The organism is Rossellomorea orangium (assembly GCF_019334305.1).
Lineage (GTDB): Bacteria > Bacillota > Bacilli > Bacillales > Bacillaceae_B > Rossellomorea.
This window is the reverse complement of sequence record NZ_JAHWGH010000008.1, coordinates 172089-227227: the sequence shown is the minus strand read 5'-3', so window position 1 is coordinate 227227 and position 55139 is coordinate 172089. Positions and strand designations below refer to the sequence as shown.

Annotated in this window: 66 protein-coding genes and 1 riboswitch (2 of these 67 cut by a window edge); of the genes, 29 read left to right on the top strand and 37 right to left on the bottom strand. The window is 43.5% G+C overall.

From position 1 onward, the window contains the following. Both yugI and KYJ26_RS04685 read right to left on the bottom strand, forming a co-directional pair. On the bottom strand, nt 1–47 hold the 5' portion of the coding sequence (yugI, locus tag KYJ26_RS04690) for a S1 domain-containing post-transcriptional regulator GSP13 (RefSeq protein WP_206856724.1). The gene continues 370 nt to the left of window position 1, outside the view; the window shows 47 of its 417 coding nt (coding positions 1–47); the start codon lies at nt 45–47; the stop codon falls past the left edge of the window. Between the two features lie 327 nt (nt 48–374). Then, nucleotides 375–662 carry a spore morphogenesis/germination protein YwcE gene (locus KYJ26_RS04685; RefSeq protein ID WP_219166245.1) on the bottom strand — a complete coding sequence of 96 codons (288 nt, stop codon included), beginning with the start codon at nt 660–662 and terminating at the stop codon, nt 375–377. 340 nt (nt 663–1002) lie between these two features. On the opposite strand from KYJ26_RS04685, the gene KYJ26_RS04680 reads away from it, so the two are divergent. Together KYJ26_RS04680 and KYJ26_RS04675 are read left to right on the top strand one after the other, a co-directional pair. Further along, the gene (locus KYJ26_RS04680; RefSeq protein ID WP_219166244.1) at nt 1003–2331 is read left to right on the top strand and encodes a sodium-dependent transporter; all 1329 of its coding nucleotides are present in this window, start codon (nt 1003–1005) and stop codon (nt 2329–2331) included. A 139-nt stretch (nt 2332–2470) separates the two neighbouring features. Continuing rightward, on the top strand, nt 2471–2842 hold the full coding sequence (locus tag KYJ26_RS04675) for a helix-turn-helix domain-containing protein (RefSeq protein ID WP_219166243.1): 372 nt from the start codon (nt 2471–2473) through the stop codon (nt 2840–2842). A gap of 183 nt (nt 2843–3025) precedes the next feature. Here KYJ26_RS04675 and KYJ26_RS04670 read toward each other — a convergent pair whose 3' ends face one another. Then, complete coding sequence (locus KYJ26_RS04670; protein WP_219166242.1) at nt 3026–4195, bottom strand: aminotransferase; 1170 nt, start codon at nt 4193–4195, stop codon at nt 3026–3028. Then, nucleotides 4192–4692, bottom strand: coding sequence for an Lrp/AsnC family transcriptional regulator (locus KYJ26_RS04665; RefSeq protein WP_219166241.1), 501 nt, complete (start codon nt 4690–4692; stop codon nt 4192–4194). The genes KYJ26_RS04670 and KYJ26_RS04665 overlap by 4 nt, the downstream gene beginning before the upstream one ends. A gap of 185 nt (nt 4693–4877) precedes the next feature. Here KYJ26_RS04665 and KYJ26_RS04660 point away from each other — a divergent pair, with 185 nt between their 5' ends. Both KYJ26_RS04660 and KYJ26_RS04655 read left to right on the top strand, forming a co-directional pair. Beyond that, nucleotides 4878–5786 (top strand): alpha/beta fold hydrolase, encoded by a 909-nt coding sequence (locus KYJ26_RS04660; RefSeq protein ID WP_219166240.1) that lies wholly within the window; start codon nt 4878–4880, stop codon nt 5784–5786. Between the two features lie 127 nt (nt 5787–5913). Continuing rightward, complete coding sequence (locus KYJ26_RS04655; RefSeq protein ID WP_308807542.1) at nt 5914–7080, top strand: MalY/PatB family protein; 1167 nt, start codon at nt 5914–5916, stop codon at nt 7078–7080. A gap of 50 nt (nt 7081–7130) precedes the next feature. Here the strand turns inward: KYJ26_RS04655 and KYJ26_RS04650 are convergent, their stop codons facing one another. The 3 genes from KYJ26_RS04650 to KYJ26_RS04640 all read right to left on the bottom strand — a co-directional run bounded on the left by KYJ26_RS04650 (nt 7131) and on the right by KYJ26_RS04640 (nt 8773). Beyond that, the gene (locus KYJ26_RS04650) at nt 7131–7658 is read right to left on the bottom strand and encodes a superoxide dismutase family protein (protein ID WP_219166238.1); all 528 of its coding nucleotides are present in this window, start codon (nt 7656–7658) and stop codon (nt 7131–7133) included. A 140-nt stretch (nt 7659–7798) separates the two neighbouring features. Continuing rightward, nucleotides 7799–7999, bottom strand: a complete 201-nt coding sequence (locus KYJ26_RS04645) for a hypothetical protein (RefSeq protein WP_219166237.1) — start codon at nt 7997–7999, stop codon at nt 7799–7801. Between the two features lie 183 nt (nt 8000–8182). Beyond that, nucleotides 8183–8773 (bottom strand): peptidylprolyl isomerase, encoded by a 591-nt coding sequence (locus KYJ26_RS04640; protein WP_257474899.1) that lies wholly within the window; start codon nt 8771–8773, stop codon nt 8183–8185. Nucleotides 8774–9016: 243 nt separating this feature from the next. Here KYJ26_RS04640 and kapB point away from each other — a divergent pair, with 243 nt between their 5' ends. After that, complete coding sequence (kapB, locus tag KYJ26_RS04635) at nt 9017–9415, top strand: kinase-associated lipoprotein KapB (RefSeq protein ID WP_219166235.1); 399 nt, start codon at nt 9017–9019, stop codon at nt 9413–9415. Between the two features lie 49 nt (nt 9416–9464). Here kapB and kapD read toward each other — a convergent pair whose 3' ends face one another. Beyond that, entirely contained in the window at nt 9465–10085 is a 621-nt protein-coding gene (kapD, locus tag KYJ26_RS04630) for a 3'-5' exonuclease KapD (RefSeq protein ID WP_219166234.1), read from the bottom strand. A gap of 311 nt (nt 10086–10396) precedes the next feature. Here kapD and KYJ26_RS04625 point away from each other — a divergent pair, with 311 nt between their 5' ends. Beyond that, nucleotides 10397–11608 carry an MFS transporter gene (locus tag KYJ26_RS04625; RefSeq protein WP_219166356.1) on the top strand — a complete coding sequence of 404 codons (1212 nt, stop codon included), beginning with the start codon at nt 10397–10399 and terminating at the stop codon, nt 11606–11608. Nucleotides 11609–11624: 16 nt separating this feature from the next. Next, nucleotides 11625–13472: a transglycosylase domain-containing protein gene (locus KYJ26_RS04620; RefSeq protein WP_219166233.1), complete on the top strand. Its 1848-nt coding sequence runs from the start codon at nt 11625–11627 to the stop codon at nt 13470–13472. A gap of 54 nt (nt 13473–13526) precedes the next feature. Here the strand turns inward: KYJ26_RS04620 and KYJ26_RS04615 are convergent, their stop codons facing one another. Next, entirely contained in the window at nt 13527–14102 is a 576-nt protein-coding gene (locus KYJ26_RS04615) for a DUF5366 family protein (RefSeq protein WP_219166232.1), read from the bottom strand. 161 nt (nt 14103–14263) lie between these two features. Further along, nucleotides 14264–14521: a hypothetical protein gene (locus KYJ26_RS04610; RefSeq protein ID WP_219166231.1), complete on the bottom strand. Its 258-nt coding sequence runs from the start codon at nt 14519–14521 to the stop codon at nt 14264–14266. A gap of 305 nt (nt 14522–14826) precedes the next feature. Here KYJ26_RS04610 and KYJ26_RS04605 point away from each other — a divergent pair, with 305 nt between their 5' ends. Genes KYJ26_RS04605 through mnhG form a run of 7 tightly spaced genes read left to right on the top strand, consistent with a single transcriptional unit; the run spans nt 14827 to nt 20594 of the window. Next, nucleotides 14827–17232 (top strand): Na+/H+ antiporter subunit A, encoded by a 2406-nt coding sequence (locus KYJ26_RS04605; RefSeq protein WP_219166230.1) that lies wholly within the window; start codon nt 14827–14829, stop codon nt 17230–17232. Next, nucleotides 17229–17663, top strand: a complete 435-nt coding sequence (locus KYJ26_RS04600; RefSeq protein WP_219166229.1) for a Na(+)/H(+) antiporter subunit B — start codon at nt 17229–17231, stop codon at nt 17661–17663. Before KYJ26_RS04605 ends, KYJ26_RS04600 begins: the two co-directional genes overlap by 4 nt. Continuing rightward, nucleotides 17663–18004, top strand: coding sequence for a Na(+)/H(+) antiporter subunit C (locus KYJ26_RS04595; RefSeq protein ID WP_219166228.1), 342 nt, complete (start codon nt 17663–17665; stop codon nt 18002–18004). Before KYJ26_RS04600 ends, KYJ26_RS04595 begins: the two co-directional genes overlap by 1 nt. Then, on the top strand, nt 17997–19478 hold the full coding sequence (locus KYJ26_RS04590; protein WP_219166227.1) for a Na+/H+ antiporter subunit D: 1482 nt from the start codon (nt 17997–17999) through the stop codon (nt 19476–19478). The genes KYJ26_RS04595 and KYJ26_RS04590 overlap by 8 nt, the downstream gene beginning before the upstream one ends. A gap of 6 nt (nt 19479–19484) precedes the next feature. Beyond that, nucleotides 19485–19961 (top strand): Na+/H+ antiporter subunit E, encoded by a 477-nt coding sequence (locus KYJ26_RS04585; RefSeq protein WP_219166226.1) that lies wholly within the window; start codon nt 19485–19487, stop codon nt 19959–19961. Then, nucleotides 19961–20245, top strand: a complete 285-nt coding sequence (locus KYJ26_RS04580; RefSeq protein ID WP_206856760.1) for a Na(+)/H(+) antiporter subunit F1 — start codon at nt 19961–19963, stop codon at nt 20243–20245. The genes KYJ26_RS04585 and KYJ26_RS04580 overlap by 1 nt, the downstream gene beginning before the upstream one ends. Continuing rightward, complete coding sequence (mnhG, locus tag KYJ26_RS04575) at nt 20229–20594, top strand: monovalent cation/H(+) antiporter subunit G (protein WP_219166225.1); 366 nt, start codon at nt 20229–20231, stop codon at nt 20592–20594. Before KYJ26_RS04580 ends, mnhG begins: the two co-directional genes overlap by 17 nt. A 56-nt stretch (nt 20595–20650) precedes the next feature. On the opposite strand, the gene KYJ26_RS04570 is transcribed toward mnhG, so the two are convergent. Together KYJ26_RS04570 and KYJ26_RS04565 are read right to left on the bottom strand one after the other, a co-directional pair. Next, nucleotides 20651–21019: a DUF2188 domain-containing protein gene (locus KYJ26_RS04570; RefSeq protein ID WP_219166224.1), complete on the bottom strand. Its 369-nt coding sequence runs from the start codon at nt 21017–21019 to the stop codon at nt 20651–20653. 72 nt (nt 21020–21091) lie between these two features. After that, nucleotides 21092–21475: a PaaI family thioesterase gene (locus KYJ26_RS04565; protein ID WP_219166223.1), complete on the bottom strand. Its 384-nt coding sequence runs from the start codon at nt 21473–21475 to the stop codon at nt 21092–21094. A gap of 153 nt (nt 21476–21628) precedes the next feature. Between KYJ26_RS04565 and KYJ26_RS04560 the strand changes: the two genes are divergently transcribed. Beyond that, nucleotides 21629–22015: a YuzC family spore coat inner layer protein gene (locus KYJ26_RS04560; RefSeq protein ID WP_219166222.1), complete on the top strand. Its 387-nt coding sequence runs from the start codon at nt 21629–21631 to the stop codon at nt 22013–22015. 38 nt (nt 22016–22053) lie between these two features. Here KYJ26_RS04560 and KYJ26_RS04555 read toward each other — a convergent pair whose 3' ends face one another. Both KYJ26_RS04555 and KYJ26_RS04550 read right to left on the bottom strand, forming a co-directional pair. After that, nucleotides 22054–23370: a Na+/H+ antiporter family protein gene (locus KYJ26_RS04555; protein WP_219166221.1), complete on the bottom strand. Its 1317-nt coding sequence runs from the start codon at nt 23368–23370 to the stop codon at nt 22054–22056. Nucleotides 23371–23885: 515 nt separating this feature from the next. Further along, nucleotides 23886–25391 (bottom strand): leucyl aminopeptidase, encoded by a 1506-nt coding sequence (locus KYJ26_RS04550; protein WP_219166220.1) that lies wholly within the window; start codon nt 25389–25391, stop codon nt 23886–23888. Between the two features lie 156 nt (nt 25392–25547). On the opposite strand from KYJ26_RS04550, the gene KYJ26_RS04545 reads away from it, so the two are divergent. Continuing rightward, nucleotides 25548–26027 (top strand): divergent PAP2 family protein, encoded by a 480-nt coding sequence (locus KYJ26_RS04545; RefSeq protein ID WP_219166219.1) that lies wholly within the window; start codon nt 25548–25550, stop codon nt 26025–26027. A 10-nt stretch (nt 26028–26037) separates the two neighbouring features. After that, a complete protein-coding gene (locus KYJ26_RS04540; RefSeq protein WP_219166218.1) occupies nt 26038–26823 on the top strand; it encodes a cobalamin-binding protein in 786 nt (261 codons plus the stop codon). A 61-nt stretch (nt 26824–26884) separates the two neighbouring features. Here the strand turns inward: KYJ26_RS04540 and KYJ26_RS04535 are convergent, their stop codons facing one another. From KYJ26_RS04535 to KYJ26_RS04510, 6 genes are all read right to left on the bottom strand, one after another. Beyond that, on the bottom strand, nt 26885–27775 hold the full coding sequence (locus KYJ26_RS04535) for a fructose bisphosphate aldolase (protein ID WP_219166217.1): 891 nt from the start codon (nt 27773–27775) through the stop codon (nt 26885–26887). A gap of 126 nt (nt 27776–27901) precedes the next feature. Next, nucleotides 27902–28606 carry a 3D domain-containing protein gene (locus KYJ26_RS04530; RefSeq protein ID WP_219166216.1) on the bottom strand — a complete coding sequence of 235 codons (705 nt, stop codon included), beginning with the start codon at nt 28604–28606 and terminating at the stop codon, nt 27902–27904. A 525-nt stretch (nt 28607–29131) separates the two neighbouring features. Beyond that, nucleotides 29132–29449 (bottom strand): YuiB family protein, encoded by a 318-nt coding sequence (locus tag KYJ26_RS04525; protein WP_226677107.1) that lies wholly within the window; start codon nt 29447–29449, stop codon nt 29132–29134. Between the two features lie 175 nt (nt 29450–29624). Next, entirely contained in the window at nt 29625–29750 is a 126-nt protein-coding gene (locus tag KYJ26_RS04520; protein WP_172655674.1) for a YuiA family protein, read from the bottom strand. Nucleotides 29751–29908: 158 nt separating this feature from the next. Further along, complete coding sequence (locus KYJ26_RS04515; protein WP_219166354.1) at nt 29909–30394, bottom strand: NUDIX domain-containing protein; 486 nt, start codon at nt 30392–30394, stop codon at nt 29909–29911. A gap of 76 nt (nt 30395–30470) precedes the next feature. Further along, nucleotides 30471–31688, bottom strand: coding sequence for an NAD(P)/FAD-dependent oxidoreductase (locus tag KYJ26_RS04510; protein ID WP_219166215.1), 1218 nt, complete (start codon nt 31686–31688; stop codon nt 30471–30473). A gap of 487 nt (nt 31689–32175) precedes the next feature. Between KYJ26_RS04510 and KYJ26_RS04505 the strand changes: the two genes are divergently transcribed. The 3 genes from KYJ26_RS04505 (at nt 32176) to KYJ26_RS04495 (ending at nt 34620) form a co-directional block, all read left to right on the top strand. Further along, the gene (locus KYJ26_RS04505; RefSeq protein WP_219166214.1) at nt 32176–33174 is read left to right on the top strand and encodes an NAD(P)/FAD-dependent oxidoreductase; all 999 of its coding nucleotides are present in this window, start codon (nt 32176–32178) and stop codon (nt 33172–33174) included. Between the two features lie 73 nt (nt 33175–33247). Next, a complete protein-coding gene (locus KYJ26_RS04500; RefSeq protein WP_219166213.1) occupies nt 33248–33865 on the top strand; it encodes an FMN-binding negative transcriptional regulator in 618 nt (205 codons plus the stop codon). Between the two features lie 110 nt (nt 33866–33975). Then, nucleotides 33976–34620: an SDR family oxidoreductase gene (locus tag KYJ26_RS04495; protein ID WP_219166212.1), complete on the top strand. Its 645-nt coding sequence runs from the start codon at nt 33976–33978 to the stop codon at nt 34618–34620. Between the two features lie 50 nt (nt 34621–34670). On the opposite strand, the gene KYJ26_RS04490 is transcribed toward KYJ26_RS04495, so the two are convergent. Then, a complete protein-coding gene (locus KYJ26_RS04490) occupies nt 34671–35033 on the bottom strand; it encodes a HesB/IscA family protein (RefSeq protein ID WP_219166211.1) in 363 nt (120 codons plus the stop codon). Nucleotides 35034–35249: 216 nt separating this feature from the next. On the opposite strand from KYJ26_RS04490, the gene KYJ26_RS04485 reads away from it, so the two are divergent. Further along, on the top strand, nt 35250–35948 hold the full coding sequence (locus tag KYJ26_RS04485) for a DUF2225 domain-containing protein (RefSeq protein ID WP_219166210.1): 699 nt from the start codon (nt 35250–35252) through the stop codon (nt 35946–35948). A 21-nt stretch (nt 35949–35969) separates the two neighbouring features. On the opposite strand, the gene KYJ26_RS04480 is transcribed toward KYJ26_RS04485, so the two are convergent. After that, on the bottom strand, nt 35970–36311 hold the full coding sequence (locus KYJ26_RS04480) for a VOC family protein (protein ID WP_219166209.1): 342 nt from the start codon (nt 36309–36311) through the stop codon (nt 35970–35972). Between the two features lie 132 nt (nt 36312–36443). After that, the gene (locus KYJ26_RS04475; RefSeq protein ID WP_034763769.1) at nt 36444–36686 is read right to left on the bottom strand and encodes a YuzB family protein; all 243 of its coding nucleotides are present in this window, start codon (nt 36684–36686) and stop codon (nt 36444–36446) included. 322 nt (nt 36687–37008) lie between these two features. Here KYJ26_RS04475 and KYJ26_RS04470 point away from each other — a divergent pair, with 322 nt between their 5' ends. After that, nucleotides 37009–38076, top strand: a complete 1068-nt coding sequence (locus KYJ26_RS04470; RefSeq protein ID WP_219166208.1) for an NAD(P)/FAD-dependent oxidoreductase — start codon at nt 37009–37011, stop codon at nt 38074–38076. A 50-nt stretch (nt 38077–38126) separates the two neighbouring features. Here the strand turns inward: KYJ26_RS04470 and KYJ26_RS04465 are convergent, their stop codons facing one another. Further along, a complete protein-coding gene (locus KYJ26_RS04465; RefSeq protein WP_219166207.1) occupies nt 38127–39332 on the bottom strand; it encodes a cytochrome P450 family protein in 1206 nt (401 codons plus the stop codon). A gap of 136 nt (nt 39333–39468) precedes the next feature. After that, nucleotides 39469–39795, bottom strand: coding sequence for a YuzD family protein (locus tag KYJ26_RS04460; protein WP_219166206.1), 327 nt, complete (start codon nt 39793–39795; stop codon nt 39469–39471). 187 nt (nt 39796–39982) lie between these two features. Here KYJ26_RS04460 and KYJ26_RS04455 point away from each other — a divergent pair, with 187 nt between their 5' ends. Beyond that, nucleotides 39983–40219, top strand: a complete 237-nt coding sequence (locus KYJ26_RS04455; RefSeq protein WP_034763763.1) for a NifU family protein — start codon at nt 39983–39985, stop codon at nt 40217–40219. Between the two features lie 48 nt (nt 40220–40267). Here the strand turns inward: KYJ26_RS04455 and KYJ26_RS04450 are convergent, their stop codons facing one another. Both KYJ26_RS04450 and yutH read right to left on the bottom strand, forming a co-directional pair. Beyond that, nucleotides 40268–41230 (bottom strand): 2-hydroxyacid dehydrogenase, encoded by a 963-nt coding sequence (locus KYJ26_RS04450; protein ID WP_219166205.1) that lies wholly within the window; start codon nt 41228–41230, stop codon nt 40268–40270. Nucleotides 41231–41304: 74 nt separating this feature from the next. Next, entirely contained in the window at nt 41305–42306 is a 1002-nt protein-coding gene (gene yutH, locus KYJ26_RS04445; protein ID WP_219166204.1) for a spore coat putative kinase YutH, read from the bottom strand. Between the two features lie 241 nt (nt 42307–42547). On the opposite strand from yutH, the gene KYJ26_RS04440 reads away from it, so the two are divergent. Both KYJ26_RS04440 and sda read left to right on the top strand, forming a co-directional pair. Then, a complete protein-coding gene (locus KYJ26_RS04440; protein WP_219166203.1) occupies nt 42548–43048 on the top strand; it encodes a phosphatidylglycerophosphatase A family protein in 501 nt (166 codons plus the stop codon). Between the two features lie 310 nt (nt 43049–43358). Further along, nucleotides 43359–43487, top strand: a complete 129-nt coding sequence (gene sda, locus KYJ26_RS04435; protein WP_308807546.1) for a sporulation histidine kinase inhibitor Sda — start codon at nt 43359–43361, stop codon at nt 43485–43487. Here the strand turns inward: sda and KYJ26_RS04430 are convergent. The 3 genes from KYJ26_RS04430 to KYJ26_RS04420 form a co-directional block, all read right to left on the bottom strand. Then, nucleotides 43484–43735, bottom strand: coding sequence for a helix-turn-helix domain-containing protein (locus KYJ26_RS04430; protein WP_098350080.1), 252 nt, complete (start codon nt 43733–43735; stop codon nt 43484–43486). The two genes, sda and KYJ26_RS04430, sit on opposite strands and share 4 nt — an antisense overlap. A 590-nt stretch (nt 43736–44325) precedes the next feature. After that, nucleotides 44326–45090 (bottom strand): TIGR01457 family HAD-type hydrolase, encoded by a 765-nt coding sequence (locus KYJ26_RS04425; protein ID WP_219166202.1) that lies wholly within the window; start codon nt 45088–45090, stop codon nt 44326–44328. Nucleotides 45091–45195: 105 nt separating this feature from the next. Further along, nucleotides 45196–45633 (bottom strand): DUF86 domain-containing protein, encoded by a 438-nt coding sequence (locus KYJ26_RS04420; protein ID WP_219166201.1) that lies wholly within the window; start codon nt 45631–45633, stop codon nt 45196–45198. Nucleotides 45634–45766: 133 nt separating this feature from the next. Between KYJ26_RS04420 and KYJ26_RS04415 the strand changes: the two genes are divergently transcribed. Continuing rightward, nucleotides 45767–46036, top strand: a complete 270-nt coding sequence (locus KYJ26_RS04415) for a DUF3055 domain-containing protein (protein WP_219166200.1) — start codon at nt 45767–45769, stop codon at nt 46034–46036. A 70-nt stretch (nt 46037–46106) separates the two neighbouring features. Beyond that, entirely contained in the window at nt 46107–46415 is a 309-nt protein-coding gene (locus tag KYJ26_RS04410; RefSeq protein ID WP_219166199.1) for a cytosolic protein, read from the top strand. A 43-nt stretch (nt 46416–46458) separates the two neighbouring features. On the opposite strand, the gene KYJ26_RS04405 is transcribed toward KYJ26_RS04410, so the two are convergent. Next, nucleotides 46459–46734 carry a YutD family protein gene (locus KYJ26_RS04405; protein ID WP_206856811.1) on the bottom strand — a complete coding sequence of 92 codons (276 nt, stop codon included), beginning with the start codon at nt 46732–46734 and terminating at the stop codon, nt 46459–46461. Nucleotides 46735–46837: 103 nt separating this feature from the next. Here KYJ26_RS04405 and KYJ26_RS04400 point away from each other — a divergent pair, with 103 nt between their 5' ends. Further along, a complete protein-coding gene (locus KYJ26_RS04400; RefSeq protein WP_219166198.1) occupies nt 46838–47578 on the top strand; it encodes a YhcN/YlaJ family sporulation lipoprotein in 741 nt (246 codons plus the stop codon). Between the two features lie 75 nt (nt 47579–47653). Here KYJ26_RS04400 and lipA read toward each other — a convergent pair whose 3' ends face one another. Beyond that, complete coding sequence (gene lipA / locus KYJ26_RS04395) at nt 47654–48571, bottom strand: lipoyl synthase (RefSeq protein WP_219166197.1); 918 nt, start codon at nt 48569–48571, stop codon at nt 47654–47656. 218 nt (nt 48572–48789) lie between these two features. Between lipA and KYJ26_RS04390 the strand changes: the two genes are divergently transcribed. Beyond that, a complete protein-coding gene (locus KYJ26_RS04390; RefSeq protein WP_219166196.1) occupies nt 48790–49794 on the top strand; it encodes a M23 family metallopeptidase in 1005 nt (334 codons plus the stop codon). Nucleotides 49795–49833: 39 nt separating this feature from the next. On the opposite strand, the gene KYJ26_RS04385 is transcribed toward KYJ26_RS04390, so the two are convergent. The 5 genes from KYJ26_RS04385 to KYJ26_RS04365 form a co-directional block, all read right to left on the bottom strand. Then, nucleotides 49834–49941, bottom strand: a complete 108-nt coding sequence (locus KYJ26_RS04385) for a methionine/alanine import family NSS transporter small subunit (RefSeq protein ID WP_201714229.1) — start codon at nt 49939–49941, stop codon at nt 49834–49836. A gap of 1 nt (nt 49942) precedes the next feature. Further along, nucleotides 49943–51469, bottom strand: a complete 1527-nt coding sequence (locus tag KYJ26_RS04380) for a sodium-dependent transporter (RefSeq protein ID WP_219166195.1) — start codon at nt 51467–51469, stop codon at nt 49943–49945. Between the two features lie 284 nt (nt 51470–51753). Continuing rightward, complete coding sequence (locus tag KYJ26_RS04375; RefSeq protein WP_219166194.1) at nt 51754–53316, bottom strand: Na+/H+ antiporter NhaC family protein; 1563 nt, start codon at nt 53314–53316, stop codon at nt 51754–51756. A 115-nt stretch (nt 53317–53431) separates the two neighbouring features. Continuing rightward, nucleotides 53432–53614: riboswitch (Lysine riboswitch) on the bottom strand. Nucleotides 53615–53693: 79 nt separating this feature from the next. Beyond that, nucleotides 53694–54458: a sporulation protein YunB gene (gene yunB, locus KYJ26_RS04370; protein ID WP_219166193.1), complete on the bottom strand. Its 765-nt coding sequence runs from the start codon at nt 54456–54458 to the stop codon at nt 53694–53696. Between the two features lie 58 nt (nt 54459–54516). After that, nucleotides 54517–55139: the 3' portion of an HD-GYP domain-containing protein gene (locus KYJ26_RS04365; RefSeq protein WP_219166192.1), read on the bottom strand. Its footprint extends 490 nt past the window's final position; 623 of the gene's 1113 nt are visible here — the last part of the coding sequence; its start codon lies beyond the right edge, outside the window — the gene reads right to left on this strand; it ends in the stop codon at nt 54517–54519.

Genomic DNA, 55139 nt, shown 5'->3' with positions numbered 1-55139 from the left:
GTAACTTTACCTGTTACAACAGAGCCTGTTTCGAATTTTGTAGTCATGGTAACACTCCTAGTATATATATTATTTTTCGTCTTTACACGCAATTGTAGATTATATCATAGAATCACAATTTCGGCAAAGATATATTCTTTACCTGCTATGAACATCCTATCGTGGTCTATAATTGCATTCTCACTAGTTATGCTTCCCCAATATCCACATTATTAAAACAGTGTTAATACAGCATTCATCAGGATTTTCAGGCAAATCTCTCTTTTTTAAATATAGCCTCGAACTAACGATTTCTATATCATCTTCAATTATGTAATATTTTCCATTATCTTTAATCCAAAAAAAAGCCCAACCCAATACCAAATGGGCTGGACTTAAAAATCCCTGACAGTCTTTGATCTTTTTTTCTTTTGTCTTTGAATGAAAGGGACGGCATATAACATGAAGGCTGCGATATGGGCGAAAGCAAGGTTTGCGACAAAAAGCCCCCAAAGGGTTACATGTCCCCAGCCACCGAGTTCAGGTACGGCTACATAGTAGATAAATACTGACCATAACGCTATAACGAATGGGATGTGAAGAACAGCCCATTTACGATGCTCGACCCAAAGAAATAGCGGTGTTGCCGTTGCGACGAATAGGTATACAAGAAAGACATCCATTTCCATTCCTCCAATTCTTTAGTAAACGCTTTCAATTATGGCGAAAAAAAGAATAATTTGTGAACGTTTTGTTACAATTAGTATACTACATCTTGAGAAAATTTCCAGCCTATTTAACATCTTTTTGACTACTTTTCTAAAAATTAGTTAAAAAGTAATGAAATGAAGCGTTTTCACACATAATAATTGGAAAACTAAAACTACTGTTTACATACCTTCCCTTATTTCATTCGTTTCCTATCCTTTACCCCATTTATTGAAAATTAAAAAATCCGGTGTACAGGGCATCTAAAACATAGTACGATTGAAAAATCTTATTTTTTGAGAGGAGGATATTATTATGGCCAAGAAAGATCAATGGACTTCTAAGATTGGATTTATTCTGGCAGCGGCAGGTTCTGCCATCGGCCTCGGCGCCATCTGGAAATTCCCTTATATGGCCGGTGCGAATGGCGGGGGTGTTTTCTTCTTGCTCTTTATTCTATTTACTGTCTTAATCGGTGCCCCCATTCTTCTCGCTGAGTTTGTCATCGGAAGGCGCGCAGGAGCAGATGCTGTCACTTCATATAAAATACTGGCCCCGAATTCGAAATGGCACTGGATCGGATACTTGGGAACAGTGGTATCGTTTATCATCCTATCCTTTTACAGTGTGGTTGGCGGATGGATTCTTTCTTATTTAGGAAGAAGTGTGACCGGTTCCCTGATCGGCAAGACGCAACAACAATATGGGGCGTTATTTGAAAGTATCATAGCGAACCCTAAGGAAGTGCTGATTGCACAGTTTGCCTTCATCGTCATGACCGTTCTTGTCGTACAAGGCGGCATTCAAAAAGGCATCGAACGTGCAAGTCGCTATATGATGCCGGCATTATTCATCCTATTTATCATTTTAGTGATCAGGTCCCTAACGCTTGAAGGAGCGATGGAAGGTGTCCGCTTCCTGTTACTTCCTGATTGGAGTTATTTGAATGGAGAGACGGTGTTACTTGCTCTCGGACAGGCATTCTTTGCATTGACCGTGGGTCTGTCCGTCATGGTGACATATGCCTCTTATCTGTCGAAGAATGACAGTATGCCAAGGTCTGCCATCAGTGTGTCAGGTCTGAATATCTTTATCTCGTTACTTGCAGGATTGGTCATTTTTCCGGCTGTATATGCACTGGGCTTTCAACCCGATGAAGGTCCCGGGATTGCTTTTGTCGTCCTTCCTGCCGTTTTCAATGAAATTGCGTTCGGTGGCATATTCTTAACTGTGTTTCTAGTCCTGTTACTCTTTGCCACACTGACCTCTGCTTTTTCCATTCTTGAGATTGGGGTCGCTGCCCTTTCCAAAGGAAATCAGAAGAAACGGATGCCCTTTACATGGCTGATCGGGATCCTTGTATTCATCGCAGGCATACCAAGTGCCCTTTCATTTGGTGTATTCAATGAATTCCTGATCGGCGGGAAGAACTTCTTTGACTTTGCCGATTATATAACGAGCAACTTTGGTTTACCGATCGGCGCACTGCTCATCTCAATATTTGTATCCTATCGTTTAAAACGCGAAGACGTCTGGAACGAACTACAATCGGGTTCGTCCATTTCAGAAGGTCTCTTCAACAGCTGGATCTTCCTTCTGCGCTACATCGTGCCGGTCGCCATCTTACTTGTTTTCTTATCGTGATTGCTGGTCCGTCCCTCAAAATAGAGGGACGGACCTCTTATTTATGTAACATTTTGTTCACGGATTTCCGGGCTAATTTTTTCCATATGGTGATAAAATATAGATATAAGAAAGGTAATTTATGAGGAGGGACTTTGGTATGTCACATTTTGGTGAGAATCTGAAAAGGGTAAGAGAAGAGCGGAAATTGTCTCGACAGGAGCTTGCTTTACGAGCACGATTGGGAACGAAAACGATTGAGAAATATGAGTCTGATCTGCAGATCCCTGATACACAAACGATCCTTAAACTTTCTACCGTTCTTGATATCCCCGCTTCCGAGCTCATGGAACGAGAAGTGAAAGAGCATCCTCCAGCAGGGGTAGATTCAGAGATTGAACAGCTGATTAAAGAAATCGGTACGAAGCGGACAAAGCTTATCCTTCGTAAAGCCAAAGAATTCACGGAAGAAGATTTTCTGCGGGTGATGCAGATGTTATACGAATTGAAATACGAAAAAACCGAGTCATAAAAAATTTTCCTGAAATGATGTATAAAAAGAAAATAAAGCGGTCATACTGAAAATAAGCTTTCTAAGTATTCCCCCTTTTGTTTTCATTTGTTGGACGATCATTAGGATCGTCCTATTTTTTTGCCTTCATAAGGGCGCGGGGCATCCATCGTGAATGGATGCCCCGCGCCTCTTTATTTTCGTTTAACTGTGATTCTGCACAAACCGCTTCATCCGTTTCACGGCTTCCTGCAGCTGTTCCATGCTTGAAGCATATGAACAGCGGATATAACCTTCCCCGCCCTTGCCAAATACATTGCCGGGCACTACCGCTACTTTCTCTTCCATAAGAAGTTTCTCTGCAAATTCCTCTGAAGACATCCCTGTTTTCTGGATGGAAGGAAATGCATAGAATGCTCCCCCCGGTGTATGACAGGTTAACCCACATTCGTTCAGGGAATCGACGAAATAGTGACGGCGATGACGGTAGCTCCTCTTCATTTCCATTACATCGTCCATTCCTTTATCCAGTGCCTCGACTGCAGCGTATTGAGCAGGTGTGGACGCACACATCATCGCGTACTGATGGATCTTCAATAGGGATGATGCGATTTCTTCAGGTGCACATATATACCCGAGTCTCCAACCTGTCATGGCAAACCCTTTCGAGAAACCGTTGATGAGAATGGTTCTGTTTCTCATGCCATCTAAAGAAGCAATCGATACATGGTGATGATCATAGGCAAGTTCGGAATAAATTTCATCCGAGAAGACGACGAGATCATGCTCTTTGATTACCGTAGCAAGACGCTCTAAATCCTCCCTTTCAAGGACCGTCCCCGTTGGATTATTAGGCGAGCAAAGCAGTACAGCCTTTGTCCGCGGTGTAATGGCTGCTTCCAGTTCTTCAGCCGTGACCTTGAAGCCATTTTCCGCCTTGGTTTCCACCGTTACAGGTACTCCCCCTGCCAATTGCACAAGAGGTACGTACGAGACGAATCCCGGCTCCACTACAATGACTTCATCCCCCGGATCAATGATTGCACGCATACTGATATCGAGTGCTTGTGAGGCACCGACCGTCACGATGATTTCCGTTTTCGGGTCATAGTCGACGGCGTACCCATTTTTCATATACCGGCCGATCTTTTCTCTCAGCTCCAGAAGTCCTGCGTTCGCTGTATAGGAGGTATACCCCTGCTCTAATGAGAGAATGGCTGCTTCCCGCACCGTCCAGGATGTAATGAAATCCGGCTCTCCTACACCGAGTGAAATGACCCCTTCCATATTGGCTGCAAGGTCGAAGAATTTTCTGATTCCAGAAGGCTTCAAGTTTTTCACGGATTGAGCTATGTACGATGTCTTCGTTGTCATGGTGACACCACGATTCTTCTATCTTCTCCATGATCCCCGAAGATCGTTCCATCATGCTTGTACTTCTTCAATTGGAAATGGGTGGTTGTCGATAAAACAGAATCCAAAGTAGACAGCTTTTCTGACACAAACGTTGCTACTTCATGCATGGATCGGCCTTCAACCGTCACAGATAGATCATACGCACCAGACATCAAGTAAACGCTTTTCACTTCTTTATAACGATAAATACGATGGGCCACCTCATCAAAACCGACACCCCTTTTTGGAGCGACCTTCACATCAATCATCGCCGTAACTCCTTCATGTCCTTCCACCTTTGACCAGTCGACTACAGAACTGTATCTGACAAGTACATTTCCTTTTTCGAGTTTCTCGATCATCTCCTCGATATCTTCAGTCGATACTTGAAGCATTTTCCCTAGATCCTCAGTAGGTATCCTGGCATCCTTTTGTAAAATCCTTAGTAAATCAAGCTCTATTTCTCTCAGTTGCATTCTTCTTCCTCCTCATCGCCACTAAATGGTTTCATTATATCAGAAGTCACGTATATGAAAAGAGCCATCATGAAGGTTATTTTCCCCTTTCCTTACACAGGATATGTTACAACTTTCAATTCAGGGTGTTAAATGCAAAAATACGGGTAAAATACATGTAAACTAACAGAGAGGAGTGACGAAGTATGCAAGCATCCGATTTCGCAAAAGTGGTACAGGTGAATGGTGCCAATGTTTATTTTGAACATCACCAGCATCCCACTGCCTCAGAAACCTTCGTCCTTCTTCATGGATTTCTTTCATCAACCTTCAGCTTTAGACGGCTTACCCCTCTATTGAAAGAGAATTATAATGTCATTTCCATCGATCTCCCTCCCTTTGGGAACAGCGAGAAGAACAATCGTTTTATCTACTCCTATGACAACCTGGCGAATACAGTCATCGCCTTATTGGACCACCTCAATGTAAGTAACATTCATTTAACAGGTCACTCCATGGGTGGTCAGATTGCTTTGAACGTAATGAAAAAAGCACCAACACTTGTCGAAAAAGGTGTCCTTCTTTGCAGTTCGGGCTATCTCAAAAAAATGAATTGGCCGGTAACAATGTTGAGTCACATCCCCTTTTTCCACCTTTATGTAAAACTGTGGCTAACACGGTCAGGCGTTCGAAATAATCTTGAAAATGTGGTACATGATTCTACAATGATTGACGATGAAATGATGTTTGGGTATTTGAAACCCTTTCTTGAGGATGATATTTTCAAGGCCTTAACGAGGATGATTCGAGATCGTGAAGGAGATTTGTCAGTCAATGAGCTGAGGAACATCCAAACTCCCTGCCTTCTCATTTGGGGAGAGCATGACAGGGTGGTGCCTCTATCGACGGGACACAGACTGAAGCAAGATATCCCGGACTCAAAACTCGTTGTGTTAAAAGAGACGGGACATCTTGTCCCTGAAGAAAAGCCAATGGAAGTATTGGGACATATACATGAATTTGTCTCTTCGACAGTAAACGACCTTTCAAATGATACTCATACAGAGCCTATCTTTCAAAAAGGACTTTCCCAAACGCTCATTTCCGAAACGTAGGGGGAAGTCCCTTTTCTGTTCATTCGTCCAATCCTAGAAGGATAATCGATAAACATATCATTTTCATCTTTTTTATTTACATCATATGATAATAGGAGCAACTACATAAATGAAAGGGGAACATACGGTGAGTAAATTCGAAGAAATCATTGACCGGAAAGGGTCCTCCTCGGTTAAGTGGGACCTTACGAAGACAGTGTTTGGTAAAGAAGATGTCCTTCCCATGTGGGTGGCAGATATGGATTTCCTTCCGCCACAAAACGTATTGGAAGCCCTTGAAACCAGACTGAAGCATGGAATTTTTGGTTACACCTTTGTTGGAGATAAGACAGCAACGAGCATCAAAGATTGGTTACAAAAGCGCCACGGCTGGCAAATTGAAACGTCCTGGCTACAATACAGCCCAGGGGTCGTTCCTGCCATTTCAACCATCATCCAGGCTCTTACCATCCCAGGGGACAAAGTGCTCGTTCAATCACCAGTGTATACCCCATTTTTCAATTTGGTGGAAGATAACGGACGGGAAATTGTAAATGCTCAATTGGATTATCATGATGGAAGCTATTCCATCGACTATCAAGCATTCGAAGAATCCCTTCAAACCGGCGTGAAACTCTTTCTCCTCTGCAACCCCCACAATCCAAGCGGACGGGTGTGGAAGAAGGAAGAACTGACGAAGATGGCTGAACTATGTCACAAGCACGATGTGGTGATTGTGTCCGATGAAATTCATTCCGATTTGGTTTATAAAAGTCATTCCCATATTCCACTGGCATCTCTACATGAAACATACAGAGATAGGACGATTACCTGTATTGCACCAAGCAAGACCTTCAACCTTGCCGGACTACAGGCTTCTGCGATGATTACCTCCAACCCAGATATTCGTGAGGAAATTGCTTCCGTTCATAAGAAACAGGGGTTCTTTACCCTCAACACATTTGGAATTATCGGTATGGAAGCCGCTTATCGCCATGGAGAGCAATGGCTGGAGGAAATCCTCGAGTATTTGCAGGAAAATGTAAAAGTGACAGCTGCATTCATAGAAGAACACCTTCCCGGGTTGAAGCTTGTAAATCCGGAAGGCACCTATTTACTATGGATTGATTGCACAAAATTGAACCTATCCGATGAAGAGCTAAAGAGTCGCCTGCTGGATCAAGGGAAACTCGCCTTAGAACCAGGCACGAAGTACGGTCCTGGAGGAGAAGGATTTGTTCGTATGAATATCGCTTGTCCACGGGAGACCCTTATGGATGGGCTTGAAAGATTAAAGGTCGCTCTCGGTTCATAACCAAAAAATGTACCAGGTACACTTCAACGCTTGTGTACCTGGTACATTTTTTATTTCTTATCACTCTTTATCACGCCGCATGCAATGCGCTTCCCAGAATCCCCTGAAGGCTGCGTCATTCCATCGTCCTTGTTTTCGTCAATTACCAGCGAAGTACCCTCTTTTGTGAACAGGGATGTTTTCCCTTTGGATAGTGTCACCGTTGAAGCCATAAGTGTCACCTTCACGGTCCCATCTTCCCCTACTATAAGATTGGGCAAATCCCCACCATGAGCCCCTTCAGGGTGAAGAAGTCCATGCTTTTTATCATCCGGATTAAAATGATTCCCCGCCGATGCGAAATCAGGCCGCTTGCAAACCCCTTTTTCATGTATATGGATACCATGTTCACCCTGAGGCAGCCCCTCAAGATCCAATCCTATTTCCACCCCGTCGGATTGCTCCTGCAGGGTAGCTTTCCCTAAAGAATCACCGTTTTCATTTTTCATTTCAACTTCGACCTTTTTAGGATTCTCAATGGCACACCCACTCGCAAGGACCATGATCATGATCATATATAATAGTGATACTCTTTTCATATCGCCTTTTCCTCCATATCTGAATGCTCTTTCACCATTGTTGACTCCCAGGGTAAAAAATATTCCTATTTTAGTGAAGAGCCGTTGTATGAAGAAAGTCGAGCAAACAAAAACACGCTCCAAGGCGTGTTCTGAATTCGTTATTCTGTTCTTTTCTGGACCCGGGCTTCCTCTTCCAATCTTTTGGTCTTCAATTCTTCGCGCTTTGAAATTTTCTGGATGATCCGGAAGGTTACAAGGGCAGCGACCATGAAGATGGCCATCGTGATGCCGGCGGGGATATATTCGGACTTATCTTCAGGAAAGTAGAGAAATAAGTTTAATACAAATGAAGTAAGCATAGTAAGCTCCTTTCAAAAAACAACTCTTTGTCCATTATAACAACACTGCAACGAACAAACCAACTCTCATTTGCCCCTTTTTTAACGATTTAATGAACGGTTATCCGACAATTTCCGAGGAAATACTCTTTTATTTTCTACAATAAAAAGAGCTGTGGAACAGGTTCCACAGCTCTTCGACGATTATTTTACAACTTTGATGCTTTCAATCACAACATCTTCTTTCGGAAGGTCGTTTGCACCAACTTCAACGTTTGCGATTTTATCTACAATGTCCATACCTTCCACCACTTGCCCGAACACAGTGTGCTTCTGGTCAAGCCAAGGTGTCCCGCCGTTTTCCATATAGGCGTCGATGATTTCTGCCGGAAATCCTGCAGATTTCATTTGATCTTCCAATTGAGGATCGATGTCACTTTTCTGCACGATGAAGAATTGACTTCCATTCGTATCAGGGCCGGCATTCGCCATAGAAAGGGCACCGCGAAGATTGAATAATTCCGGTGAAAATTCATCTTCGAATGACTCACCATAGATACTCTCTCCACCCGTACCGTTCCCATTAGGGTCTCCGCCCTGGATCATAAAGTCTTTGATGACACGGTGGAATTTCAATCCGTCATAATAACCATCTTTACTATGAGTGATGAAGTTTTCCACGGTTTTAGGGGCCTGTTCCGGGAAAAGCTTGATTTTGATCGTTCCCATAGATGTTTTCATTTCCACTAATTTTTCGTTTTCAGCAACTTCTGTTGTAAGCTGAGGATATGTCATGTTTTCATCTCCTTTGGTTTCTTCTGCAGTCTTCTGACTCTTGTCTTCTTTTGGCTGTTCTTTTGTGGTATCTCCCTTTTCTGTTTGTCCACAAGAGGCAAGAACTAAACCCAGGAGACATAGGGTGACGATCATTAAACGCTTCATATATGTACCTCCACATGTTACCTTTATAGTAGTAAATTACAAAGTGCCAATCTGTACTCATTATAATAGAGTTTGATGCAATAGAGGAGGCTTTTTATGAAAAACATTGAAATTGGTGATTATGTCACAGCTTTTTATAAAACCGGGAAGTATGTAGGAGAAGTCACAGGAGAGCGTCCTGGTGTCTATGTAGTACGGATCCTCGCTGTCTTAAAGCATCCGAGACAAGGAGACTTGCACAACCCAAAGGAAGTGGACGTACCTTTATTTCATGAACGAAAGGCCCTCGCCCACGGTGAGCGTGCCAACATCCCAGAGAAAACGGTCAAACCATATGAAGGGGAGATCCCTGATTACAATGCATCATTGATCGATTCCTACACGGCATTAAAGGACGAACTGGAACAGGCCGCTTCTCTCCATGCAAGAAAAAGCCTTGAAACACTTCAATCCATCCAAAGGGAATACGAACTGATGTATAACCTGACATTTTAAATCAAGACGAGGGACGGACCTTCATGTTGAAGGTCCGTCCCTCGTCTTGTCATGCGAGCTGGTTATAGAATTTGGAGAGGTCGATTCGATCACCGATGGTGGTGGGTTCGGCTTTATCGAGGTATTTTTTGTCCTTTTCTACGAGGTTGTAGATATGTTGGGTGGTGAGGGCGTCATCTAATGCTTTATGATGCTTTCCAACTCCCTCCCTCCCGTATTCCTGTACCGCTTTCCACAGGCCCGTTTGATTTTGATCACCAAAGAAGCGTTTGTATTCCATGGACAGATCCACGAATTGAGCTTGGAAAGGAAATGGAAGTCCTGACTGTACACAGTTATCACGCAGTACCTTCATATCCATATTTCCCCACGTCACTACCTTCGCGACTCCCGCGGCATTTAATCCGTTAAAATAATCAATCAGACATTGAAACGATATTCCTGAGTCCACTTCATTCTGGCTGATGGATAAAAATCGTTTACACCGGTTCGTTAATTTCGGAAACGCAGTCGGCCTCACATAAGAGGAAAACGTATCTGATACTTTCCCACTCTCTACCACCACTACCCCAGCTTCGATGATTTCAGGGAAGAAACCTTTGGGGACTCTATTTCGTTCAGGCATAGAAAACTCAAAATCTATAAACACCAGCTGTTCCGCTTTCGCCACTTAAACTCCCTCCTCAAAATGTAGATAAGACAAGACCCCAATTCATCTATAATAAAAGAATTTTTTCACGATGATGGCTGTATTTCATATTTTGCTTGCTTTCTCCAAACGGAGAACCGCCCGTTTAATGGATTGACGCACATTTACTCCATACTTCTTATTCTTACATTATATCATGTTACATCTGGAAATTATGACTGATTCCCTGTTTTCACGATGAATAAATGTGATTCGGTGGACTATGGAGCAAATCTTTAATAAAATGAATATTTAGGTATACGAAATAAAAAAACATACAGAAGGTGTTAACCATTTCAAACAAGAAGAAGAATCTGACAATCATGCTTATGGCCAATTTCTTAGTAGCGGCAAGTGCGACGATGGTGCTTCCCTTTTTATCTCTCTATATTGAAACCTTTGGCACTTATAGTCACGAATATGTGCAGCGCTGGTCAGGGTTTGTCTTCGGGGTAACGTTCTTGACCGCCTTCTTCATTTCCCCTTTATGGGGCCGGATCGGGGATCGTTTTGGATATAAGCCCATCCTGCTCATCACAGGATACGGGATTGCCACCTCCATTTTTCTCATGGGGTTTATGGATTCCGTATGGGGACTGTTCATTCTGCGGATGATGATGGGTGCGGTGACAGGCTTCATTCCTACATCCATGGCTCTGATCTCATCCCAGACCCCGAAGGAAGAAGCAGGACGGACACTCGGTACTCTCCAGATGGGGACAGTCTCAGGAGGACTATTCGGTCCAGTCATTGGTGGGCTTTTAGCTGATAATGTAGGGTTTTCCTACACATTCATCTTTACCTCCATCGCTATTGCTGTTGCTGCAACGGTCGTATTGGTAGGAATAAATGAGGAGCGAAGCAAGGAACAACGGGATCAACGGAACAAATATTCCAGTAAACAAGTCCTTCAGCATATCTTCAGCCATAAATTGCTCGTTACGGTGCTATTGCTGTCACTTATTATCCAAGTGGCGAACTTCAGCATACAGCCGCTCCTTGCCCTGTATGTAGATGAACTCACCTCTTCTAGTAATCTGGCATTCTTGGCGGGGATTGCCTTTTCGGCTACAGGTTTCGGGAATTTGATTGCAACGAGAAGATGGGGACAGCTCGGTGATGACATCGGCTATGAAAAGGTATTATCAATCCTTCTCGTTCTTGCCTCTATTTTCATCGTTCCACAGGCCCTGGCAGTTGAACTATGGCAGCTTGTCCTGTTCCGCTTCCTGTTCGGGATTGCCATCGGCGGTATGATTCCTTGCGTCACTGCGTATATTCGGCAGGAAGCACCCCTTAGCATGCAGGGGGAAGTCCTTGGATATAATCAAAGTTTCCGTTTTCTTGGGAATGTGATCGGGCCTGCATTTGGCGGTATCGTCTCCGGGTATATTGGCATTTCTTCCGTATTTTATGTAACAGGTGCTTTATTCTTGGGGGCATTTGGATTATTATGGTGGAGTATACGTCATTCTGGAACAACCAGCCATGTGAAAGATTACTAGAAAAGTAGAGTGAAATATGAGAGTTTTTGCAGGTTATATTACGGTGATCAGCTTTATGCTCATCTTTTTTACCACATTATTTTTTGCGACCGACGAATGGAATAAGGTACAAAGCTTTCAACAGGAATTGGAGCATGCCGTGAGCGCCGATACGGTCGATCTGAACCGCACCAGCCTTCTTCTCGACAAAGATGGCAGAGTGTTTTCAGAGGTGAATCGTCCTTATCGCCTCTATGTACCGGATGAAAAGATCCCTCCGTTTCTAAAGGATATCCTAGTCGCTTCAGAGGATCAGCATTTTTACGAGCACGTAGGTTTCGATGCAGGTGCCATCCTCCGGGCCGTTGTGAAAAATCTGGTGTTCACCCACATCCAGCAGGGAGGAAGCACCATCACACAGCAGCTGGCCCGGAATCTATATCTGGGTCAGGAAAAAACATACAATCGTAAATTGACAGAGTTATTCTACGCCCATGAAATTGAACAAACTTTATCAAAGGATGAAATTTTGGAATTATATATGAATGTGATTTATTTCAGTAATGGAGTATATGGGATCGAGACAGCTTCCCAATACTACTTTCAGAAGAGTGTCGCCGAGCTGAATCAAGCTGAGATGGCGTTTATCGCTTCAATTCCAAATAATCCGGGGAAATATGATCCCGTTGACCATTTCGATCAAACAAAAGTTCGTCAGGAACGACTGCTTGATATTCTTGTGAGTACGCAGAAATTATCCAAAGATGAAGCGGAGAAATTAAAGAAGGTACCAATCTCCCTGAATGTCCGTAAGAAAACCGACCTTTATCCTGATTATGCCTTTTATGTTGAGAATGAGTTAAAAGAACTGATCGCTCGGAATGAAGGTTATGTGCTAGACATGGCTAACGCTTCTTCTCCAGAGGAAAAGAAAAAAATCGGAGAGAAGCTCGATGATCGTTATCAAGAAGTGATTTCGTCCGGTGTCCGGATTCAAACAGCGTTGAACCCCGCTATTCAAAAAAAGAGCATCAGTGCTCTGAATGCACAGTTGAATATGGAACTGCAGGGGGCCACCGTCACCATCGACAACAAGACAAGGACCATCGTCGCCTTATCCGGAGGCAGGAACTACAAGAAGTACAACTTCAATCATGCGTTTCAGGCGTTCAGGCAACCCGGTTCAGCGATTAAGCCACTCCTTGTTTACGGTCCATATATCGAAAAGTTCAAGGCTGGCATCAATGATAAGGTGAACGCCAATCAGTATTGTGTAGGCGAATATTGTCCGATCAACTATGGTGGAGCCCAGCCGGGTACCGTAACATTACAACAATCCATGGCGCAGTCATATAACGGGTCGGCGGTTCGACTCATGGAAAAAGTCGGCGTTGAAAAAGCCTTCCAATTCATAGCCCCTTTTTCCTTTGAAAAGGTGATAAAAGAAGACAAAACCTACGCCGCTTCCATCGGTGGATTCACATATGGGATGAGCCCCCTGGAATTGACGGATGCCTATACCTCATTTATTGATGGGAACTACCAGGCGAGCCATGCCATCCTTCACGTAAAAGACAATAACGGTAAGATTCTTTATCAATGGAAGAATGAACCGAAGAAAGTATGGTCCGCAGACACCACATCTAAAATACGCAAAATGCTTAATGAAGGAGCCAAAACAGGCACCGGAAGAGCCGCTTACGTATCCAGGCCCTATGTTGGCATCAAAACCGGCACGACCAATAACTACCATGATTACTGGGTGATGGGCTTAAACGACACCCTTACGACAGGCGTATGGGTCGGCCACGATATCCCCCGTGATATGAGTGGTATCGAACAGCAGCGTCCAAGTCACAAAATATGGAAAAGTATTATGGAATGACCTCCTGATCCTTTTAAAAAAGAGTCTGCAGCAAATGCTGCAGACTCTTTTCCGTTATAATTTCACCTTCGACATGATCGGTAAACTTGCCATCACTCCGTTATAAAGCTTCAGAAACACAAAGAAAATCGTCAGAAACAACGATGACCATGAAAACACCTGCAGACTCACCACTCCGAAGATTCCCCATTTCGAGAGGGACGGACTTATTTTATACACAAAGTAGATAAAATAGGCTACGGAACTTATGGCAAAGATGATAGATAAACCGAGAAAAGACTTTAAACTCAGGACAGAAACCAGGCCACCCAAAAAATAAATCATGGACCCTGAACGAACAAGATTGTATAACTCGCCATCCGAATCAGTCGCAAAGAACAGCATGGAGACGCCATTGATTGTCTCAGCAATCAGTTTAAGAGCAGCAAACACCATGAAAAAGGCAACCATCAACAAGATCAAGATGGCCAGCTTAAGCTGAATTTCTGATAAAAACTCCCGCATCCCGGGATAAACCCCGATTTTCTTAAATACATCAACGAATACTTCCACAGCATATACGGAGAAAGTAAGGCTGAATAATAAGATTGAAAAAAGAGGCAGATAACTTGTTAAGTATGTATTTTTCAATTAAAACTCTCCCATAACGATTCTTCATCACTCTCATCATAATCGTTTATGGGAATCTTGAAAAGGGTATAGAAACAGAAGGAACAATGACAATATGCCTATCCCGACTTATCGCCCATAAACACGAAAATGTCCTTTCTCTATTGGAAGAAAGGACATCCTTATTGCTGAAATTGCGAATGAGGAACGACTCTGATGTACTCTCTTGACCCGAACGGTTGCCTTCCGCGGATGGGTTCTTTCGTCAACTCTTCTTCCACTTCCTCTGTCTCACCATATTGCACCGGCGTAATATTCATACTCGTCGGATCTTCGGTTTCAATGATACCGCGATTAAACCGATCCTCGGTTTCAACCAGCCATGCAAAGCCAAAAAAAGCAAAAAATATGGTCGTAACCGCTACTGTTTTCTTTTTCATAACTTCACCACCTTATGGATAGGATTCACCAAATTGACCGAAACTATTCTGTAAGTGTCCGGACAAACGGATAAAATCCAACAAATTTTTCATTGTACATTTCCGTCTGTCTTCATATTTAATACTTCTTGAAAGTTGTGATATGAATGGGATGCTGAGTAATGCAAGCATTTATTTTTTACGTTATAATGCTTTTTAGGGTTCAGCTTCGGTCAAGGTTTTGTAGAATGTTGCCAGTTTATGAACAGTGTTGGCATATAGACCATGCTTGAGAATAAATGAATTTGATATGAGGGGGGTTTTACATGACTTTATTACATTGGGCAATCGTATCGCCTTTTTTATTTGCGATACTCATTCCATTTCTGTATAAAGCGTTTCGGAATGTACATACCGGCTGGTTCGTACTATTGTTGCCAGTAGCTTTATTTACGTACTTTTTTCAATTCATCTCCATTACGAAAGCTGGGGATACCGTCAAGGAAACCTTGGAGTGGATGCCTTCCTTCGGGATCAACTTCATCGCCTATGTCGATGGGCTCGGATTACTGTTTGCCATGCTCATCACGGGGATCGGTTCACTGGTTGTCCTTTACTCGATTTATTACTTAGATAAGAAGAAGGAGCAATTACATAACTTTTATGTGTACTTAATGATGTTCATGGGAGCGATGCTTGGTGTTGTTCTATCAGACAACTTGATCGTTCTATATATGTTTTGGGAATTTACGTCCATTTCTTCATTCTTATTGATCGGTTACTGGTATCACCGGGAGCGTTCACGTTACGGCGCACAAAAATCCATGCTTATTACGGTATTTGGCGGACTGAGTATGCTTGGTGGATTCCTGCTGCTCTATCTGATGGGCGGAACCTTCAGCATCAGGGAATTAGTCATGCAGGCTGATCAGCTCATGACACAGGCACTATTCCTTCCTGCATTGCTTTTAGTACTGTTGGGGGCTTTCACGAAATCTGCTCAGTTCCCGTTTCACATCTGGCTGCCTGATGCCATGGAAGCACCTACACCGGTCAGTGCGTATCTGCATTCTGCAACGATGGTAAAAGCCGGGATCTACTTAGTTGCCCGCTTGAGTCCTGTTTTCGCGGAATCCAGCGTTTGGTTATGGCTTGTTGGCGGTGTCGGGATCTTCACTTTATTCTGGGGTTCCTTCAATGCCGTGAAACAAACGGATTTAAAAGGGATCCTTGCATTCTCCACCGTCAGTCAACTCGGTCTCATCATGTCCTTGTTGGGAGTGGGGGCTGCGGCTCTTCACTACACAGAGCTGGATACGAACATCTATATGGTGGCAACACTCGCAGCTGTATTTCATTTGATCAACCATGCAACGTTTAAAGGAAGTTTATTCATGGTCGTGGGAATCATCGATCATGAAACAGGTACCCGGGATATCCGGAAACTTGGCGGGCTGATGAACTTCATGCCCATCACGTTCACCATTGCCATCATCGGAGCCTTCTCCATGGCAGGACTTCCTCCATTCAACGGCTTCCTTTCCAAAGAAATGTTCTTTACGGGAATGGTCAGGGTCCTTGAAATGGATATCTTCAACTTAGATACATTCGGGATGATCTTCCCGCTTCTTGCCTGGGTAGGAAGTGTGTTCACGTTTATCTACAGCATGATCCTGGTTTTCAAAACCTTTACAGGGAAGCACCAGCCCGAGAAGCTGGAAAAGAAACCTCATGAAGCGCCTCTCGGCATGTTGATTTCACCGATCATCCTGGCTTCACTGGTCATCATATTCGGTTTCTTTCCGAATATCCTGTCAGAACGGATCATTGCGCCGGCAGTGGCTGCCATCACTCCGAGTCTGATTCAGGAAGGACATGCCGTTGAAACACATATTTCATTCTGGCATGGATTTACACCCGAGTTATTCATGACGCTTGGTGTTATACTTTTTGGAATCCTTTTGTATCTCCTGCTTCCTTCTTGGAAAAAGGTATACACATGGATCCCTGAGCGCATGACGCTGAACTCTTTCTATGATGGAGGGTTGATCAGGAGCGAACGCGGTGCCAAAAACTTTACGAGCGGCTATATGACAGGGTTCATTCGAACTTACCTGGTATACATCTTCTCGTTTTTGATTGCCATTTCCCTTTTTGCCCTATGGTTTAAAGGCGCTTTCACCATCAATACGGAAGAACTGGCTCCGGTCGGGGTGTATGAAATTGCCATCGCCCTTCTTCTCGTGATCAGTTCAGTTACAATACTGTTCGCGAAATCACGATTAACATCGATCATTTCTCTTGGAGCTGCAGGCTATACGGTTTCACTATTTTTCGTCTTATTCCGTGCACCGGATTTAGCACTGACACAACTGGTCATCGAAACCGTGTCAGTGGCCCTGTTCCTCCTTTGCTTCTATCACCTGCCTCAATTAAGCAGGCACGAAGAACGGATGAGGTTCAAACTGGGGAATGCTCTTATCTCCATCGGGGTAGGAGTGGTGGTCACTTTGTTTGCCATCTCGTCCTACAGTTCGAAGATGTTCGAATCCATTTCAAAATACTATATTGAAAATACCCATGATAAAGCCGGCGGGGAAAACATGGTCAACGTCATCCTCGTAGACTTCCGTGGGTTTGATACAATGTTTGAAATTTGCGTCCTTGCCATTGCGGCACTCGGCATATTCTCAATGATCAAATTGCGCCTTACAAGGAGGGATGAAGGATGAAAACAAAAGTAAAAACGAATGATGTCATCCTGCAAACCGTTACCAATGTGGTCGCATTCATCATCATCCTGTTCTCACTTCGACTCTTCTTCTCGGGTCACTACACTCCCGGGGGAGGATTCATCGGGGGCTTGATGACGTCGGGAGCCATTGTGTTACTGTTACTGGCTTATGATATCAAAACCGTCGCCACCATCTTACCGGTGGATTACAAAATCATCACGGCCATCGGTCTGTTATTCTCCGTGGCGACAGGGGCAGGGGCTTTATTATTCGATATCCCTTTCCTCACTCATGCATATGATTATTTTCACCTTCCCCTTTTAGGGAAGACATCATTGCATACAGCCGTGCTTTTTGACACCGGGGTGTACCTGGTTGTCATCGGGGTCACCATGACCATTATTCAAACGATTGGGGTGAGTGAATAATGGAAATCATTATGGCCGTTGTGGTCGGAGTCCTATTTACAAGCGCCGTATACTTAATGTTATCCAAGAGCTTACTCCGGATCATCATCGGGACAGCTCTATTAAGCCACGGTGCCCATTTATTGATCCTTTCTGTGAGTGGCCTTAAAGGGGGAGCCGCACCTCTTCTCGGGGAACATGCTAAAGACTATGTCGATCCCCTGCCCCAGGCATTGATCCTGACGGCGATCGTTATCAGTTTTGGAGTGACCGCTTTCTTCCTTGTTCTCGCTTATCGGGCATATCAGGAACTGGGCACGGATAATATGGATCAGATGAGAGGTAACGAAGGAAATGACTAACTTATTGATACTACCGATTCTAATCCCGTTATTCACGGCGATTATCTTAATGTTTATAAGCAAGTACGTGAAAGTGCAACGAGGGGTTTCAGTCCTGTCTACACTCCTCACCGTCGTAACATCCCTAGTATTGATCAATACGGTACACCAGGACGGAATCCAGACGGTTAATCTGGGGAGCTGGGTCGCCCCCTTTGGTATCACCCTTGTTTCGGATATGCTTTCGGCATTGCTCGTGACGACGACAAGCATCATTACGCTTGTTGTTCTGCTCTATTCGTTTAAGTCGATTGGAATTGAACGGGAAAGGTTCTACTACTACCCCGTCGTTCAATTCCTGCTCGTTGGCGTGAACGGCGCCTTTACGACGGGGGATATTTTCAACCTTTTCGTCTTTTTCGAAGTAATGCTGATGAGTTCATACGTCCTGTTGGTTCTGGGAGGAACGAAGGCGCAGCTGCGTGAAGGAATCAAATACATTCTCGTGAATGTCATTTCTTCCGCTTTGTTCGTCATCACCGTCGCATATTTGTATTCCGTTGTCGGAACACTCAACATGGCGGATATTTCAAGAAAGATAGCCGAAGTGGATCAGCCGGGTATCGTAACGGCGATTGCCATCCTGTTCCTATTGGTATTTGGTCTTAAGGGGGCGATCTTCCCTCTATACTTCTGGCTGCCGGGTTCTTACTATGCACCACCGACACCGGTTCTGGCGTTATTCGGAGCGTTGCTTACGAAAGTCGGGATCTATTCGATTCTACGAACATACACATTATTTTTCTATCATGATACCGGATTTACACATGAGATCCTCGCCATGCTTGCCATACTGACCATCGTCCTCGGCTGTATCGGCGCCATAGCCTATTGGGATGTTAAGAAGATCATCATCTATAACATCATCATTGCAGTGGGTGTGATCTTGTTCGGGGTATCAACCATGAACCCTGAAGCGTTAGAGGGTGCCATTTATTATCTTGTTCATGACATGATCATCAAAGCCGCTTTATTCCTTCTCGTCGGGGTCATGATTGCCATAACCGGCACAGCCAACTTAAAGAAAATGGGCGGATTGATCAAGGAATATCCTTGGCTGGGGTGGACGTTTCTCGTCGCTGCATTCTCCCTTGCGGGTATCCCCCCTTTAAGTGGATTTATCGGGAAGCTCTTAATTTTACGGGGAAGTTTTGCTGCAGAAGCCTATGTAGGAGCTGGTGTCGTTCTCGCATCGAGTCTGTTGGTCCTCTATTCAGTCATCAAGATCTTCCTGAATGGTATATGGGGAACCCCGAAGGAATATAAGGGGGCATCCAAAGGAGATGCGCGTTATCTATGGATGACTTCTGCCATACTTGTTGTGCTGGCCGTTTGTTATGGCCTTGGTGCAGAAGCGATGCGCCCTCTCTTCTCACAAGCAACCGAAGTACTGGTGAATCCGGAACTATATATAGACGCAGTGTTAAAGGAGTAATGTAGAATGGCTTTTCAAATATTATTAAACTTTTTCCTGGCATTTGTCTGGATGTTTCTTTCGGTATCCTTTACTTCTCAGTCATTCATTATTGGCTTTTTACTAGGATTGCTTGTTATCTTTGCATTCAGAAGATTTTTCAATTCCCGTTTTTATCTTTTGCGGGTGGCTGCAGTGATCAGCTTATTCTTTTTATTCATGAAGGAGCTGATCCTCGCCAACATATCAGTTTTAAAAACCATTTTGAGACCGAAGCTTGATTTTCAACCGGGTATTTTCGCCTTACCGACAGAATTAAAGACCGATTGGGAAATTACGCTATTAGCGAATCTTATTACACTGACACCCGGAACACTCGTTATGGATGTTTCGTATGACAATAAGATTCTTTATGTTCATGCCATTGATATTCCCGATGTGGATGAAGCTATCAATGAGATCAAAGATTCCTTTGAGAAAGCCATCATGGAGGTGAGCCGCTAATGTTACACATTATTTTTCAAATTACGTTACTATGCGTCTCCCTGTCCATGCTCGGCCTGGTTTACAGAGTGGTGAAAGGTCCTACTACCCCGGACCGGGTCGTGGCACTGGACGCAATTGGCATCAACCTGATTGCCATCATCGCCCTCGTGTCCATGATGCTCGATACGTACGCTTTTCTCGAAGTCATTCTGCTTCTCGGGATCCTTGCTTTCCTCGGTACCGTTGCCTTTTCAAAGTTCTTAGAGAAAGGGGAGATCATCGAACGTGAGCGAGATCATTAGATTTCTCATCGGATTTTTCTTAATCATTGGAGGGTTTCTGAGCCTGGTCACAGCTTTCGGCTTATTGAGACTTCCGGATGTATATACGCGGAACCATGCTGCTTCAAAAAGTGCGACGCTTGGGGTCATGTCGATTTTGCTTGCGACTTTCCTTTACTTTTATCTGGAGCACGGGCATATCAATTCAAGACTGATCCTTGCCATCATCTTCATTTTTGTCACTGCACCAGTCGCCGGACACCTCATTTCAAGGGCTGCGTACAATTCAGGCGTCAAGCTCTGGGACAAAAGTGTTCGGGATGACTTAAAGGATAAAGAACAATACGAGCGCCAGAACAGTTCATCATAAACACAATAAAAAAGGCTTGTCCCCGACTAAATCAGGGGCAAGCCTTTTTATATTGCCTATCGCTGGTACAAGTGATCTTCCACGCTTCCATCCTGCTTATGCACGACCAGTGTACCGGAATGATCCGTCACATAGTCCTTTGCCTTGGAAAGGAGCTTGTCCTTCGTGTCCTCCACCAGGATGGCTCTCTTTCCGTCTGCCTTTTTCAGCTGCCATCCGTCGTCATGAGGGGTGACGTGATACTCGGTCTTTTCACTTGTGTTTCCCTCTTCGGATTTATGGGCCTGATCAGTGGCGATGGCAATCGCCCTTCCCTCTTCATATCCTTCATCCAGAAGGGCATTGGCGATTTCTATCGCTTTATTCCTTACATCCACAGGCAGGTTCTTCAATGAATCAGGGTAATCATTTTTGGTCCAACTCATAGGTATTGGCCTCCTAATAGATTGATTAGTAGTTGATTTCCCATTTTTTCACTGTTTAAACCTTTTATCCGATTATCGTTTCGGAACGACCGCCATTGTGCATCGTGATACACAGATTAATTGATCATCCTCATCTGTGATCTTAATATCCCAAACCATTGTTGTTCTCCCCTGATGCATGACGGTCCCAGTCGCAGTTACAATGCCTTCACGTTTTGCTTTTATATGGTTCGCATTGATTTCAAGGCCGAAGCAGATTTCTTTATCAAGGTCGATCAATTGTACCGCCCCTACACTTGCCACCGTTTCCGCAAGGGCAACAGAAGCCCCGCCGTGAAGAAAACCGAACGGCTGCCTCGTATTTTCATTTACAGGCATCGTCGCTATGACTTTTCCTTTTCCTAATTCTACAAATTCAATCCCTAACGCACCGATTAATGTATTTTCCGTATTCACATGAATCACCTCATATAATAGTCTTCTCTACTATCTGTTCGAGAAAGGCTATGAAAATCCTCTATTTTCCCTGTCTTAACCGCTATGATGAATAATCCAGTGCACAATTTCATACATTTCCTTAGAGCATTTCTACAGAAAGGGGTTTTTGTTATGTACCGGTACCATCCTTTTTACCCGCCTGTTCAACGCCCCTACTCACCTATCCACTCCAGGGCACAACCAATGCCCTCATATATCCGGAACTATCCACCTGTCGAAACCAAAACGTTCATGTCTTCGGCAGGGAAAACATTGAGTCTAATGGGAGATGCCCAGAAAGTACTCCAAAAAATCAACACATCCAAAGAATTCTCATCGAAATTCATGAACGCTGCACAGCAATCGAACTTACCTGAAGTACATAAGCTACTTCAAACCATAGGTACAAAGGTACAGCCGGTTGTGTCGTTCAATCCGGATGGTGTGCGCCTCGTCTTTGATGAAAAACTGGGGCAGGTGGATTGCTGTCATTTGATCGTGATCGTCAGGTGGATGTAAAAGAAAAGAAGCAAGGGCGCACCCTTGCTTCTTTCCTTTTATAAAATGATCGCTGCAATCCAACCAAACAGGATCAGAGGGATATTATAGTGTAAAAAGGTCGGGACGCATGTATCCCAAATGTGATTATGCTGTCCATCCGCATTCAGTCCAGCTGTCGGTCCAAGCGTACTGTCAGATGCAGGAGACCCTGCGTCACCAAGTGCACCTGCAGTCCCGACAATCGCGATTGTCGCAAGGGGACTGAATCCCAGCTCCATGGCAAGAGGGACGAAGATGGCTGCGATGATCGGAATCGTCGCAAAGGAAGAACCGATTCCCATTGTCACGAGAAGCCCAACCACCAGCATGATGAGCGCAGCCAATGCCTGGTTACCTCCTATGACGTCAGCCGTCGCCTTCACAAGTGTTTCGACATCTCCTGTTTCTGATACTACTGCCGCAAAACCTGATGCGGTGATCATGACAAAGCCGATGAATGCCATCATTTTCATTCCTTCATTCAGTAACCCATCTGCCTCTTTCCATTTGACCGATCCTGAAATATACAGGACGGCAATACCAGCCAGGGCACCAAAGATCATGGATTCCAGCTGAAGTTGGACGTATAAGGCAACTACAATGGAAATGAGGGCGAAAATCATCGCTCTTTTATTGTAAACGACCTTTTCCTCTGCAACCACTTCTTCTGCTTCACTGTAGTCTCTTGGTTTGCGGTAACTCACAAACACGGCAGTCAGTAACCCGATCACCATTCCTCCTACAGGGAGAAGCATCGCTTTCGGAATATCGCTTAAATTGATTTCCATTCCACTCGAAGCCATGTTTTGTGCGATGATTTCGTGGAACTGCAATCCGAACCCTACTGGTAATAGAATATACGGAGCCGTCAATCCAAACGTAATCACGGTTGCAATTAATCGTCTATCGATACGTAACTCTGTCATCACCTTCAATAAAGGTGGGATCAAAATCGGGATAAAAGCGATGTGAATCGGAATCACATTCTGTGAAAAACAAGCCATGATTAAAATGGATAAAACAATAAGTGCTTTCGATAAGGCTGCTTTCTTTGAATCTCCCTTTTTCCCAACGACCTTCAATACCCAGTCAACGAGTAGATTTGGGATTCCCGTATAGGAAATCGCGACTGCAAATCCACCCAATAGTGCATAACTCAAGGCAATGCTTGCCCCGCCGCTGATTCCTTCAGAAAAGACGGCTATCGTCTCGTCGAGTCCCAGTCCGCCGGTAAGTCCCCCTACTAACGCACCGGTGATTAGAGCGAATACAACGTTCACCCGTACCAGACTCAGTACGAGCATGACTAGAACCGCTATTACAACTGCGTTCATAACTACTTCCTCCTTATATGATCAATATACCGATTTGATATTTGCATCTTCCACTTGCTTTAGTTCGCTAAATTGGTAGAGTAATAAAATCACGATTTCAACTTTAACAAGATAAAGAGTGTTTGTCAATACTTTAGTAGGAGGAAAGATGGGGTGGGGATTTTTGTCATAATGAGGGATGTGCTTTATTACCAATAAGTGTTAATTGGCTGGATTCGATCCAATTTCCGCTGGATCTGTTATCATTTCGGGTGCTTTATGACCTTAAACGGCCGCATTCTTCGTCAATCCGGCTCTATTCCGTTCAACTGCAGCGGATTTCCTGCTCAAATAGCGGGGGTGGATTTTACATTTGAGTCCAGGTTCGGTTTGGATTCGTGGGAATTGCGTCTTTTACCATTTATCACCTACCACTCCCATCTCCCCCCCCCTTCATCTACTAATCTCACAACAAAAAAAGCCTTCTCCCAGCGCCTCCCTTACTCAGGCACTGAAAAAAGACTCTCCAATCGTACTTACTTCTCTAAAGGCTCAAAACGTTCGACCAGTAGTGCAAGCGTCCTAGCCATGACGCCCGTTGCACCTGAAGGACCCAGATCATGGCTTCCTTTGGTCGTAGCCGTTCCTGCAATATCAAGGTGTACCCAAGGCAGACCTTCTGCAAATTCCCCGACGAAGGCTCCACCCATGATGGCATGCCCCGCGCGGCCAGGTGAGTTGTTCAAGTCGGCAATATCGCTTCCCCGTACACGCTTTTTATCATTTTCCGTATAAGGAAGCTGCCAAATATATTCACCTGACTCACCTGAAGCTTCCAACACCTGTTCGAAGAATGCTTCATTATTCGTAAGGGCACCCGTTTTATCTTCACCAAGGGCAACGATGACACCACCGGTCAGTGTGGCAACATCCACTAAGTAGTTAGCTCCCTGATGCTTCGCATAGGTCATACCGTCAGCTAACGCCAGACGCCCCTCAGCGTCGGTATTTAACACTTCAATGGTTTTACCGCTCATGGATGTAATCACATCATCAGGCTTGAATGCAGCGCCACTCACCATATTGTCTGTTGAAGGGATGACGGCGACCACATTTTGTTCCGGTTTGATTTCACCGATGATTTCCATGGCACCGAGTACTGCCGCAGCGCCGCCCATGTCGGTTTTCATCCCCACGATTCCATCCTTTGGTTTAAGGGAGTAGCCGCCTGTATCAAACGTAATCCCTTTTCCGACTAATCCGATCACATCTTTCCAATCCTCTTTCCCGTTGTACTTAAGGACGATCATTTTCGGGGGTTCCACAGATCCCTGGTTTACAGCGAGAAGCGCGCCCATCCCAAGGTGCTCCATCTCTTCTTTGTCGAGGATCTCCACTTCAAAGTTGTATCTTTCAGCTAATTCCAGGGCGTACTCTGCCAACTTTGTCGATGTTAATAGATTGCCAGGTGTGTTCACCAGTGTACGTGCAGAGTTTACTCCATTACCAAAGGCGGAACCGATATGTAATGCCGTCTCTACTTCTTTCGAATCTCCATTTGTAAAAAATTCGATTGCTTCTACATGTACTTCCGGTTCATTCGATTTCTTCTTATAGCCCTGGAACTCATAAGTGGACATCGTAAAGGCTTCCATGAATGCATGGGCTACATCCGTTGCCATCATCTCATCAGACACAAATGTATCGAGTGAGACAGAGAACGAAGATACTTTCATATCCTTTAATGCTTTCGACGCAGTACCCAATGACTCTTTTAAGCGATCAAACGTCAATTCTTTTTGCTTTCCAAGACCTACAAATAACACTCTTTTCGCTTCAAGCTTTCCAAACGTATGTATCTTTGACACTTTCTTATGCTTAGCAGAAATGTCTCCATCTTTCACAAGCTGAGTAAGATAGCCTTCAAATGTGTGATCGAGTGATTTCAGCTCACCTTCAAATGTTGGCTGATTGTAAATTCCGACAATCAGGCATTCCCCACTTGCAGTCGTTACTTCATTTTGATTAATAGAAAATTTCATGTTTACCGACACCTCCACTCCTTATTATAACGGAGATGTCCCATTATTTCGACTTTCTAACAATCTCCCATCAAAGTTAAACCGATGGTAAATAGGGTATGATATAATGAGAACATTATTTTTATTCAAACAATTGAAAGGGTGGCATTTCACAGCATGGAAGTACTGTTTAATTTTCCATTATGGGCTTCTTTATTTTCCATCTTTTTTGCTCAATTTGTTAAAGTTCCCATACAATTTATCGCCACGAGGGAATGGAATTGGTCATTGATCACATCGACTGGTGGGATGCCAAGCTCTCATTCAGCAGCCGTGACCGCATTATCAACGGGAGTGGCCCTTGAAGTGGGACTCTCTTCCCCCATTTTCGCCGTGTCCGCCATGTTTGCCATCATCACGATGTTTGATGCTACCGGCGTCAGAAGACAGGCCGGGGAACAGGCCATCGTGCTCAATCAATTGATGGTGGACTTCCAGAGATTCATGTCAGAAGCAAAGGGCTGGCAAAATAAGCCGGAACAGGAAAAGCGCAAAGAGCTAAAGGAATTACTGGGGCATAAACCCATTGAAGTATTCTTTGGCGGACTTTCTGGCATCATCCTGACGCTTCTTCTTCATTATTTCTTTATTGTCTAGGAGTGTGATCATGAGAATCGTTTCCATTTGTCCCAGTAATACAGAAATTATCGACTACCTTGGATTGACACCGGCCCTCGTAGGCGTCGATGATTATTCGGATTATCCTGGGGAGGTAAAGTCCCTTCCCCAGCTTGGACCTGATTTGTCCATCAACATGGATAAACTGGAGTCATTGAAGCCGGACCTGGTGCTTTCGTCATTAAGCGTACCCGGGATGGAAAAGAATATAGAAGAACTTGAAAAAAGGAAAATCCCTCATATCACGCTGAATCCTCAGAGTTTCACTGATATTGCGGATGATCTTTTAACCGTGGGGAAAGCTTGCGGAATCGGAGAACACGCCATAAAGTGTCGCAAGGAATTCATGAGTACTGTAGATAGCTTAAAATCCATCGGTGCGAAAGTGTCACATCCTCCTTCCCTTTATTGGGAATGGTGGCCAAAGCCGGTCTTCACCCCCGGTAAGATCAACTGGCTGACCGAGTTAAGTGAAATGGTCGGTGCAAAGAACCTGTTTGATGATGTAGAATTGGCAAGTGTGCAAACCGATTGGGAAGACGTAGTCAGGCGCAAACCGGATTATATTTGCCTTGCCTGGGTGGGTGTCCGGCAAGACCGGGTGAATCCGGAGCTCGTAAAGAAGCGGCCCCGCTGGAGTGAATTGCAGGCTGTACAACAGGACCAGATATTCGTGTTGGAAGAAGCCCTTTATTGCAGGCCATCGCCACTTCTTCTAAAAGGAGCTGTAAAGCTTGCAGGGTTGCTGCACCCTGATTTATATCGCGGTATATAGAACAAGCCTGCTCATTCCCTTGGAGGTGAGCAGGCTTGTCTTTTTATTATACGATACATTTCTATTTCTTATGGACCGACGCATCATAAATGGAATCTACGGCTTTCTTCAACGCTGCATCAAATTCTTCCTGTGTTTGATTGGCATTCAAGTCAGCTGCCAAAGCCCGGGAAAAGCTTGCAATCACACCATCATTTTCTCTCAGCTTCTCATTTGCTTCTTCGCGGGAGTAGCCTCCTGAAAGCGCCACGACACGTACAACGCGAGGATGCTCGACCAATTCTTTAAATGCATTCGCTTTTGTTGGAATCGAAAGCTTCAGCATAACGTTTTCTTCTTCTGATAATCCATTCAAATGTTCCATTATTTCATTACTCAGAATCTCTTCGGATTTTTCCTTTTGTTCACTGTGAATATTCACTTCAGGTTCAATGATTGGGACTAAACCAGCCTCGATGATGCGTTTTCCAATTTCGAATTGTTGCTGAACGACTTCTTTAATTCCACTCTCATTTGGCTCATGGATGACCGAGCGCATTTTCGTACCGAAAATCCCCCGTTCATTGGCACGACGGAGAGTCTCTGCCAGATCAGAGATCGGCTTCATAAGCTGAACGCCATTTTCCTCTTCCGCAAGCCCCTTATCCACTTTCAAGAAAGGTACGATTCCTTTATCAGCAAGATAATCCGCTGTATATTTTCCTTCAATTTTGCTATCCATCGTTTGTTCGAAAAGGATGACACCCAGAATACTGTCAGGGCTGAAGGACGGGGACGTGATGATTCGTGTCCGCATTTCATGGACCTTATCAAACATTTCTTCCTCACTTGAATAAGAGTCTTCAAGCACACCGTATGCCGCCAGTGCCTTCGGCGTACTGCCGCCGCTTTGGTCAAGGGCAGCGATGAATCCTTTTCCGTTCTTCATTTTGTCTAATTGACTTTTGTTCATACAATTCACTCCTCTTAGTTTCTAATCTAATTCTACTCTTCCCCTTTTTCAGATGTTCAAACACGGATGGAAAGTGCAGGCTAATAGAAAAAGCACGCTGTTCACATTGGAACTGCGTGCTTTCGATTATTCTTTTTCAGGTGATAAGATCTGTTGCCTGAACACTTGCATGGACTTGTTCTCATTCAAGGCCGTTAATTGCTGTTCCGATAGCTCACCCGAACCCATCTGGATCACATAAACGTCCAGTGTCTGCTTGCCCCATTCATTATAGACATCGTCCACGGTCTCATAGTAAAGGTCCAATTTATTCCCTTTGATTGCGCTCCCTGTGTCTGCAACAACCCCATATCCATAATGAGGGATGAACAGGATGGTACCGATAGGATAGACGGAAGTGTCGGCTGCGATCGTAGAGTACAGATCACGCTTCACTTTCACTCCTGAATATGTAATGCCATAGAGGGGATGTCCCGGATCTTTCCCCGTCGATTCGACGCCGGCAGTATACCCGGTCGCCACAACCGTATGTTTCGTATATTGATCCCAATCTACGGATTCTTCCAATGTAGCAGGTTTTACAGAAGCACTCGCTGACACCTTTGTTTCGTAGCCTGTAAACCTTTTAAGAAACTTAAATGACAAGTTGAATGGGCTTGTCTTATGCTCTTTATAATCCAGAGTTGTTTGATCAGTTTCACCCTTCTCCATCAACCAGGTCTTTAGTGTTTGTGCCTCTACACCAGATACTGATTGAAAAGTCGTTGCAAGTGCCAGGATAAACAAACTGATCATTACGAATCTCTTTGTCCAAATTTTAAACAGATTCATGCATTCACTCCTCCCACCCTTAATACTTCCCATTGGTGTGGAGATATATGCATAAATTGATAAAATAGTTGAATAGTTTAAATATTCGGTAATTATACAAGTGGTTATTCCTTGGTGAAAAACTCTTTTAAAAACAGCCATTCCTTACTTCAACTAGTGTGTTTCGTTTTTTATAGGTGATTGCGCGAATACAGAGCCCGTTCCTTTCCGCTACAGGCACTTGCTTTCCGGCGGGGAGGGAGTCGAGTGCCTTCCGCTACAATCCACTCTGTGGTTTTAAATGATTATGTATAGAGAGATATCTAAATACACAAAAAAGTAGTGAATGACCAGAATTCTTTTTCCAATAAAAATGATATTTTATGACTTCTTGAAACGGCAATCAACCACTTATTATCCTGAAAAGTTTGACTGAGTTCATTACAGCAAAATGATTGCTACCTGGAGTAATACTCTTTTTCTATAATAAATCCTCATAAAAAAACCGTTCAACCCGGGGATGGTGTCCCGGTCAAACGGTTGGTGTTAGAACATGCGATATCCTTTTGCCCTTAAGATTCTCATTACGATACCGGAAAGGATGGCACCGGCGAGGCCGCTTCCTAAGATGACGAGGTCAGCTGCTGCCAGATGGCTGAGTCTTGTCCCTAGCTCGGAAAAAGATTCTCCTGCATTTCTGAAATAATCTATAAAACGAACTTCGTCCACGATAAAAATGACTACAATCGGATAAATGATTGCCATGATCCAGGTCATGCGTAATAACATATTCAGCAAAAAGCCTATTCCGAAAAATAGAACAAAAAATAGAAGCATTGAAATAATCATTACATGTATAGGCATTTGATCTATTGCACCTCCATAAACACTAAATAATAGTGTACCCCGAGGGAAATGTAAGCGTCAATATTTTCAGGAAAGATTTGTCGCTCATTCACAAAATAAACTTATTTTTCCTGCGAACTTAAAAAAGCAGACCTTTTAAACAGGTCTGCTTCGATGATCTATTCCATCAGGCTTATTTTTGTTTCCCGCTGCCACCGCAGCATGGACACGTTTCAGAACCACCCAATACTAACTGAAAGTATCCTTTTCCTGAACAGTAAAGACAATATTTCGTTTTAGTACTTGCAGTAGCTCTCATAATTCCCTCTCCCTTTTCTTTAATTTCTTAATTTTCTGATAATATATCATCTATCTCTCAGAAAGAAAAGGGACACTAAAGGGGATGTACCTCTAAGAAAGCGAATACATTTATGTTTTTCTTTCATTATCTCTTTTTTTCTTAAAATTTACAGAATTTTATAAAAATAAGTTGTAGCGTGTGTATGCAAATTGATCTCCCGGATTGATACCTTCAATCATATTTAACCTGTTCTGAGATGACAGTCGTTTGATCATCTCATGGACCATAACGGATGTTTGATCATCTTTCAATAATTCTTGAGGTGACTTCCACCCAACATCCCACAACTCTTTTTCTTCTATTTCAATTGAAGAAGTTTCCTTGTTTTCCAACAGAAAGATCATCATATTGTCACTAATATCATGCTGGATGACCCCTGACCGAACGCCTATAATACCCTTGATCGTTGTATGTAATCCTGTTTCTTCTTTCACTTCTCTCACTACCGCTTCGTCCACTGATTCTCCTGGATTTACAAACCCTGCCGGTAGTGACCACATACCTTTTAATCCGCTGTACTTCTTTTTCACTACAAGCCATTTACCATTTTCATCGATGATCAGCCCTGCAACGGCCAGCCAAACTTTTCCCCTTTTCACGATAAGCACCCCCTCTACATTTTCCCATAAAAAAAAGCAGAGTGGAATCCACCCTGCTTTAATTTGATTCATTTAAGGCTTAAAAGAACTTGAACTTTCCTTTTTTGAAGACAAGTGATGGTCCGCCAACCATGTAAAGAGCACGGTTATCAACGACCTTCTTCATGAAGGAAGCTTTTGTTCCAGTGATTTTCTTACCGTAAACGACACCGATCGCGTCATCTTCACCTAGTGAACATACTGTTCCTTTAATGTCTGGAGTGAATAATTCAAGCTCTTCTTTACCATGAAGTAAAGAAGCGATGTTACGTGCACACACTTCACCTTGCTGCATCGCGATTTGTGCAGTCGGCGGGTATGGACGCTCTGTTTCTTCATTGATCATCAGTGAACAGTCACCGATGATGAAGATGTTGTCATGTCCTGGTGCGCGAAGATCTTTGTTGATCTTGACGCGGGCACGCATGTTTTCGATGCCTGCTTTTTCGATGATGGAGTTACCACGAACACCTGCAGCCCATACAATTGTACCAGCTTTGATTTCTTCCACTTCGTCTTCGCCTTTAGCGATGAGTACGCTGTCTGCCTTTGCTTCTTTAAGTGGAGTTCCGATATGGAATTCAACACCTTTTTTCTCAAGCTTGGCACGGGCATATTTCACCAATTCAGGATCGAATCCTGGAAGGATCATTGGCGCAGCTTCCACACATACAATACGTACTTTCTTACGATCGATATCATATTCATGACAAAGCTCAGGAACACGGTTACCTAATTCACCCAGGAATTCGATTCCAGTGAAACCAGCTCCACCGACAACGATCGTTAAACGCTCATCGTTCTTCTCTTCTTCGTTCTTATACGTAGCAAATTGTAACTCAATGTGCTCACGGATTTGACGTGCAGAGTTGATGTTTGAAATCATGAATGCATGCTCATGAAGACCTTGAATGCCGAATGTTTCTGATTCTGCACCCAGTGCTACAACGAGGTAATCGAATTCTACTTCGCCGTCACCTGTGATGACCTTTTTCTCTTCTACTTTGATGTCTTCAACAGTAGATTGTAAGAAGTTGACTTTGCTTGTGTTGACAACATCTTTTACATCGTAGCGTACACGATCGTGATGAAGAGTACCTGCAGAAGCTTCGTGTAACCAAGTGGTTTCGTAGTGATAATCATTTTTATTAATTAAAATAATTTCTGCTTCATTTGTACCTAATTGTTTTTGAAGACGGGTAACCGTCATTAATCCACCGTAACCTGCACCTAATACAACGATTCTTGGCTTTCTCAACTGAATCACATCCACCTTTTTTGATAAATTTGCTTTGGATACTCTTAGAGTCCTCCACATCATGCGTTTTTATCCCGTTCAATCTGATGCTATTATCTTTTTCCCTATAAAAAAGAAACTAAAACAAATCAAACGCGATGTTTCCCTTCGGTTCTTGAGGAAAATAGTGTATAAAAAATATAAAAACAAAAGTATGTGACTAATTTCACGAACTACTTCATAGTTATGCGAAAATTGTCATAAATTCTTAACAATATGTCTACATTACATAATATTCTTTTTGCCGGGCATTTTCAAGATATATATAGGAAATTGAATTCTTAAGAATATTTAAAAAATGTTTCCTGGAATCATTCAAAAGTCGCAGACTCTTTCGTATATAAGTCTGATTTATCTGAACTTATCACTTCTATTACTGTGAAGAATCAAAAGCTGTGTGATAGAATAAAGTAAAATGAAGCATACCTAAATGGTTGGAGGGGTCAAATTGAAGGAAGATCAGAAAGTGTATGATATTACGATCATAGGCGGCGGTCCTACGGGATTGTTCACGGCGTTCTATGGCGGTATGAGAAAAGCATCGGTTAAGATCATCGAAAGCTTACCACAACTCGGTGGCCAGCTGGCTACTTTATATCCGGAAAAATACATATATGATGTTGCCGGTTTTCCTAAAGTGAAAGCCCAGGATCTTGTTAATAATCTCAAGGAACAAATGGCTAAATTCGAAACGACGATCTGTCTGGAGCAGGCGGTGGAAGGTGTAGAGAAACAGGCTGATGGCATGTTCAAGCTTACAACGGATAAAGAAGTCCACTTCTCGAAGACCATCATCATCACGGCAGGAAACGGCGCATTTCAGCCACGCAGGTTGGAACTCGAACATGCGCCCCGGTTCGAAGGAAAGAATCTTCATTATTTCGTTGATAACCTGGAGCACTTCCGGGATAAGAAAGTCGTCATTTGCGGCGGCGGTGACTCGGCAGTCGACTGGGCCCTGATGCTTGAGCCTGTTGCTGAAAAGGTTTACCTTGTACACAGACGTGATAAGTTCCGGGCACACGAGCATAGTGTGGAGAATTTACACAACTCATCAGTTGAATTGAAGACACCTTTCGTCCCTTCTGAATTGGTTGTAGATGAAGATAAAATCAATCAGCTCGTACTGGAGGAAACGAAGGGGGACGAAAAAGAAATTATCGACCTTGATGAGTTAATCGTGAACTTCGGCTTTGTTTCATCCCTTGGTCCGATAAAAGATTGGGGCCTTGAAATCGAGAAGAATTCCATCGTCGTCAATTCCAGAATGGAAACGAATATCCCAGGCATTTATGCAGCTGGTGATATCAGCACGTATGATGGTAAAGTCAAGCTCATTGCCAGCGGTTTTGGAGAAGCCCCGACTGCAGTCAATAATGCGAAAGCATATATGGATCCAAAAGCAAGGGTGCAGCCTATGCACAGTACGTCCATGTTTACAGATTGATCATCATGCTCTTATTCAGGAGGCTTGGGATATTGATTCCTGAGCCTCTTTTTCATAAAAAGGAGAGAATTCCATGTACATCCCGAAAGAATTCATCATTCAAGATCAAGAAACGCTATTTTCAATCATAGAGGAAAATAGTTTCGCCATCCTTTTTTCTCAGTACAGTGGTAGGCCCTTTGCGACCCATTTACCTCTCTTGTTAGACAGGGAAAACCATTGTCTTTATGGACATTTTGCCAAAGCCAATCCCCAGTGGCGAGAGAGCGTCGGTCAGGAAATGCTCATTGTCTTCCAGGGGCCCCATGCATACATCTCCCCTTCATGGTATGAAACCGACCAAACCGTCCCTACCTGGAATTATGTGGCGGTACATGTATATGGGAATCTTGAATTGTTGGAGGATGAATCCGAGGTTATCGGTTCCCTTTCGTCACTTGTAAAGAATTATGAGCATGCCGATAGTCCATATTCACTGGACGATGTCGATGAAAAGGTCCAGACCGGTTTACGAAAAGGGATTGTCGGGTTTAAAATCCCCATACGGTCCATTGAAGGAAAAGCCAAGCTGAGTCAGAATCACCCCCTGGAAAGACAACAGCGCGTGATAGAGCACCTTGAACAAATTCATCAAGATAACAGTCGGGAGATTGCTTTTCTTATGAAGAAGAATATCCAATCAAAAAATTAACGGACCTCCCGGGTACCATACCTTCCTTTACCAAGTGTTTTGTTTATTTTCACCCTGAATGGGTAGACCAATAATAGGACAAAAAACTCAGATAAAGGATGATGTAGAAAATGAACGTGTTAGTAATAGGAGCGAACGGTCACACTGGCCGTCATATAGTGAAAGAGCTCTCGAACAGCAGCCAGCATTTCGTCAGGGCCATGATTCGCAAAACGGAACAGGCCAAGGAAATGGAAGACCTGGGGGCAAGACCCATCGTAGCCGATCTTGAACAGGACTTTTCGTATGCCCTTGAGAATGTGAATGCCGTGATTTTCGCGGCCGGAAGCGGCGGATCTACGGGAGATGATAAAACTCTCGCGATCGACCAGGAAGGCGCTAAGAAAGCAGTGGATTATGCGAAGAAAATGGGCATCGAGCGTTTTGTGATGCTTAGCTCCATGGGTGCCGATAATCCTTCAAGCGGTCCTGAAGAATTGCAATTTTACTTAAAGGCAAAAGGTGCAGCGGATGCCCACTTGAAAGAAAGCGGCTTGAATTACACCATCGTACGCCCGGGAGCCCTTTCCTTCGATGATGCCACCGGTAAGATTACAGCGGCTTCAAGCATCACGGATAAAAGCAGCGACATTTCCCGTGCAGACGTAGCAAAAGTACTTGTTGACTCTTTAACAATCGAAGAAACGAACCATAAAGTATTTGAAATACTCAGCGGAGACACACCTGTCGAAGAAGCATTGAAGAATATTCATTAATATTTAAAAAGGGACGGACCTCGTAAAGCGAGGTCCGTCCCTTTTTATGTTTAGCAATTTTCCGGCGTACCCTTATTCGTCGCCGTCACGAATGATGATCCGCACCCGCATGAAGCGATGGCGTTCGGATTGTCGATCGTGAACCCGCCGCCCATCATGGACTGCTTGTAATCTATTTTTGTACCGTTCAGGATGGCAGCATCATTTTTTGCCACGACCAGCTTGATTCCATGCTGCTCCGTCGTGGTATCCCCATCCTGCACGTCATGTTCGAATCCCATACCGTAAGAAAGGCCGCTGCAGCCTCCCCCTTTCACCGCTACACGTAACATGGCATCTGTTTCGTCATGCTCCTTCATCATATCCTTTATCTGAAGGGCAGCAGCTTCTGTTAGAATGACAACTTCACTCATTCATTACACCCCCAACCTTTTCATTTCTTACTACTTAGTATACTCCTTTCTATTTTACTACTCAACCAAAGGGGCTTTGGTGACGTTTGGAAGTAAATATTTAAGAATATTCAAACGAATCGTGACCTTTTACTTAAAAAATCAAAAAAATAGTGGTCCACCCACCTTCCATCAAGGTATAATAAGGTAAATAGTCCCGATTACGAGGTGATATACATGACGGTTGTGACCCCCTTTTATGATAAGAAGACACAGTGTCTCTCTTGTAAACACTCCTACAGTACCACGCGGATCCGTTCCCGCTTTGTGAAACTGTCAGGGTACGATAGCGACTTTTGTCCCTTGTACGAGTCCGACGATGTAAATCCTCTGCTCTATAACGTGGCGGTTTGTCCAGGGTGTGGATTTTCATATACAGATGATTTCACGGCATACATTCCTCCTGTCCTGAAAGCTGAGTTGGAAGAGAAAATCAGTCTGCACTGGAAACCTCAGGATTATGGAAAGATCAGGTCATATGAAGACGCGATCAACACTTATAAACTGGCGGCTTATTGCGCCTTGATCAAGAAAGAGAAAAAAATGACCATTGCAGGTTTATACCTTCGGACAGCCTGGCTATATCGCAAAATCGGGGAAGGAGATCAGGAAAGACGCTTCATTAATCTCGCTACACATGAATACATAGACTCCTATTTGACTGATAACGCATCAGGTTCTTTGATGTCAGAGACAAAGCTCCTTTATTTAATCGCTGAATTATTGAGAAGACAGGATAAAATCAATGAGTCGGTTGCGTATCTGTCCCGGGTGATCAGTAAACAGCACCTCTCTACCGAACCAAAAATCATCGAAATGGCCAGAGAACGATGGTACGAAATGCGGGAAGTGTATAAAGAAACAAAATCCATATGAAAAAACTAGTGGAAGCGTCCACTAGTTTTTTTCATATATCCCAGGACAATAGGCCTCAAGCATATTCCCGTCTGGATCATAGAACTTAAAATGACTAAGATGTCCGGGATTGCTTTCCACCCTTACACCTTTTTCCACGAGATTCTTATAAAGAACATCTTTGTACTCTTCAGATATTTGTAAGACCGGATAAGTGTCCCCGCTAATGACCGCCTCGCCTGTTTCAATCAAGCAAAGAGCCGCCGACATTTCTTCACCAAAGGAAAAAACCACGGTTGTACCATAATCTTTATGTACTTTAAGACCTAGAACTTCCGTATACCATCTTTTCGACTCTTTCATGTCCCGCACCTTAAGGTTCATCTGCATGACTCCTTGAAAATAACGAATGATCTCCTCACCCTTTCTGACTGTCTCATCTAGTCATTCTCTCACATATTGTAAAAATCCTCCAAAAAAACACAAAAAAAATAAGCCGGCTAAACCGGCTTTACATTAGAACATCGGGTTGTCTTCAAGGAATTGATAGATCTCATCCACGAGTTCTTCAGGTGTGTCACCTGTAACGACTTCCCCATTGACGAGAGCATAGAAGGATTGTGCGCATTTTCCGCAGTAACCCAGGCATCCGTACTCAATGACATCAAGGTTCGGGTCTCTTTCCAATATTTCAAGCGCTTTTTGCGCACCGCTAGCAAGATTGCTTATACAAAATTCAATAATAGGTTTCAATTCCATCACCTCACTACTCTTTGTTATGCTACCTTTTTTTATGACACTCGTCAATGATTTGCATTCCATGTAATGGTATAACAGATTGTGAACATTTTCGCTTATTTCTGTTGTGAAAACACCTGTATTTCGATATACTTTTAATGTTAATAGGTTTATTAATGTAGAATTTACTTGAAATATGTCTAATATTGAAAATGCTTACTTTGTCAGGACCCGTTTCGGCGTGGATGTCCTTTGAATCCTGTCCCTGATCTTTATAGGGATATAAATCATATACAAACACACTATTTCAACAATAATGTAGAGTGCAAAAGGGGAAATTTTCATGAAACAATTAGTGCTGCTTGGCGGAGGATACGGCAACATGCGCGTCCTTCTTCGCTTATTACCCAACCAATTACCTGAAGATGTATCGATTACCCTGATTGACCGAAATCCTTATCACTGTCTGAAGACAGAATATTATGCTTTGGCTGCGGGTACGATTTCAGATCAACATGTACGCGTATCCTTCCCGGAACATGCCCGTTTATCCTATGTATACGGAGATATCTCAGGCGTTGATATGGAAAATAAACTCGTCCGGATGAAAGATCAGGATCCCGTACCTTATGATGACCTTGTCATCGGTCTCGGGTGTGAGGACAAATATCATAATGTCCCGGGTGCTGACGAACATACTTTCTCGATTCAAACGATTGAAAGGTCCCGTAAGACGTATCAAACACTGTGTAACCTTCCTGCAGGTTCCGTTGTCGGAATCGTCGGAGCCGGATTAAGCGGTATTGAACTTGCCAGTGAGCTTCGGGAAAGCCGTTCGGACCTGAAGATTAAGCTATTTGACCGTGGACCGCGTATTCTTAATGCCTTTCCTGAACGTCTAAGCGCTTACGTTCACGGCTGGTTTGATGAAAACGGCGTGGAAATCGTGAACAATTCCAATATCACGAAAGTGGAACCCAACACGTTACATAACCACGAAGAGCAGATTTTCTGCGATGCCATCGTTTGGACCGCGGGAATCCAGCCAAGCAAGGTCGTTCGTGACATGGACGTGGAGAAGGATGCAAGCGGTCGCGTCACCCTGACAAAGTACCACAACCTTCCCCAGGATGAACATGTATACGTCGTAGGGGACTGCGCTAGCCTTCCTCAAGCCCCAAGTGCCCAACTGGCTGAAGGACAAGCAGAACAAATTGTAACGATACTACTGAAACGCTGGAACAACGAAGAGCTCCCTGCAGAATTACCGAAGATCAAGTTAAAAGGGATTCTTGGCTCACTTGGAAAGAAACACGGTTTCGGACTTGTGAATGAACGCTCCATCACTGGACGGGTTGCCCGCTTGTTGAAATCCGGTGTGTTGTGGATGTATAAATATCATAATGGATGATAAAACAACCCCTACTACCAACAGTAGGGGTTCTTCTTTTATCTATTTACTTATGCATATAGATGTACGGGCAGTTCCTTTAGTCCTCTAAGCAGGAACATGTCCCTCCAATTCGATTCATCAGAACTTCCGGCCATTGTCATGTTTGGAAAGGCTCTTAGCAGTTTCTCAAAGGCTATCTTTCCTTCTAGTCGTGCAAGGGGCGCTCCTAAACAGAAATGAATGCCATATCCGAAGGCCATATGAGGATTCGGCTTCCGTGTCACATCGAACGTGTCCGCACCTTCAAATTTTCTTTCATCACGGTTGGCAGAAGAAATGGAAGCAAGCACCATGTCTCCTTTCTTGATGCTTTTTCCCTTGAAATCCATGTCGTCAGCAGACCACCTTGCTGTAGAGAAATCAACCGGACTATAGAAACGAAGTGATTCTTCGATTGCCGTCTCAATGAGAGTGTGATCCTTCCTCAGCTTCTCTAATTGGCGTGGATGTTCAAAGAGGGCATACATCCCGTTCCCAATCAGGTTAACAGTTGTTTCATGGCCAGCAATAATGAGAAGAACGATCATCGAATACAGTTCATCTTCCGTTAGCTGTTCCCCTTCTTCCTCATGCAGGATCAAATTCGAAATCAAATCCTCCTTTGGATTTTCTTTCTTATCCTTAAAGAGAAGCGTCAAGTATTCGATAAATTCTCTTACATCCCCCTGAAAATCAGCGCTCATATTGTCAGATGCAGATACAATGGTGTTGGACCAACGCCTGAACTTTTCACGATCCTCCGACGGTACCCCAAGAAGTTCGGAGATGACGATGATAGGAAGGGGAAAGGCAAACTCATTAATCAGGTCTACCGGGCCTTCTGTCATCTTCATTTCATCGATCAGTTGATCGGCAACAGCCTCGATCCTGGGCGAAAGCTCCTGTATCCGTTTTGGATTGAAATAAGGCTGTACAAGTTTTCTCAGCCGTGTATGGTCAGGTGGATCCACATCGAGCATCATATGCTGGAACACCCTTGCCTCCAGAGGCAAATCGTTGGTTTGCTCTGAATCGGGAAACACCTTTGATTGATTTTTAATAAACGATTGGGTCTTTAATAGTTCTAACACATCTTCATATCCAGACACGATCCAGGTTGTATGCTCTCCACCTTCCCAAGCAGCGAATACTGGTTCCGTTTCTCTCAAATGAGAATAAAATGAGTATGCCCCGCTTTTAAAGTTGGACTGAAATACAGATTCAAACGAATTCATCATATACCCCCTTTAATTAACTGACTAGTCAGTCTACTTAATTAGTTTATAATAATGAAGGTGTTGCTTCAATTCATGAGCCTGTTACACATAAAAAAGGCCAATTTCCTTTAAATGAAATTGGCTAATTCAGGGCTTAAACTGCCTTATATCCATATTTCTCAAGTTCTGAGTAAATCGTCTTCAAGCGGGGGTTTCCTTCTCCGACAATAGTTCCTTCCAACAGAACAACCGGATAGAACATATCTTCCTCAATCACCCTTGTGGCAAACTGTTTGACAGATTCTTCTTCTGGTGGATTGTGAATGTCCACATATTTAATCATAAATGGCTGATTCGGATATTTCCTGCTCACAGCAGCCTCCAGCCATTCATATGTTTCTTTCGATGATGGTAAGTTTACACAGCTTGGACAGAGTATTTCCGCCCCATAAACATGAAGTTCAACCGGCTTACGCTCCATATGATTCTCCCCTTAGTTTCTTCTTTTGTTTATTTTACAAAAAAACCAGGAAGGTTGGAACCATATTATGAGATTTTCTTGGCATGGGAAACATTTCTTGAAAAAGATGCGCCCAATCGTTTGCAGGTTGATAGATTTTTTGCGAATATGTCATTATAATAGATAATAAGGAAAGGAGTAGATAATTATGGCTGAAAACGAAATGATTGCACCCGTTCAGGAAGTATTAGATAAATTACGTCCGTTCCTACTTCGCGATGGTGGAGACTGTGAACTTGTAGACGTTGAAGATGGCATTGTGAAATTACGCTTACTTGGTGCATGTGGAAGCTGCCCAAGTTCAACCATCACATTAAAAGCAGGAATCGAACGCGCATTAGTGGAAGAAGTTCCTGGGATCGTTGAAGTAGAGCAAGTATTCTAATGCATGTTAAAAGCCTGAAATCCCTCCAAGGGATTTCAGGCTTTTCTTTTACTTCACCGCTGTTTTCGGACCGTCTCCGTTTAGAACGGCTTTGATATTCTCCACGCAAAGCGTCATCATATTATTCCGGGTATCCTGAGAAGAGCTTCCGATATGGGGAAGCGCGACCACTCGATCGAACTTTAGTAGAGGATGATCTTTACTGATGGGTTCGATTTCAAATACATCCAATCCGGCTCCTCTGATGTCCCCCCTTTTTAATGCCTGTACGAGTGCATCTTCGTTGACGATAGGGCCCCGCGCTGCATTGATGAGCATCGATGTATCCTTCATTATTTTAAACTGCTCTTCCTGAAACATCCCTTCTGTGTCAGGACTCAGAGGTGCAAGGATGACAACGAAATCCGATTGAGCAAGAAGCTCTTCGAATGGAGCATACCTTACTCCGATGCCAGTTTCTGCTTCGGGCTTTCTGGAGCGATTGTAGTATAATACATCCATATTGAACCCTTTCGCCCTTCTCGCCACACCTTCACCTATACTTCCCATACCGACAATCCCCATGGTTTTGTGATGAATATCGGTGCCTGCAAGGAGAAGGGGTGACCAGCTTTTCCAGTTTCCTTCTTTTATATATCTGTCGGCTTCAACAACCCTTCTTGCAACAGCCATTAATAAGGCAAATGTTAAGTCGGCCGTGGTTTCTGTCAATACATCAGGCGTATTCGTAATGGTGATCCCTTTTTCCTTTGCCGCTTCAACATCTATATTGTCATAGCCGACTGCAAGGTTGGATACAACCTTCAAGGAGCTTGCTCTCTGTAAGAGCTCCCGGTCGACCTTGTCCGACAGCATGGTCAGTAATGCTGAAGCTTTCTCTGCTTTATCAAGGAGGATATTCCTTGGCACAGGTGCATCCTCCCGATCCCACATCTCCACCTTGAAATCTTCCCGTAACGGATCGATGACGGACTCCGGCAATTTTCTTGTCACATAGACGTATGGCTTCATATGTATTCCCCACCTTCACTTCTTTTTTTCAGTTTAGCATAAAAGCGAAGGTCCCACTCATTAAAGGGCAGGGGTTATAACCAGGCGATAAGAGGAATCCCCCATTTCTTAACGGGTACCTCCGACAGATGATAAAAATCAGACAGAAACGATTCGTACTGATGAGAATTTCTCAAATATCTCTCAAGCTTCTCTTCAACCGTCTTTTTCTTCTGCTCCGATTGTGAAATGTAATACTCCTCTACGCACTCGAAATAATGCAGCGGGAATAAAAGCCGGGAATACAGGAGCCGCCATGAAAATGGCGAAAGGGGTGTAACCGATTCATACTCTTTCATAAATTGCTGGAGCTCCGGATGAAATGTCTGGCTCCTCATGAAATATCGTTCCCTTACCCATTCTGCTATGTCCCGGGTACAGTGATCGAATACCCATTGAAACGGAAAATGAATGCACACTTCCGTCCCCCAGGTGGACTCAAGGAACCGTTCATGGCAAATCGTGCCTGCGTCCTCTGGCGTCGGGTCTTCATCCAGTTCCGTGTCGACCAGATACTGTATGGCGTTCTCGGACAAAGCACTATAATACGGATAGCTTTCCACAAACCGGCGTTCAAATTCATCAGCAGGCTGATCCTGAATGACCTGATAATACGCCTTTTCCAACTGAGCCAGCCTCTTTTCCCACAGCCCCTTCCACTGCCCCATGCGATTGATCTTTTCTACCTTTTCTTCATAGGTCCGTCCCCTGTAGTGAAATTTACTAAGCTTTCTGCCAAGCTTCTTGTCAGGTGGGGACTGGAGGCTTTCATTTCTGAGGACGACATAGTCTTTATCCTTTTCCACAACGAGGAATCTTCCTTCGTTACTCTGGACAAAGGTGGAAACATGGCGATCTCCTGCACTTTTTAGATGCTCAGCCAATTTGTAAAGTTCCACCAGGGTTTCCTGTTCCATATTTGATACGCCTACAATACTATATACTAATCCCCCAACCATATATCGATCCATCATTCCATCGTAGAATGCCCGCTCAGGATGCAACCCAAAATGTTTATTCAGAATCTCTTGAGACATACAGACCTCTCCTATCTATAATGACCGTTCTTTTTCGCCATTCGTATATAACCTTCTCTCTATATAGTTGGAGAACGACTAATCCGATCCATTCATGAATATCCAAAACCAGAGATGGGCAAGAATGAGAATAGAAGCTATTATTATGTCTATTTTCCAAAAGGGAATCATATGAGTAAAACAAGGCTTCGTCTAATCGAAATAGGGGTTATATAATCTTTCAAAGAAAAAGGTGAATAGGATGAAGGATAAGGAATCAATGGATTTATTAGAAAGTACCGCACGTAAATGGCTGCATGAAAGAGGAGTGGAAATAGAAGATATCGCTCAATTAGTCATGTACCTTCAACAAAAGTATCATCCTGATCTTGAACTTAAGGAATGTATTTATAACGTTGAGCGTGTGTTAACGAAGCGTGAAGTACAGAATGCGATCCTGACAGGCATTCAACTTGATATATTAGCTGAGAAAAAAATGCTGATGGAGCCCCTGCAGGCGATTGTAGAAGTGGATGAGGGCTTATACGGTGTGGATGAAATCCTGGCATTTTCCATTGTGAATGTATATGGTTCGATTGGATTTACAAACTACGGATACATCGATAAGCAAAAACCGGGGATACTGGAGAAATTGAATGATAAATCTTCGGGAATGTGCCATACTTTCCTTGATGATATTGTGGGCGCCATTGCAGCCGCCGCATCAAGCCGTTTGGCACACAGGGCAAAATGTTCAGAATGAAGGAAATAAGTATCCAAATCAGACGACAGAGTCGTCTGATTTTTTAGTGATAAAAAAAGTACACAAGGTAAATGATACGATCTGCCCTAAATGACTATACAGTAAGAATAAATAGATCCATTTAACTAACTTTAGGATTGCATATCAGTGGATAATTTTATATAATTACAATTATAGTTGTAATTATATTTAATATAATTGTACCCAGAACATTCAAAAAAAAATATACACACCGAATAAAGGCTCTCACTACCATTGGAGTATACAAGTTCCACCCAACCATACATACGTTTGAAAATAATTGAGGTGAATTCTTATCCGGCTCCTGAGTGACAAAGCCCTGATCGATGCTTATGAAAAAGCAAAACAGTTAAAACTCAGTAATGAATTTATCATACTGATCGAACAAGAAATTAAAAAGAGAAAATTAGTTCATTAAAGAATCGTTTGATTGTAGATGTCTTCGTGTTCCTCACAAGTCGGCATAATGTCTTCCCACTGAACATCAAGAGCACATACAATGGCATTCAGCTTGTTCAGGGAAGGGTTTGCCTCTCCCTTTTCAATCAACGAAATATAATTGACCGTCAATCCACATTTGTGACTTAATTCTTGTATAGTGATTTCTTTCGCTCTTCTATGGTGCCTTATTTTCTTTCCGACAAGTCCTGTAACTGTAATACTCATTACCTCACTACCCTTTTAAAAATTCTTTAGAAATGACGTGGAATGTTTCGAAAATCAAGCTAAGAAACAGTGACTTTCATTCTTAAAGTTGTTTGCATTCGTAAAGAATAGTTAGAAATTGAAAAGGTATCAATGCTAATAGTCCCCTACTACCTTTGATGTTTACCCTAGTTTTATACCTTTACACTTAATTCCGAAATATTTTTTAAAAAAATCGAAAAAATCTTTACTTTCTCTCTTCAGTTTCTGTTTTCTGGTCCTTCTGAGTACTCAAATATTGGAAAGATTAAAGTTAGTTAGAGGAAAACCACATAATACAATAGGAGTATAATTTACGTTCTTACTACCATACTTTCAACAATAGCTATAGAGGCGGAAATACTGTTAGCGAAAAGGACCGTGACAAAGGTCCCCTGAAGTATAAATAGTATTTTGCTTACTTCTTTTCACACTAGTTCTATTTTACTTATACAGACGTGTGTTGTCTATTATGAATGTGTTACTAATTTAAGACATTTTTTCTATTTGAGTACTCAGCAGGGCTAATAAAGAGGTGGGGGCTGCAGTGCAGCCTCCATATTTTTTGGTTATTATATATCCCATTGGTCCAATGTTTCAATTGTATAGGTTGGCTGAATATGCTTTTTACTTAATGCCTCTTTCGTTGTGACACCTGTATGAACAAGCAAGGTATCGAGCCCTGCTTTTATTCCAGCCAGAATATCCGTGTCATAATTATCTCCAACCATCAGCGTATCTTCCTTCTGCACGCCCAGGACAGATAGTGCCTGTTCCATGATGATGGACTCCGGCTTTCCTATAAAAATCGGATCGGTCTGAGTGGACACAGTCACCACAGAGGTCAAGGAACCATTCCCAGGAAGCAGCCCCCGCTCTGTCGGAATTGCGATGTCCCCATTCGTTGAAATGAACGTGGCCCCATTCCTCACTCCCAAGCAAGCGAGTGACAGCTTCTCATAATTGATCTCACGGTCGATGCCCACCACAACGAAATCAGGTTTATCTTCCTGAAACATAATGCCGTGTTCTTGAAGGGCAGACCGTATCCCTTCCTCACCAATGACATAGGCAGTCCCGTTCGGCTTTTCTTTCGCCATATACTGAGCAGTCGCCATGGATGTTGTAAATACTTGTTCCTTCTCTGCCGGGATGTCAAATGAACGCAACTTCTCAGCTACCTGCTCAGGTCTCCGCGAAGAATTATTTGTGACGAACAGATAAGGTACGCCTTTTTCCTGCAATCGTCTTACAAAGTCACCGGCTTCCTCGATCTTCTCTTTCCCTTTATACATCGTCCCATCGAGATCGATTAAATATCCTTTATATTCTTTCATCTTGTAGTACCTCCATAACGTTATGTTTAGTATGTCCATTATTCAGTATGGCATTGAATGAAAAATAAGACAGCGCCCCTAAATAGAAAGCGCTGTCAAATACTCTTAATTTTTAAATGCCGATACAGGACCCAGTTCGTTTTCCAGGTAGTTTCGGACCTGTGTTGGGAATTGGTTCAGCGTTTCGGACACTTCATGTAAGGTTGTATGTAACTTTTCGTGATCAACACATGTGTAATCCTGGACCAGTCGTTTCCGCTGCTCGACGAGACGTTTAAGGTCTTCACTCATGCTGTCAGTGATCACCTTTTCATCAAGGAGAATGTCAATGATATCCTCATAGCTGCCGGGATCCCTCATGATAAATCCATCGATCATGCTGTTTCCAACATCCAGAATGGATTCTATAATGACGTGGGCACTCCTCTCCAGTGCAAGCTTTTCTAATGTAGAGTTCCACTGCTCATGACGACTGACAATCGTAAGCTGCTCACTCATATAGACCAGAATTTCTTCAATCTTTTCCCTGTCTACAAAATACATGATGCACACCTCTTTCTTGGACAAAATCCTCACACTTTATTTTAACATAATTTCTGCATCATTCAGATACATCCTGCAATTCCCGCTCTGGTTTGGTATGATGAAATGAGCAGAAAAAGAGGAGGACATCGTGATGAGTGAACGCTTTTATTTATATGATGATATGGAAAACACTAAAACCCGGTTCGTAAGTTTCATGGGGGAAAGTCAACGGTATGACCTGGCCATTACTCAGACGGAACGGTATTACGGGAAATCATTAGTACTGGACCTTCAAGGCAATCGTTTTGCCATTATGGGAAGGGATGACCTGGATGAACCCGGCTATATAGAAAGTGTATTTAAATTAACAGATGAAGAAGCAGAAGAATTAAGGGACTTTTTGGGTGAAATTATCCTATAATCAATTGCTCCCGAGAGAATGAACTCCATCTCCCCCTCACATACTAATGGTATGAAAGGTGGGAGATCAAATGAGTAAAAAACGCGACTACAAGGATAAAGAGGAAGAAGTATACAGTGATTTCTCAAATGTAGAAACGTACCGCAATTTCATCGTACCTGAAACCCTTCCCGAAGGTCCCTATGGTTCTCCAAGAGGAAAGCATACCCCTGTCGAAAACAAAAGCACCCCGTGGGAAGAAGGCCAACGCTATTATAGTGCCTTCAATTATGAAAATAAATCCCTCCATCAGGATATACCGCGACAGGAACCAGGTTCACACCCTGTTCATGCCGACCCTGATGTAAACGAAGAACCCCCCTATACTGAAAATAAGTAAAAAGAAAGGAACAAACGGTCACCGTTTGTTCCTTTCTCACCCTTTATTTATTGACTTTCTTCACGAGAAAATAAGCGCATCCGAAATTGCAGTATTCATATAAATAATCCTTATGAGTACTTACCTTTGTATCGAAAGAAGCCTTTTGATTGTGATCTTCAAAGAACCCCTTCAGCCTGAGCTGTCCATATCCCCAATCGCCGAGGATATAATCGTACTTGCTTAAAATATCGCTATATCTTTCCTTAAACGCTTCTTCGTTGAATCCATCTCTGAATTCGTCGACGATTTCATAGCATGTGTTCTGCACGCAAATCACCTCTGTCCACCCACTTTCGTTTCCTTATCTTAAATTATAACGGATTGTCCATTAATTTCTATGAAAAATTACCATACGAGATGGTCACCCTATCAAATAGGGGGTGTTTAAGTTGAATAAATTAATTCTAGGTACGACGGTTCTGAGCATTACGCTAATCGGAACTGCCTGTAATGGCATTGACACGGCCAATGAAGAAATGTTCCACGAGAATGGAAATACAATCAACGTCAGGGACAGGGAAGACCTGTATAACGAAGACAGCTGGACCAAAAAAGGAGCCCACAGAGGGGAAGACTTCGGTTACGTCCGACAGCAGAAAAGTCCCACCGGTGGTCAAAACATCTCCAGGAAGGATATGTACAGCATCAATCGCGAACAGGTAGCAGACAGCATCAGCAAGATGAGTGTCGCTCTTCCTGACGTGAAAGATTGCTCTACCCTTGTGACGGACGAAGAAGTTCTTGTCTCCTATGTGACCGACAAAAAAGATAAAGACGGCCGTTTTGAAGTAGCCGATCAGGTAAAGAAAACGGCCATGTCCGTCATCCCACGCTGGTACCATGTCTATGTGACCGATGATAAGTCTTTGATGCGGAATGTCGAAAACCTGGCCAAAATGGATAGTGACAGCAAAAACGCCAATACAGCCATTGACGACACCATCAACCTAATGCTGAAAGATTCTCCACAAGGAAGAAATGTCGATTCCGGAGAGAATGCCAACGGCGAAATGACATCTGATCAGTACGAAATGCGTGACGATGACACCCATAAAATCAACATGGACCGTCAGAAACGTAATGACTACACTGATACAGGTACTGATAAAATGATGGATTAATCTCCATCTGCTACAAAAAGGACTGACTGTAAGAGTGCAACTCCGACAGGTCAGTCCTTTTCTTGTTATGTGAAATTATGCGTTTTGAACTTCCTGCTCACCTTTGGCTTGTCTTGCTTTGGCTGCTGCGTTTACCTGCTCGTCGGCATGGTAAGAAGAACGGACAAGCGGTCCTGCTTCACAGTGGCTGAAGCCTTTTTCCATAGCGGCTTCACGGAGTTCGGCAAATTCATCTGGATGGTAATACTTTTGAACCTTCAAGTGTTTCTTCGATGGTTGCAGATATTGACCCAAAGTCACAATATCAACATGATTGGCGCGTAAATCATCCATCGTTTCAAGAATTTCTTCCTTCGTTTCCCCAAGACCAACCATGATGCTTGATTTTGTCGGAATATCAGGATTCAGTTCTTTTGCACGGCGCAGGAATTCCAATGTACGATCATAGGTCGCACGTGCTCGAACTCTTGGAGTCAGGCGGCGGACCGTTTCGACATTGTAATTCATGATGTCGGGCTTTGCGTCCATTAATGTTTTAATATTATCAAAAACCCCTCCCATATCTGAAGGCAGTACTTCAATGGAAGTGAAAGGACTCTTACGACGAATGGCTCGAACGGTTTCAGCAAAGACTTGTGATCCGCCGTCTTTTAAGTCATCACGGGCAACAGCCGTAATAACCACGTGCTTCAGATTCATTAATTGTACGGAAACCGCAACACGTTCTGGTTCTTTAAGATCCAATTCAGTTGGTAGACCTGTTTTAACCGCACAAAAACGGCAGGCACGTGTACAAATATCTCCCAGGATCATGAAAGTTGCCGTACGTCTTGTTCCCCAGCACTCATGAATATTCGGACAGCGAGCCTCTTCACAAACAGTATGAAGATTGTTTTCACGCATCATTTTTTTCAAGCCCATATAATTATCGTTCGTATTCAGCTTAATTTTAAGCCAATCCGGTTTACGAATATGTTCATCTTTCTTGCTCATACCCCTCATCTCCAATCCTAAATAATTCTGACTTAGGCAAAGAGTGAAACGCTGTATCGTTCATCCTATGTAAAAAAGCCATCATCAATATACTTCTTTTGTCACTTTATCATACTAAAAAAGTGAAAACAAGCATGCGATACCCTATTACCATTTATTGATGATTATGAATCCCGATGAACGATACAAACTACAAATAGGCCCCTAAAAATGGAGGGATGATTTTGTACAAAAGATTGGTCATACTCATTGTCCTTTTCTCCTTCGTGATAAGTCCAACTCAGGGCTTTGCAGCAGAAAAGCTTACGGATGAGCAGATATACACCAAAAGAATGGAATTGTTTCAAAAGAGCGAGGCCTTGACTCATATTCCCTGGTACTACTTAGCTGCCATTGATCAATATGAACGAAGTCTCCGGTTCGCCCGGAAAGATAGAGAAAAGCCTTCTTCTTATATCTCAATTTATATGGAACCCGAAAAGTGGATTGGCCCTCTGAATCCACGCTCTGATGATGAGAATCCGGAAACCATTGCACTATTCAATGGAATCGGCCGGGACGGAGACCTGGATGGGAAAGCAAGTCTGAAAAATGATGAAGATATTCTTGCTTCCTTAACAGACTTCATACTGAGATATGGTATCGATCGCGATAACTTCAAGCTGGCACTTTGGGATTATTACAAACGGGATAAAACCGTCAGTATCATCATGGGAAATGCCAAAATATATAAACAATACGGAACGATTCATTTGAATAAAAAAGCCTTTCCCCTTCCCCTGAGATTTAACTATAGTTACCGGAACACGTGGGGAGATGCCCGTGGTTGGGGTGGAAGACGGATCCATGAAGGGACGGACCTATTCGCTGATTATGGTGTACCGGTGAGAGCCACCTCATACGGCATCATCGAGATGAAAGGCTGGAACCGTTATGGAGGCTGGCGCATTGGGATCCGTGACATCAATAACACGTATCACTACTTCGCCCACTTGAGTGGCTTTGCCAAAGATCTTCATGTAGGACAGGTGGTCGAGCCGGGCATGGTAATCGGCGGGGTCGGAAGTTCGGGTTATGGACCTCCGGGAACGTCAGGAAAATTCCCTCCCCATTTGCATTACGGTATGTACAAGGATAACGGCCTGACAGAATGGTCGTTTGATCCGTATCCCCATCTACGAATGTGGGAGCGCCAGGACAGAATCGAAAGCAGGAAACATTAAAAAAGCAGACAATGGAGGATCCATCGTCTGCTTCTTCCTTTATACCTGTTTCTTCGATTTGGAAACAGCGTTCATGATACTAGCTGCTAATCCTCCCCAAATGATGACCATTCCGACCACCATCATTGCAATTGCACTTCCAGTCATGTTAGCTTACCTCCTTATAGCTTTCCGCTTCTGTCTTGGAGTGCCAGCGTTTAAATCCGAAAGCGACTCCTACAATAATCGCAAATGCAGCTACAAACCATCCACTGTACATTACGAATGTATCGGAATACCCTCCGTAGTTACCCGTTTCCGTTTCAAATTCTTTCAGTAAATTCATTTTGAATAATCCAAACATCATCCAACCAAGGACTATCGGTGTGATAACACCTAAACATACTTTCCACCATGCACCAAGCTGGATATCAGAAATTCCATTCGCATGGGATTGGAATGCTCCCAGTTTGCGAAGGAACCAGGCTATTACTACCACTTCCACTAATCCTACAAACGCCACTCCGAATTGATTAATGAAGTAATCTGCTACATCCAGGAACAATAGTCCGCCCTGTGTGGCGAAAAGAATAGAGACGATGGCTGAAAGTCCGCCTCCGAATAGTACGGCTTTATTACGTGAAATCCCGAATTTCTCCGAAACGGCTGCTACATAGGTTTCCGATATGGAAATCAATGATGACAGACCGGCAAGGACCAGCGAAGCAAAGAATAAGAAACCAAATACTTCGTTGAATGCCGGGAATTCGTTAATGATCTGTGGGAAGACGACAAACGCTAGTCCTACGCCGCCACTTACTACTTCCTGCACACCAACACCTTGCGATTGAGCCATGAAACCTAATGCGGCAAACACCCCGATACCGGCCAATAATTCAAAGCCTGAGTTACTGAAGCCAGTGATGAAGGCATTGTTCGTAATATCCGATTTTTTCGGAAGATAACTTGAGTACGTGATCATGATGGCAAAGGCAATGGATAAGCTGAAGAATATTTGCCCGTATGCTGCCACCCAAACGCCAGGATCAGCGATTTTGCTGAAGTCAGGTTTGAAGAATGCATCAAGTCCATCCATCGCCCCAGGTAACGTTAAAGCGCGAACAACAATAATTAAGAATAAGATAACAAGTGCTGGAATAAAGATTTTATTCGCTACTTCGATCCCTTTCTTTACTCCTTTGAAAAGGATACCAAGTGTTACGGCCCATACGATGACAAGCGGGATGAATACTCCTGGAACCACGCTTCCCGTCTGACCTGCATCAACCGAAAGTTTTAAATAATCGCTGAACAGGAAGGATTCTGTATCCTTTCCCCAACCTAAGTTGAAAGAAAATACGCTGTACGACATCGCCCAGGCGATAATGACGGCATAATAGGTGGAGATGACGAAGGCAATTAATACCTGCCACCAGCCAAGCCATTCTGTTTTCTTATTAAGACGGAAATAAGATAAAGGTGCTGAACCACGGTACTTATGACCGATTGTAAACTCAAGTACTAATAATGGAATCCCTGCTGTCAAAAGAGCGAATAAATAAGGAATGAAGAATGCTCCCCCGCCATTTTCATACGCTACTGCCGGGAAACGCCAAATGTTCCCTAGACCGATTGCCGATCCGACAGCAGCTAGAATAAATCCTGCCCGTGTACCAAACTGTGCACGATTTTCCATGCTGTTCCCCCCTAGTTCTTTCCAACTACCATTTAATAGGTATTTGAAATTTTTATATTTTCAGATTATTTATAATCTAAAGTCAGTATAGCTAGTTCCGGGACAATTGTCAAAGCTTTATTTTAGTGATTTCATAAGAATTTCACAAAAATCCGGCAGTACTATTTCACTATAAGAATTTTGTCGGAATTTGGAGAATGGGAGGCGATAGAATCATAAAGTGAATTCATCCTCCATACAAGAAAAAAAACCAGAAGCCGGTTGGCTTCTGGTCTTCATTTCCATTATTCTGCAGATGCAGGCTTTGCTTTTTCACCGAACAGAAATGCGATTGCCAGAATTAAAATGATGACAACCACGAGTCCAAGGATGGTGCTTCCCGTAAATCCTAATACCAGGTAACCGATTGCGGCTACTACCGCACCAATAATCGCATATGGAAGCTGCGTGATGACGTGATCGATATGGTTGCTTCCTGCACCTGTAGAGGAAAGGATCGTCGTGTCTGAGATCGGTGAACAGTGGTCACCCAGAACAGATCCCGCAAGCACCGCTGCCATGGCAGGAAGTAAGATCGTTACATCTGACGCTGCAGCAATTTCTCCGGCGATTGGCAGGAGAATCCCGAACGATCCCCAGGATGTTCCCGTTGAGAAGGCCATGATTCCGGCAACAAGGAATAAAATGACCGGCAGTGCCTGCATCGGTAGGTTAGATTGCTCTACCAGACCGGCAAGATACGTTCCTGTTTGCAATTGGTCGATAAGAGTGACGATGGTCCAGGCAAAGATCAGGATGTAAACAGCCGGAAGCATGGACTTGATTCCTTCCAGTACAGCCGTTCCTAGAGCACTTCCTTCAATTCCTTTTAGGCTTACTTGGCGAAGGAAGAAGATCAGGGCAACCACAAGTCCGAATAATCCACCGTATAGTAACGATTTGGTAACATCCGTATTTTCAAAAATAGGCAGTAGATCAAAGGATCCCACCGCTTGATAACCAGTCCATAGCATCATGGAAACTGTACCGATGACAAGAGCCACAATCGGCCAGACAAGATCGCCCACAGATCCTTTTGAGCTGACTGGAAGATCGTTTTTCAATTCACCGGGAATTTCTTTGCCGGGATCATAAAGATCTCCGGTTTCAATGGCACGTACTTCATGCTCTTTCATTTTACCGAAATCAAGACCCTTATAGGCAACCATTACAACAAGTAAGACTGCTGCCCATACGTAAAGGTTCATCGGGATCATTTGAATGAAAGCTGAAAATGCCGTATATTCCGTGATACTGTGAGCAGTAAGAATCGAACCGATGATCCCGATAATATAAGCTCCCCAGCTGGAAATAGGTGAAACAACACAGATCGGAGCCGATGTTGAATCAATGATATAGGCTAATTTTGCTCGTGAAATTCTGTGACGGTCGGTGATGGGCCTTGAAACCTGACCGACAGCAAGGGCATTGAAATAGTCGTCAATAAAAATGATGATACCTAATACCGCAGCCAGAAGCTGTGCACCCTGCCTTGTCTTCACTCGTTTCATCGCCCATTCACCGAACGCGCGGCTTCCGCCTGAGATATTCACAAATGCCGTGATAACACCGAGAATGAGTAAGAAGAAAATGATGTAGACATTCCAGGTATTCAGTCCGCCATCTGCGACAAAGATACCCTTAAAGGCGTCCCATATAAAGCTGAATGTTTTGGGTATTGATAAATCCGCCAACAGAAAGGCAGATGCGACAATCCCTACTCCCAATGAAAGCAGGACCCGTCTTGTGAGTATAACCATAAGAATGGCTAAAAGGGGTGGTAATAATGAGTAAATCGTGTTTTCCATAGTGTCCTCCTCCTATTTGATAGGGGGGAACCATCGTAGCATGACAGAGGATAATAAAAAAAGGCAACGATAGAGAAACTATCATTACCTTTGTTAGTAACGTAAGTGCTCCATCACGATCTGTAGCTCCCCATTATAGAGATTTCCCTATAATGACAGTGTTATCCTTCTTCAAGACAACCCCAGCAAATATCCCTTTGACAAGCATATTTACTTCGGCAAAGATTCCCTTTCATCTGTTTTCTTCGTTGTCATCCTCGAACAGATTACTCTTGAACCCTGCGCCTCTACCCCATCGGACTGATGATGTGGTGTGTTATAAAATTTTCTTTATTAATATAACAAACTATCATTCTTTTGACAACTTTTTTTCCGTACTAATTTGTGGGAATTTCAATGGATGGTCCGGAATCTCCTCCACCATTGTTATAAAATTGCGGTACATCCAGATGAACCGTTCCCATGGCAACCAGGATATCCTGCTTGATCGTTTCGGTTTTCGTTGCAAATGGGATGATGATCTGTACATTTACTTCAAGCTCCACAAATACTTTCACTACTGCGTTATTGATGCCAAACTGCTCTACCGTCGTTTTCACATCGGAACGCACGTCACCGATGGAATGAAAGCGAATGGGTATCTTCGGCCCCAGGTTTCCGAGTAAAACGTTGTTCGTAGCCTGACCTAGAGGGACGGAATACGTAATGCCCTTCGATGCTTTCGACTTCCCTTCATCAATTTCCACTTCAGTGAGGAACTCCAGATTTTCAATATTCCCTGCCTCAGCTTCCTGAAGATTCTGTTGGACCAGATTCGTGATTTCTGCCTGGACCCTGTTGATGGTCTGCGTATTGTATTTAAACGAAACGATATCGCCTTCCTGGTTCTTCACTTCTTCGGTTATATCCGAAATATCCAGTACATCGGCAATCTTCTTATTGATCGCTTTATTAATCACCAGGGTACCAATCCTGCTGGTCTGTGTCTCGGCATAAGCAAGAAGGGTCGGTTTCAACCCTTTGTTAATGATCCATAATCCAAATCCAGTTGAGATCATAAAAAACAAAAATGTAATGATCATCACATGTCGAAAAGGCAGTGGACCTCCTCTTCGGGGTTTGTAGGTTTTGAACTTTGACAAAAAAATCCCCCCTTACAAGCTATTTGTATGCTTGGTAAGGAGAGATTAACGCAAAAATTTATGTAATCTTCAGAGATTGCGGTTCATAATCGGGGTCAAAGCCTGTGATGACCTTATCCAGTTCCTTGCTTAAATCCAAAGGATAAGGAGAATTCAGTTCCTCTCCGCCCACTTCGATGATACGGATCACTGGTCTGTCCGTCACCCCTTTATTTTGATCGGTGACGATCCCTTTCCTCCCATCATTTAGCTCGACGATCATTCCAGTAGGATAGATGGCCACCGATGAACGGAAGGCTTCGATCACTTGGGAATCAAACAGAGATCCAGAACCCGCATACAAGACCTCCAATGCCTGATGAGGAAGCATGGCTTTTCTATAAACTCGATTCGAAGTCATGGCGTCAAATACATCGGCCACAGCGATGATCTTTGCAAAAGGATGAATGTCTTCTCCCTTGATCCCCCGTGGATAACCGGAGCCATCGAGCCTCTCATGGTGCTGGTACGCACAATGGGCGATGATCAGGGATACAGAATGAAGCTGTCTCAGAATGTCAAAGCCATGCTCCGAATGTTTCTTGATTTCACAGAATTCGTCTTCTGTGAGTTTACCCGGCTTGAGAAGGATCTCTTCAGGAACCAGCATCTTGCCGATGTCATGAAGGATCGCCCCCACTC

What these genes read in the sequence shown, in the direction of transcription:
- KYJ26_RS04685 (WP_219166245.1), bottom strand. Translation starts at nt 662, where the DNA reads ATGGATGTCTTTCTTGTATACCTATTCGTCGCAACGGCAACACCGCTA.
- KYJ26_RS04680 (WP_219166244.1), top strand. Translation starts at nt 1,003, where the DNA reads ATGGCCAAGAAAGATCAATGGACTTCTAAGATTGGATTTATTCTGGCA.
- KYJ26_RS04675 (WP_219166243.1), top strand. Translation starts at nt 2,471, where the DNA reads ATGTCACATTTTGGTGAGAATCTGAAAAGGGTAAGAGAAGAGCGGAAA.
- KYJ26_RS04670 (WP_219166242.1), bottom strand. Translation starts at nt 4,195, where the DNA reads ATGACAACGAAGACATCGTACATAGCTCAATCCGTGAAAAACTTGAAG.
- KYJ26_RS04665 (WP_219166241.1), bottom strand. Translation starts at nt 4,692, where the DNA reads ATGCAACTGAGAGAAATAGAGCTTGATTTACTAAGGATTTTACAAAAG.
- KYJ26_RS04660 (WP_219166240.1), top strand. Translation starts at nt 4,878, where the DNA reads ATGCAAGCATCCGATTTCGCAAAAGTGGTACAGGTGAATGGTGCCAAT.
- KYJ26_RS04650 (WP_219166238.1), bottom strand. Translation starts at nt 7,658, where the DNA reads ATGAAAAGAGTATCACTATTATATATGATCATGATCATGGTCCTTGCG.
- KYJ26_RS04645 (WP_219166237.1), bottom strand. Translation starts at nt 7,999, where the DNA reads ATGCTTACTTCATTTGTATTAAACTTATTTCTCTACTTTCCTGAAGAT.
- KYJ26_RS04640 (WP_257474899.1), bottom strand. Translation starts at nt 8,773, where the DNA reads ATGACATATCCTCAGCTTACAACAGAAGTTGCTGAAAACGAAAAATTA.
- kapB (WP_219166235.1), top strand. Translation starts at nt 9,017, where the DNA reads ATGAAAAACATTGAAATTGGTGATTATGTCACAGCTTTTTATAAAACC.
- KYJ26_RS04620 (WP_219166233.1), top strand. Translation starts at nt 11,625, where the DNA reads ATGAGAGTTTTTGCAGGTTATATTACGGTGATCAGCTTTATGCTCATC.
- KYJ26_RS04610 (WP_219166231.1), bottom strand. Translation starts at nt 14,521, where the DNA reads ATGAAAAAGAAAACAGTAGCGGTTACGACCATATTTTTTGCTTTTTTT.
- KYJ26_RS04605 (WP_219166230.1), top strand. Translation starts at nt 14,827, where the DNA reads ATGACTTTATTACATTGGGCAATCGTATCGCCTTTTTTATTTGCGATA.
- KYJ26_RS04600 (WP_219166229.1), top strand. Translation starts at nt 17,229, where the DNA reads ATGAAAACAAAAGTAAAAACGAATGATGTCATCCTGCAAACCGTTACC.
- KYJ26_RS04595 (WP_219166228.1), top strand. Translation starts at nt 17,663, where the DNA reads ATGGAAATCATTATGGCCGTTGTGGTCGGAGTCCTATTTACAAGCGCC.
- KYJ26_RS04590 (WP_219166227.1), top strand. Translation starts at nt 17,997, where the DNA reads ATGACTAACTTATTGATACTACCGATTCTAATCCCGTTATTCACGGCG.
- KYJ26_RS04585 (WP_219166226.1), top strand. Translation starts at nt 19,485, where the DNA reads ATGGCTTTTCAAATATTATTAAACTTTTTCCTGGCATTTGTCTGGATG.
- KYJ26_RS04580 (WP_206856760.1), top strand. Translation starts at nt 19,961, where the DNA reads ATGTTACACATTATTTTTCAAATTACGTTACTATGCGTCTCCCTGTCC.
- KYJ26_RS04570 (WP_219166224.1), bottom strand. Translation starts at nt 21,019, where the DNA reads ATGAGTTGGACCAAAAATGATTACCCTGATTCATTGAAGAACCTGCCT.
- KYJ26_RS04560 (WP_219166222.1), top strand. Translation starts at nt 21,629, where the DNA reads ATGTACCGGTACCATCCTTTTTACCCGCCTGTTCAACGCCCCTACTCA.
- KYJ26_RS04555 (WP_219166221.1), bottom strand. Translation starts at nt 23,370, where the DNA reads ATGAACGCAGTTGTAATAGCGGTTCTAGTCATGCTCGTACTGAGTCTG.
- KYJ26_RS04550 (WP_219166220.1), bottom strand. Translation starts at nt 25,391, where the DNA reads ATGAAATTTTCTATTAATCAAAATGAAGTAACGACTGCAAGTGGGGAA.
- KYJ26_RS04545 (WP_219166219.1), top strand. Translation starts at nt 25,548, where the DNA reads ATGGAAGTACTGTTTAATTTTCCATTATGGGCTTCTTTATTTTCCATC.
- KYJ26_RS04540 (WP_219166218.1), top strand. Translation starts at nt 26,038, where the DNA reads ATGAGAATCGTTTCCATTTGTCCCAGTAATACAGAAATTATCGACTAC.
- KYJ26_RS04535 (WP_219166217.1), bottom strand. Translation starts at nt 27,775, where the DNA reads ATGAACAAAAGTCAATTAGACAAAATGAAGAACGGAAAAGGATTCATC.
- KYJ26_RS04530 (WP_219166216.1), bottom strand. Translation starts at nt 28,606, where the DNA reads ATGAATCTGTTTAAAATTTGGACAAAGAGATTCGTAATGATCAGTTTG.
- KYJ26_RS04525 (WP_226677107.1), bottom strand. Translation starts at nt 29,449, where the DNA reads ATGCCTATACATGTAATGATTATTTCAATGCTTCTATTTTTTGTTCTA.
- KYJ26_RS04520 (WP_172655674.1), bottom strand. Translation starts at nt 29,750, where the DNA reads ATGAGAGCTACTGCAAGTACTAAAACGAAATATTGTCTTTACTGTTCA.
- KYJ26_RS04500 (WP_219166213.1), top strand. Translation starts at nt 33,248, where the DNA reads ATGTACATCCCGAAAGAATTCATCATTCAAGATCAAGAAACGCTATTT.
- KYJ26_RS04495 (WP_219166212.1), top strand. Translation starts at nt 33,976, where the DNA reads ATGAACGTGTTAGTAATAGGAGCGAACGGTCACACTGGCCGTCATATA.
- KYJ26_RS04490 (WP_219166211.1), bottom strand. Translation starts at nt 35,033, where the DNA reads ATGAGTGAAGTTGTCATTCTAACAGAAGCTGCTGCCCTTCAGATAAAG.
- KYJ26_RS04485 (WP_219166210.1), top strand. Translation starts at nt 35,250, where the DNA reads ATGACGGTTGTGACCCCCTTTTATGATAAGAAGACACAGTGTCTCTCT.
- KYJ26_RS04480 (WP_219166209.1), bottom strand. Translation starts at nt 36,311, where the DNA reads ATGAACCTTAAGGTGCGGGACATGAAAGAGTCGAAAAGATGGTATACG.
- KYJ26_RS04475 (WP_034763769.1), bottom strand. Translation starts at nt 36,686, where the DNA reads ATGGAATTGAAACCTATTATTGAATTTTGTATAAGCAATCTTGCTAGC.
- KYJ26_RS04470 (WP_219166208.1), top strand. Translation starts at nt 37,009, where the DNA reads ATGAAACAATTAGTGCTGCTTGGCGGAGGATACGGCAACATGCGCGTC.
- KYJ26_RS04465 (WP_219166207.1), bottom strand. Translation starts at nt 39,332, where the DNA reads ATGAATTCGTTTGAATCTGTATTTCAGTCCAACTTTAAAAGCGGGGCA.
- KYJ26_RS04460 (WP_219166206.1), bottom strand. Translation starts at nt 39,795, where the DNA reads ATGGAGCGTAAGCCGGTTGAACTTCATGTTTATGGGGCGGAAATACTC.
- KYJ26_RS04455 (WP_034763763.1), top strand. Translation starts at nt 39,983, where the DNA reads ATGGCTGAAAACGAAATGATTGCACCCGTTCAGGAAGTATTAGATAAA.
- KYJ26_RS04450 (WP_219166205.1), bottom strand. Translation starts at nt 41,230, where the DNA reads ATGAAGCCATACGTCTATGTGACAAGAAAATTGCCGGAGTCCGTCATC.
- yutH (WP_219166204.1), bottom strand. Translation starts at nt 42,306, where the DNA reads ATGTCTCAAGAGATTCTGAATAAACATTTTGGGTTGCATCCTGAGCGG.
- KYJ26_RS04440 (WP_219166203.1), top strand. Translation starts at nt 42,548, where the DNA reads ATGAAGGATAAGGAATCAATGGATTTATTAGAAAGTACCGCACGTAAA.
- KYJ26_RS04430 (WP_098350080.1), bottom strand. Translation starts at nt 43,735, where the DNA reads ATGAGTATTACAGTTACAGGACTTGTCGGAAAGAAAATAAGGCACCAT.
- KYJ26_RS04425 (WP_219166202.1), bottom strand. Translation starts at nt 45,090, where the DNA reads ATGAAAGAATATAAAGGATATTTAATCGATCTCGATGGGACGATGTAT.
- KYJ26_RS04420 (WP_219166201.1), bottom strand. Translation starts at nt 45,633, where the DNA reads ATGTATTTTGTAGACAGGGAAAAGATTGAAGAAATTCTGGTCTATATG.
- KYJ26_RS04415 (WP_219166200.1), top strand. Translation starts at nt 45,767, where the DNA reads ATGAGTGAACGCTTTTATTTATATGATGATATGGAAAACACTAAAACC.
- KYJ26_RS04410 (WP_219166199.1), top strand. Translation starts at nt 46,107, where the DNA reads ATGAGTAAAAAACGCGACTACAAGGATAAAGAGGAAGAAGTATACAGT.
- lipA (WP_219166197.1), bottom strand. Translation starts at nt 48,571, where the DNA reads ATGAGCAAGAAAGATGAACATATTCGTAAACCGGATTGGCTTAAAATT.
- KYJ26_RS04390 (WP_219166196.1), top strand. Translation starts at nt 48,790, where the DNA reads ATGATTTTGTACAAAAGATTGGTCATACTCATTGTCCTTTTCTCCTTC.
- KYJ26_RS04385 (WP_201714229.1), bottom strand. Translation starts at nt 49,941, where the DNA reads ATGACTGGAAGTGCAATTGCAATGATGGTGGTCGGAATGGTCATCATT.
- KYJ26_RS04380 (WP_219166195.1), bottom strand. Translation starts at nt 51,469, where the DNA reads ATGGAAAATCGTGCACAGTTTGGTACACGGGCAGGATTTATTCTAGCT.
- KYJ26_RS04375 (WP_219166194.1), bottom strand. Translation starts at nt 53,316, where the DNA reads ATGGAAAACACGATTTACTCATTATTACCACCCCTTTTAGCCATTCTT.